52 protein-coding genes and 1 tRNA gene (1 of these 53 running past the window's edge) are annotated in these 57,671 nt (G+C 67.1%); 17 read left to right on the top strand and 36 right to left on the bottom strand.

Annotated features, from left to right (window positions below; translation table 11 throughout):
• Window positions 1–140 precede the first annotated feature (140 nt).
• Both ABZ827_RS13105 and ABZ827_RS13100 read right to left on the bottom strand, forming a co-directional pair.
• Window positions 141–1,322 (bottom strand): Cmx/CmrA family chloramphenicol efflux MFS transporter, encoded by a 1,182-nt coding sequence (locus ABZ827_RS13105; RefSeq protein ID WP_357236545.1) that lies wholly within the window; start codon window positions 1,320–1,322, stop codon window positions 141–143.
• 273 nt (window positions 1,323–1,595) lie between these two features.
• Window positions 1,596–1,952, bottom strand: coding sequence for a hypothetical protein (locus ABZ827_RS13100; protein ID WP_357236543.1), 357 nt, complete (start codon window positions 1,950–1,952; stop codon window positions 1,596–1,598).
• Between the two features lie 239 nt (window positions 1,953–2,191).
• Here ABZ827_RS13100 and mscL point away from each other — a divergent pair, with 239 nt between their 5' ends.
• The gene (gene mscL / locus ABZ827_RS13095) at window positions 2,192–2,632 is read left to right on the top strand and encodes a large conductance mechanosensitive channel protein MscL (RefSeq protein ID WP_357236541.1); all 441 of its coding nucleotides are present in this window, start codon (window positions 2,192–2,194) and stop codon (window positions 2,630–2,632) included.
• Window positions 2,633–2,653: 21 nt separating this feature from the next.
• Here mscL and ABZ827_RS13090 read toward each other — a convergent pair whose 3' ends face one another.
• From ABZ827_RS13090 to pheS, 4 genes are all read right to left on the bottom strand, one after another.
• Window positions 2,654–3,697, bottom strand: coding sequence for a hypothetical protein (locus ABZ827_RS13090; protein ID WP_357236539.1), 1,044 nt, complete (start codon window positions 3,695–3,697; stop codon window positions 2,654–2,656).
• Window positions 3,698–3,838: 141 nt separating this feature from the next.
• The gene (locus ABZ827_RS13085) at window positions 3,839–4,351 is read right to left on the bottom strand and encodes a hypothetical protein (protein ID WP_357236538.1); all 513 of its coding nucleotides are present in this window, start codon (window positions 4,349–4,351) and stop codon (window positions 3,839–3,841) included.
• 55 nt (window positions 4,352–4,406) lie between these two features.
• Window positions 4,407–6,908 carry a phenylalanine--tRNA ligase subunit beta gene (gene pheT, locus ABZ827_RS13080; protein ID WP_357236536.1) on the bottom strand — a complete coding sequence of 834 codons (2,502 nt, stop codon included), beginning with the start codon at window positions 6,906–6,908 and terminating at the stop codon, window positions 4,407–4,409.
• Window positions 6,909–6,936: 28 nt separating this feature from the next.
• On the bottom strand, window positions 6,937–8,010 hold the full coding sequence (gene pheS, locus ABZ827_RS13075) for a phenylalanine--tRNA ligase subunit alpha (RefSeq protein ID WP_357236534.1): 1,074 nt from the start codon (window positions 8,008–8,010) through the stop codon (window positions 6,937–6,939).
• Window positions 8,011–8,178: 168 nt separating this feature from the next.
• On the opposite strand from pheS, the gene ABZ827_RS13070 reads away from it, so the two are divergent.
• The gene (locus ABZ827_RS13070; protein WP_357236532.1) at window positions 8,179–9,477 is read left to right on the top strand and encodes a glycosyltransferase 87 family protein; all 1,299 of its coding nucleotides are present in this window, start codon (window positions 8,179–8,181) and stop codon (window positions 9,475–9,477) included.
• 50 nt (window positions 9,478–9,527) lie between these two features.
• Here the strand turns inward: ABZ827_RS13070 and ABZ827_RS13065 are convergent, their stop codons facing one another.
• Window positions 9,528–10,979: a DHA2 family efflux MFS transporter permease subunit gene (locus ABZ827_RS13065; protein ID WP_357236530.1), complete on the bottom strand. Its 1,452-nt coding sequence runs from the start codon at window positions 10,977–10,979 to the stop codon at window positions 9,528–9,530.
• A 101-nt stretch (window positions 10,980–11,080) separates the two neighbouring features.
• On the opposite strand from ABZ827_RS13065, the gene ABZ827_RS13060 reads away from it, so the two are divergent.
• Window positions 11,081–11,647, top strand: a complete 567-nt coding sequence (locus ABZ827_RS13060) for a TetR family transcriptional regulator (RefSeq protein ID WP_357236529.1) — start codon at window positions 11,081–11,083, stop codon at window positions 11,645–11,647.
• A 72-nt stretch (window positions 11,648–11,719) separates the two neighbouring features.
• Here ABZ827_RS13060 and ABZ827_RS13055 read toward each other — a convergent pair whose 3' ends face one another.
• From ABZ827_RS13055 to infC, 4 genes are all read right to left on the bottom strand, one after another.
• Window positions 11,720–12,547: an RNA methyltransferase gene (locus ABZ827_RS13055; protein WP_357236527.1), complete on the bottom strand. Its 828-nt coding sequence runs from the start codon at window positions 12,545–12,547 to the stop codon at window positions 11,720–11,722.
• Window positions 12,548–12,779: 232 nt separating this feature from the next.
• Window positions 12,780–13,160, bottom strand: coding sequence for a 50S ribosomal protein L20 (rplT, locus tag ABZ827_RS13050; RefSeq protein WP_033245214.1), 381 nt, complete (start codon window positions 13,158–13,160; stop codon window positions 12,780–12,782).
• 113 nt (window positions 13,161–13,273) lie between these two features.
• Complete coding sequence (rpmI, locus tag ABZ827_RS13045; RefSeq protein ID WP_033245213.1) at window positions 13,274–13,468, bottom strand: 50S ribosomal protein L35; 195 nt, start codon at window positions 13,466–13,468, stop codon at window positions 13,274–13,276.
• A 143-nt stretch (window positions 13,469–13,611) separates the two neighbouring features.
• Window positions 13,612–14,253, bottom strand: a complete 642-nt coding sequence (gene infC / locus ABZ827_RS13040; protein ID WP_063061346.1) for a translation initiation factor IF-3 — start codon at window positions 14,251–14,253, stop codon at window positions 13,612–13,614.
• 352 nt (window positions 14,254–14,605) lie between these two features.
• On the opposite strand from infC, the gene ABZ827_RS13035 reads away from it, so the two are divergent.
• Window positions 14,606–15,127, top strand: coding sequence for a DinB family protein (locus tag ABZ827_RS13035; RefSeq protein ID WP_357236524.1), 522 nt, complete (start codon window positions 14,606–14,608; stop codon window positions 15,125–15,127).
• 111 nt (window positions 15,128–15,238) lie between these two features.
• On the top strand, window positions 15,239–15,580 hold the full coding sequence (locus ABZ827_RS13030) for a DUF1844 domain-containing protein (protein ID WP_357236523.1): 342 nt from the start codon (window positions 15,239–15,241) through the stop codon (window positions 15,578–15,580).
• A 49-nt stretch (window positions 15,581–15,629) separates the two neighbouring features.
• Here the strand turns inward: ABZ827_RS13030 and ABZ827_RS13025 are convergent, their stop codons facing one another.
• Complete coding sequence (locus ABZ827_RS13025) at window positions 15,630–16,097, bottom strand: DUF1801 domain-containing protein (protein ID WP_357236521.1); 468 nt, start codon at window positions 16,095–16,097, stop codon at window positions 15,630–15,632.
• 100 nt (window positions 16,098–16,197) lie between these two features.
• The gene (locus ABZ827_RS13020; RefSeq protein WP_357236519.1) at window positions 16,198–16,554 is read right to left on the bottom strand and encodes a VOC family protein; all 357 of its coding nucleotides are present in this window, start codon (window positions 16,552–16,554) and stop codon (window positions 16,198–16,200) included.
• Between the two features lie 225 nt (window positions 16,555–16,779).
• Between ABZ827_RS13020 and ABZ827_RS13015 the strand changes: the two genes are divergently transcribed.
• A complete protein-coding gene (locus tag ABZ827_RS13015; protein WP_357236517.1) occupies window positions 16,780–19,602 on the top strand; it encodes a LuxR C-terminal-related transcriptional regulator in 2,823 nt (940 codons plus the stop codon).
• A gap of 59 nt (window positions 19,603–19,661) precedes the next feature.
• On the opposite strand, the gene uvrA is transcribed toward ABZ827_RS13015, so the two are convergent.
• Together uvrA and ABZ827_RS13005 are read right to left on the bottom strand one after the other, a co-directional pair.
• Window positions 19,662–22,712 carry an excinuclease ABC subunit UvrA gene (gene uvrA, locus ABZ827_RS13010; protein WP_357236515.1) on the bottom strand — a complete coding sequence of 1,017 codons (3,051 nt, stop codon included), beginning with the start codon at window positions 22,710–22,712 and terminating at the stop codon, window positions 19,662–19,664.
• Window positions 22,713–23,125: 413 nt separating this feature from the next.
• The gene (locus ABZ827_RS13005) at window positions 23,126–24,313 is read right to left on the bottom strand and encodes a beta-ketoacyl synthase N-terminal-like domain-containing protein (RefSeq protein WP_357236513.1); all 1,188 of its coding nucleotides are present in this window, start codon (window positions 24,311–24,313) and stop codon (window positions 23,126–23,128) included.
• A 159-nt stretch (window positions 24,314–24,472) separates the two neighbouring features.
• On the opposite strand from ABZ827_RS13005, the gene ABZ827_RS13000 reads away from it, so the two are divergent.
• Together ABZ827_RS13000 and ABZ827_RS12995 are read left to right on the top strand one after the other, a co-directional pair.
• On the top strand, window positions 24,473–25,807 hold the full coding sequence (locus tag ABZ827_RS13000) for a diguanylate cyclase (protein ID WP_357236511.1): 1,335 nt from the start codon (window positions 24,473–24,475) through the stop codon (window positions 25,805–25,807).
• A 128-nt stretch (window positions 25,808–25,935) separates the two neighbouring features.
• Window positions 25,936–28,287, top strand: coding sequence for an ATP-binding domain-containing protein (locus ABZ827_RS12995; RefSeq protein ID WP_357236508.1), 2,352 nt, complete (start codon window positions 25,936–25,938; stop codon window positions 28,285–28,287).
• 62 nt (window positions 28,288–28,349) lie between these two features.
• Here ABZ827_RS12995 and ABZ827_RS12990 read toward each other — a convergent pair whose 3' ends face one another.
• The 3 genes from ABZ827_RS12990 to ABZ827_RS12980 all read right to left on the bottom strand — a co-directional run bounded on the left by ABZ827_RS12990 (window position 28,350) and on the right by ABZ827_RS12980 (window position 30,537).
• The gene (locus ABZ827_RS12990) at window positions 28,350–28,802 is read right to left on the bottom strand and encodes a universal stress protein (protein ID WP_357236506.1); all 453 of its coding nucleotides are present in this window, start codon (window positions 28,800–28,802) and stop codon (window positions 28,350–28,352) included.
• Between the two features lie 336 nt (window positions 28,803–29,138).
• Window positions 29,139–29,546, bottom strand: coding sequence for a DoxX family membrane protein (locus tag ABZ827_RS12985; protein ID WP_357236504.1), 408 nt, complete (start codon window positions 29,544–29,546; stop codon window positions 29,139–29,141).
• Window positions 29,547–29,658: 112 nt separating this feature from the next.
• Window positions 29,659–30,537 (bottom strand): helix-turn-helix domain-containing protein, encoded by an 879-nt coding sequence (locus tag ABZ827_RS12980; RefSeq protein WP_357236502.1) that lies wholly within the window; start codon window positions 30,535–30,537, stop codon window positions 29,659–29,661.
• 191 nt (window positions 30,538–30,728) lie between these two features.
• On the opposite strand from ABZ827_RS12980, the gene ABZ827_RS12975 reads away from it, so the two are divergent.
• Window positions 30,729–31,199, top strand: coding sequence for a VOC family protein (locus ABZ827_RS12975; RefSeq protein WP_357236500.1), 471 nt, complete (start codon window positions 30,729–30,731; stop codon window positions 31,197–31,199).
• A 20-nt stretch (window positions 31,200–31,219) separates the two neighbouring features.
• Here ABZ827_RS12975 and uvrB read toward each other — a convergent pair whose 3' ends face one another.
• The gene (gene uvrB / locus ABZ827_RS12970) at window positions 31,220–33,412 is read right to left on the bottom strand and encodes an excinuclease ABC subunit UvrB (RefSeq protein ID WP_357236498.1); all 2,193 of its coding nucleotides are present in this window, start codon (window positions 33,410–33,412) and stop codon (window positions 31,220–31,222) included.
• Between the two features lie 119 nt (window positions 33,413–33,531).
• Here uvrB and ABZ827_RS12965 point away from each other — a divergent pair, with 119 nt between their 5' ends.
• From ABZ827_RS12965 to ABZ827_RS12955, 3 genes are all read left to right on the top strand, one after another.
• Window positions 33,532–34,056 (top strand): DUF402 domain-containing protein, encoded by a 525-nt coding sequence (locus tag ABZ827_RS12965; protein ID WP_357236495.1) that lies wholly within the window; start codon window positions 33,532–33,534, stop codon window positions 34,054–34,056.
• 89 nt (window positions 34,057–34,145) lie between these two features.
• Window positions 34,146–34,721 (top strand): TetR/AcrR family transcriptional regulator, encoded by a 576-nt coding sequence (locus tag ABZ827_RS12960; protein WP_357236494.1) that lies wholly within the window; start codon window positions 34,146–34,148, stop codon window positions 34,719–34,721.
• 71 nt (window positions 34,722–34,792) lie between these two features.
• Window positions 34,793–35,581: an oxidoreductase gene (locus ABZ827_RS12955; protein ID WP_357236492.1), complete on the top strand. Its 789-nt coding sequence runs from the start codon at window positions 34,793–34,795 to the stop codon at window positions 35,579–35,581.
• A gap of 133 nt (window positions 35,582–35,714) precedes the next feature.
• Here ABZ827_RS12955 and coaE read toward each other — a convergent pair whose 3' ends face one another.
• Window positions 35,715–36,848 (bottom strand): dephospho-CoA kinase, encoded by a 1,134-nt coding sequence (gene coaE, locus ABZ827_RS12950; protein ID WP_357236490.1) that lies wholly within the window; start codon window positions 36,846–36,848, stop codon window positions 35,715–35,717.
• 753 nt (window positions 36,849–37,601) lie between these two features.
• On the bottom strand, window positions 37,602–39,068 hold the full coding sequence (rpsA, locus tag ABZ827_RS12945; RefSeq protein WP_357236488.1) for a 30S ribosomal protein S1: 1,467 nt from the start codon (window positions 39,066–39,068) through the stop codon (window positions 37,602–37,604).
• Window positions 39,069–39,235: 167 nt separating this feature from the next.
• Here rpsA and ABZ827_RS12940 point away from each other — a divergent pair, with 167 nt between their 5' ends.
• Entirely contained in the window at window positions 39,236–40,108 is an 873-nt protein-coding gene (locus ABZ827_RS12940) for a class I SAM-dependent methyltransferase (protein WP_357236486.1), read from the top strand.
• Window positions 40,109–40,164: 56 nt separating this feature from the next.
• Here the strand turns inward: ABZ827_RS12940 and ABZ827_RS12935 are convergent, their stop codons facing one another.
• Window positions 40,165–40,338, bottom strand: coding sequence for a hypothetical protein (locus ABZ827_RS12935; protein ID WP_357236485.1), 174 nt, complete (start codon window positions 40,336–40,338; stop codon window positions 40,165–40,167).
• On the bottom strand, window positions 40,338–41,222 hold the full coding sequence (locus ABZ827_RS12930) for an SPFH domain-containing protein (protein WP_357236483.1): 885 nt from the start codon (window positions 41,220–41,222) through the stop codon (window positions 40,338–40,340). The genes ABZ827_RS12935 and ABZ827_RS12930 overlap by 1 nt, the downstream gene beginning before the upstream one ends.
• A 219-nt stretch (window positions 41,223–41,441) precedes the next feature.
• Here ABZ827_RS12930 and ABZ827_RS12925 point away from each other — a divergent pair, with 219 nt between their 5' ends.
• Window positions 41,442–42,527, top strand: coding sequence for an isocitrate/isopropylmalate family dehydrogenase (locus tag ABZ827_RS12925; RefSeq protein WP_357236482.1), 1,086 nt, complete (start codon window positions 41,442–41,444; stop codon window positions 42,525–42,527).
• A gap of 77 nt (window positions 42,528–42,604) precedes the next feature.
• Here ABZ827_RS12925 and ABZ827_RS12920 read toward each other — a convergent pair whose 3' ends face one another.
• The 3 genes from ABZ827_RS12920 to ABZ827_RS12910 form a co-directional block, all read right to left on the bottom strand.
• Entirely contained in the window at window positions 42,605–43,357 is a 753-nt protein-coding gene (locus ABZ827_RS12920) for an amino acid ABC transporter ATP-binding protein (RefSeq protein ID WP_357236661.1), read from the bottom strand.
• Window positions 43,358–43,377: 20 nt separating this feature from the next.
• A complete protein-coding gene (locus tag ABZ827_RS12915) occupies window positions 43,378–44,301 on the bottom strand; it encodes an amino acid ABC transporter permease (RefSeq protein WP_357236480.1) in 924 nt (307 codons plus the stop codon).
• A gap of 134 nt (window positions 44,302–44,435) precedes the next feature.
• The gene (locus ABZ827_RS12910) at window positions 44,436–45,308 is read right to left on the bottom strand and encodes an ABC transporter substrate-binding protein (RefSeq protein WP_357236659.1); all 873 of its coding nucleotides are present in this window, start codon (window positions 45,306–45,308) and stop codon (window positions 44,436–44,438) included.
• Between the two features lie 203 nt (window positions 45,309–45,511).
• Here ABZ827_RS12910 and ABZ827_RS12905 point away from each other — a divergent pair, with 203 nt between their 5' ends.
• A complete protein-coding gene (locus ABZ827_RS12905; protein ID WP_357236478.1) occupies window positions 45,512–46,045 on the top strand; it encodes a 2'-5' RNA ligase family protein in 534 nt (177 codons plus the stop codon).
• A gap of 124 nt (window positions 46,046–46,169) precedes the next feature.
• Window positions 46,170–46,553 carry a thioredoxin gene (trxA, locus tag ABZ827_RS12900; RefSeq protein ID WP_357236476.1) on the top strand — a complete coding sequence of 128 codons (384 nt, stop codon included), beginning with the start codon at window positions 46,170–46,172 and terminating at the stop codon, window positions 46,551–46,553.
• 104 nt (window positions 46,554–46,657) lie between these two features.
• Here the strand turns inward: trxA and ABZ827_RS12895 are convergent, their stop codons facing one another.
• From ABZ827_RS12895 to ABZ827_RS12855, 9 genes are all read right to left on the bottom strand, one after another.
• Complete coding sequence (locus tag ABZ827_RS12895; protein WP_357236475.1) at window positions 46,658–47,098, bottom strand: 2-keto-3-deoxygluconate kinase; 441 nt, start codon at window positions 47,096–47,098, stop codon at window positions 46,658–46,660.
• A 90-nt stretch (window positions 47,099–47,188) separates the two neighbouring features.
• Window positions 47,189–47,323: a hypothetical protein gene (locus ABZ827_RS12890; RefSeq protein WP_357236473.1), complete on the bottom strand. Its 135-nt coding sequence runs from the start codon at window positions 47,321–47,323 to the stop codon at window positions 47,189–47,191.
• Window positions 47,324–47,704: 381 nt separating this feature from the next.
• Entirely contained in the window at window positions 47,705–50,449 is a 2,745-nt protein-coding gene (polA, locus tag ABZ827_RS12885; protein WP_357236471.1) for a DNA polymerase I, read from the bottom strand.
• A 58-nt stretch (window positions 50,450–50,507) separates the two neighbouring features.
• Window positions 50,508–51,257, bottom strand: coding sequence for an ABC transporter ATP-binding protein (locus ABZ827_RS12880; protein WP_357236469.1), 750 nt, complete (start codon window positions 51,255–51,257; stop codon window positions 50,508–50,510).
• On the bottom strand, window positions 51,254–52,297 hold the full coding sequence (locus tag ABZ827_RS12875) for an ABC transporter ATP-binding protein (protein WP_357236466.1): 1,044 nt from the start codon (window positions 52,295–52,297) through the stop codon (window positions 51,254–51,256). The genes ABZ827_RS12880 and ABZ827_RS12875 overlap by 4 nt, the downstream gene beginning before the upstream one ends.
• Window positions 52,294–53,715, bottom strand: a complete 1,422-nt coding sequence (locus tag ABZ827_RS12870; RefSeq protein WP_357236464.1) for a branched-chain amino acid ABC transporter permease — start codon at window positions 53,713–53,715, stop codon at window positions 52,294–52,296. The genes ABZ827_RS12875 and ABZ827_RS12870 overlap by 4 nt, the downstream gene beginning before the upstream one ends.
• On the bottom strand, window positions 53,712–54,779 hold the full coding sequence (locus ABZ827_RS12865; RefSeq protein WP_357236463.1) for a branched-chain amino acid ABC transporter permease: 1,068 nt from the start codon (window positions 54,777–54,779) through the stop codon (window positions 53,712–53,714). Before ABZ827_RS12865 ends, ABZ827_RS12870 begins: the two co-directional genes overlap by 4 nt.
• Window positions 54,780–54,869: 90 nt before the next feature.
• Complete coding sequence (locus tag ABZ827_RS12860; RefSeq protein WP_357236657.1) at window positions 54,870–56,063, bottom strand: branched-chain amino acid ABC transporter substrate-binding protein; 1,194 nt, start codon at window positions 56,061–56,063, stop codon at window positions 54,870–54,872.
• A 267-nt stretch (window positions 56,064–56,330) separates the two neighbouring features.
• Window positions 56,331–56,927, bottom strand: a complete 597-nt coding sequence (locus ABZ827_RS12855) for a response regulator (protein ID WP_357236461.1) — start codon at window positions 56,925–56,927, stop codon at window positions 56,331–56,333.
• A 222-nt stretch (window positions 56,928–57,149) separates the two neighbouring features.
• On the opposite strand from ABZ827_RS12855, the gene ABZ827_RS12850 reads away from it, so the two are divergent.
• Window positions 57,150–57,236: transfer RNA gene (locus ABZ827_RS12850), tRNA-Leu, on the top strand.
• A 366-nt stretch (window positions 57,237–57,602) separates the two neighbouring features.
• On the opposite strand, the gene ABZ827_RS12845 is transcribed toward ABZ827_RS12850, so the two are convergent.
• A protein-coding gene (locus tag ABZ827_RS12845) for a helix-turn-helix domain-containing protein (protein ID WP_357236459.1) crosses the window boundary here: on the bottom strand, window positions 57,603–57,671 show its 3' end. 285 nt of this gene lie beyond the right edge of the window; 69 of the gene's 354 nt are visible here — the last part of the coding sequence; its start codon lies off the right edge, out of view; it ends in the stop codon at window positions 57,603–57,605.

Genomic DNA, 57,671 nt, shown 5'->3' with positions numbered 1-57,671 from the left:
GCGTCGCGCGCGATCCGGAAACCCGGTGCCGCTCCAGCACGAGACGGCGCGCCCAAGCCGGGGAAACCGGGTGTGGTTCACCCTGCCCGAGCGCAGGCGCCGGGTGGCCCGGACCACCCGGCGCGCGACCCGATCCACTGTTACCGCGGCACAGCCTCCGGTGGCCGCGGTTCGCTGATCAGAGCGGCGCGACAGCCCATCGCCGCCACCAGCGCGACCGCGACGAGCACACCGCTGCTCACCACCGGTCCGAGAGACCCGAGCGAAGTGGCGAAGGCGGCCGCAGCGACCGCCGGTCCCACCGCGGCACCGATATTCAGTGCGGCGGTCGCATAGGAACCGCCCATGGCCGGCGCCGCCGCGGCCTCGTACAGGACCCGCGTGATCAAGGTGCTGCCGAGCGCGAACGACAGGGCTCCCTGGACGAAGACGAGGACCAGCAAGACCGCGGGACGGTCCGCGGCGACCGCTGTCGCGAACCAGCCGGCGCACAGCAACGGCCCGGCCACCGCGACCACGACCCCGGGGCGGATGTCGGAGAGCCGTCCGGCGGCCGTCACCCCGGCGAAGGAACCGGCGCCGAAGAGCACCAGCGCCGCCGGCACCCACAGGTCACCCAGCCCGGCGGGCCCGGTCACCAGCGGAGCGAGGAAGGTGAAGGCACCGAACGTGGCGGCATTCACCAGGGCACCGAGCAGCATGGCGGCGATCAGCCGAGGACGGGCCAGCACCGCGAGTTCGGCGACGAGACCCGGCCCGCGCGTCCCCGAGTCCGCCGGACGCGCCGGAATCCCGGTGAGCACGCCGATCGCGGCGGGCACGCAGACGAGCGCCACCGCCCAGAAGGTGATGCGCCAGCCGAAGAACGCGCCCAGCAGAGCGCCGCCGGGAACCCCGGCGATGGTGGCCAGCGTGGTGCCCGAGAGCAGCACCGCCAGCGCCCGGCCCCGCTGTCCGGCCGGAACCAGCGCGGTGGCGGCGGTCAGCGCGACGGCGAGGAATCCCGCATTCGCGAAGGCCGCGATCGTCCGGGTCGCCACCAGGACCGGGAAGCTGGTCGTCATCGCCCCCGCGATATGCGCCGCCAGGAATACGAGCACGAATACCAGCAGGCTCGACCGCGCGGGCCGATTCCGGGCGAGAGCGGCCATCAGCGGTGCGCCGATAATCATTCCGACGGCGAAAGCTGAGGTCAGCAGGCTTGTCGCGGCGATATCCACGCCGAGATCCGCGGCAATATCCGGCACGAGACCGGACAGCATGAATTCCGATGTGCCCATGGCGAAAACCGCCACGGCAAGGAGATAGAGCGAAAAAGGCATCAGCAGGCTCCGAGGTGGGAGAGACAGGACAGAACGTCTCGTCACCCCGGTCAGCTGCCCGGAGGTCGACACTGCGCGGTGCCGGCGAACAGCGGGCACCGCTACGAAATCAAGGAGTTCAGGGACTGACGGGGGTGACCGGCAGCCCTGCTCTGGATGCCTCCGGGCTCGACATGGAACGCAGGCTACCAACTACCCGAGCGCACCACATCTCGATATTGCCCGCCTACCCCGCTCCACCGTCCGGCGGCAGCCCGGACGGCCCCGCGGCGGTCAGCCGAGGTCGTCCAGCCGGACCCGTACGGTGACCCGGCCCTTCTCGTCACGCTGTGCGGTCGCGTGACCGCGACGCTGCCCGTCCCGGAGATGCAGCAGGATCGGGGCGCCGTCGCCGAGGAAATTGCGCCACCAGTTCTTCTTATCGGGCATGGCGACGCCGATGACCAGTTCGCCGCCTTTGTTCAGGTAGTTGACCGGGGTACGGAACACCTGCCCGGAACGCCGGCCCACGTATTCGATCTCCACGAAGCCCTTGCCCAGCAGCGAGCCCACGACCGGAACCCCCAGCAGAGCCACCACCCCAGCATTGAAGCCGCGCACCGCGCGGCCCATCAGTGTCGTCGAACCCACGCCGTCCTCCTGCTCGTTTGCCCACGACACTAACGTGTTCCCGTGCTCGATGCCGGGACCGCCGAAGCGACGGCGCACCGCGGAGCAGCCCGGTGACGACCGGCAGGGTTTGCGTACCGCCGCCGCGGCTGCCACTATCACCTGCCGTGTAGTGCCGGGACCTGGGCAGCAACCGTCACCGTCGTCGACCGAGTCCCGGGCCGGTGGTGAAAATTTACGTCCGATACGGAGTTTGGTTGATGCTCAAGGGTTTCAAAGACTTTCTGATGCGCGGCAATGTTATCGATCTCGCCGTCGCCGTGGTGATGGGCACCGCGTTCACCGCGATCGTCAGTTCGGTGACCAAAGGCGTGGTGGAACCGCTGCTGGCGGTCCTGGGCGGTAACAGCCAGCTCGGTTTCGGTGTCACGCTGCTGGCGGGTAAACCCGCGACCTTCGTCGCCCTGGGGCCCATCATCAGCGCCGCCATCGATTTCGTGATGGTCGCGGCGGTGCTGTATTTCGCGCTCATCCTGCCCATGAAAACCGTGCAGAAACGGTATCTGGCGCGCAAGGGCGCCGATTCGGAGAAACCGGTACCGGCCGATACCGAACTGCTGATCGAGATCCGCGATCTCCTCGCCGCGCAGGCGGCCCGCGAGAATAAGGAATCCACGCGGGTTCATTCGCCGTCCGCATAACGCGACGGCGAGGACCTGCCGTTACGCCGGTACCGTCAGGATCTGCAGTACCTCGTCCGAGTAGTAGAACGGTTCGAGACGTTCCCGGAGCAGGCCTTCCAGCACCCCGTCGCGTTTCGCGGCGTCGACTACGGCGGGGCCGTACCGCAGGATCTCGGTGACGATGTCCTCGCCGCTCAGACCCAGTTCGCCGAGTACCGCGGCCAGGGTGTGGTCGCGGTATTTCTCGTGGAACACCTGCACGCATTCGTCCACGAGCAGGCCGAAGTACTCCTTCTCACGGGTGGTCACCGCGATCCGGTAGCAGAGCAGCACCAGATCGTTGAGGTCCTGTTTGGTGAGGTACTCGCGCAGACCGCTGATCGGTTCGTCGGCGTGCAGATCCCAGAACTCCATGGTGGCGTCGTGCACGGGGGCGTCGCGCAGCATTTCGCGGATCGCGTTGTTGGTGCGCTTGAGCGCGTACATGGCGCCTTTACCCGCCATATCGCCCAGGATGGTGTTGCTCTCGGCGGCCTTGCGGGCACGGTCGGCGGCGGACTGCCCGATCGACATCAGGGTGCCCATACCCGGGATCTTCTCTGCCCGCTGCCGGTTGGCCTCCACGAAATCACCGACCAGTTTGTCCACGAATTTCGAGGCCACGGTCGCCACGAGCGGACTGTCGGTGAGCCGTTCGAGAACCCGTTCCTGGGTCTGGTGCATATCGACGATCTTCTGCAGCAGCGCCTCGACGGGTTCGCGTTCGACGAGTTCGCCGAGCGTATGGTCCTCGTTGGCGGCGATACTGTCGTAGATCGCGTCCGCGAACACGCCGACCGTATCGGCGAGCACGGCACTACCGCCGACCTTGTCGACGAGGGTGGCCACGGTGGTTTCGAGCTGTTCGACCCCCACCACCTCTCCGGCGTCCACCGTGGCCGCCACATCCAGTACGGCCGCCACATCGCGGGCGACGACTTCGGCGAACCGGTCACCACTGACCTCGTCGAGCAGCCATCGCACCTGGGCGTCGAGCAGTCGGTCGGCGATAACGCGGGCGGCCGCGTCGGCACTTTCGTTCACAGATCCTCTTTACGGAGCGGGTTCATGCGGTAGGCGGAGGTATCGCACACAGGTCCTCCTTCGGATCGGGTTCATGCGATCGGCGGAGGCCGCAGCGAAGGCGGAAGTATCGCGTTGCTCCGGCGCGGGCCGGGGCAAGGGTCAGGACCCTTCGCCCTCATGGAGGGAGGTGCGAATCTGTGCCAGACGTTCCCGCGCGGCCTGTTCCCGCGCTTCCCACTGTTCCTCGGTACCGCGCCCGGCCGGGGTCTGCCGATCGAGCTGCCGGGCTCCGAACGCGGTGCCGATACGCCGCTCGACCTTATCGCGTAGCGAGCCGAACGTCGGCACACCGCCGGCGGTATAACCCCCTACGGTGCCGCCGGTGGCGGCAGGGTCACCGACTACCGCGCCGATACCACTGTCTACCTGCGACGATGATCCCAAATCGGCACTCGGCCCATAGCCGGGTGGCATATCGGTGCCCGGAATCACACCGGGGGCCGTACCGCTCTGCCCGGTTTCGGACAGCAGCCGGGTAGCCGCCTCGTACAGGGGCGCCAGGGTATCCCGGCCCGCCGTCGCGACGACCAGTACGGCCAGCAACTGTTCGTCGGGCAGGGCCGCCAACCGCGCGGCGAGCGCGCCCGGATCGCCTGCGCTCGGTTCACTCATGTGACCAGCCTACGACGTCCGGTCCGCCCGTTCGGACGGACCGGAAGCCTGTTCTCTAGGAACGGATCACCGCGCCCACCGCGTCGGACGCAGCAGCCACCGCGGCGTCGCGGGCAGTACTGGCCTCGTCCTCGGTGAGGGTGCGGTCGGCCGCCCGGAATCGCAGCGCGTAGGTGAACGATTTGCGGCCTTCCCCGGCCTGCGCGCCTTCGTAGACATCGAACAGCGCGATGTCCTCGAGCAGTTCGCCACCACCGGACCGCAGCGCCGTCTCGACCTCCGCCGCCGGGACCTCCGCGGGCACAGTGACCGAGACGTCCTGCAGGACGGCGGGGAACGGGGAAATGACCGGCGCCGGCCGGGTCTCGACCAGCGGCAGCGCGTCCAGGTCGAGTTCCACGGCGCAGGTACGCGGCGGCAGTCCGGATCGTTCCAGCACACCGGGATGCAGTTCGCCCGCGAACCCGACCACCGCACCGTCGACCACCAGTTCCGCGCAGCGCCCGGGATGCCAGGGCAGGTGCTTACCGGGGCGGCGCTCGATCCGGACCCCGGCGGCCTCGGCGATCACATCGGCGAGGGCGAAGGCATCGGCGGCGTCGGCGGCCCGGCCCGGCCCCCACGGCCCCCTCGGTTCCCGGCGGCCGGTCAGCACCAGCGCCACATGCTGCGGTTGTTCCGGCAGCGAATCCAGCAGTTCGGTGATCTCACCGTCGGTCGGGCGACGGTCCACCGGCAGGGGTTGCACCGGTTTCGTATCCGGCCCGGGCAGGACCACCTGGGCGATCCCGTAGAGCGCGAGGTCCCGGGCGCCGCGGGAGATATTGCGGCCGGCCACCTCGAGCAATCCCGGCAGCAGTGTCGTGGCCAATTCCGCGCGTTCGACGTCCAGCGGGTTCAGCACCCGGGTGGTGGTCCGGCGCGGATCGTCGGCCTCCAGACCCCAGGTGTCGAACACATCGGCGGGCAGGAATACCGGGGGCAGCACCTCGACGCATCCGGCGAAGGCCAGCGCCCGGCTCACCGCCCGGCGGCGCCGCTGTACGGCGGTCAGGCCGCGTCCGGCCGGGGCTTGCGGAAGCACCAGCGGAATCTGCTCGAGCCCCTCGAGGCGCAGCACCTCTTCCACCAGATCGGCCGGCTGGGCCAGATCCGGCCGCCAGCTCGGCGGGGTCACCACCAGCTGACCGTGACCGCTGGCCTCGTCCACACCGACCTCGACATGGCACCCGATCTGGGTGAGCCGGCGCGCGGAAGTCCCCGGCGGGTAGTGGACACCGGCCACCCGGTCGGGCAGATCGATATCGATACGGATCGGTTCCGGCGGTTCCAGTTCGCCGCGCACATCGGTCAGGGCCGGTTCGACCGTACCGCCGGCGATCTCGGCGAGCAGGGTCGCGGCGCGGTCCAGCGCGGCGAGATTGATTTCCGGATCCACCACCCGCTCGTAGCGTTTACTCGCCTCCGAGACGAGTTTGTGCCGGCGCGCGGTGCGGTAGATGAGCAGCGGGTCCCAGGTGGCGGCCTCGAGCACCACATCGGTGGTTTCGGCGCCCACCTCGGTGGACGCGCCACCCATCACACCGGCCAGCGAGACGACCCCCGTATCGTCGGCGATCACCACATCCTCGGCGTCGAGTTCACGTTCGCTGTCGTCCAGGGTGCGCAGCTTCTCGCCGGACTGTGCCCGGCGCACCACCAGACCACCGGCGAGTTTCGCGGCATCGAACGCGTGCAGTGGCTGGCCGAGTTCGAGCATCACGTAGTTGGTCACATCGACCGCCGGTGAGATGGGCCGGACACCCGCCAGCAGCAGGCGCCGCTGCAGCCACCACGGACTCACGGCTTCCGGGTCGATACCGGTGACCCGGCGGACGCCGAACCGCGTGCAACGCGATTCCGGCTCCACCCGCACCGGCCACGCCTCGGGGCCCTCCGGCAGCGTACGCACGGCGGGGTCGGCGTATTCGAGATCGAATCCGCAGGCCAGTTCCCGTGCCAGCCCGCGCACCGAGAAGCAGTAGCCGCGATCGGGCGTGATGTTCAGCTCGATAACGGTGTCGTCGAGGCCGAGCAGTTCGTTGGCGTCGGTGCCGGGTTCGGCGGTACCGGGTTCCAGCACCAGGATCCCCGAATGGTCCTTGCCGATACCCAGTTCGGCGACCGAGCAGATCATGCCGTTGGAGATATGGCCGTAGGTTTTACGCGAGGAGATGGCGAAACCACCCGGTAGCACACCGCCGGGCAGGACCACGACCACCAGATCGCCGACCGCGAAATTGGTCGCTCCGCAGACGATCTCCTGGAGTTCGGACGCTCCGATATCCACCTTGCAGAATCGGATGGGTTTTTTGAACTCTGTGAGTTCGGTGATCTCGGCGACCCGGCCGACCACCAGCGGATGCTCGATCTCGCCGCCCACCCGTTCGAGCCGGTCGACCTCCTCGACCTCGAGGCCGACCCGGACGAATCCGGCGTCGAGTTCCTCCGGTGTGACCGTCCACTCGGGAACGGTGCGGCGGATCGTTTCGGTCAGCCAGGACTGCGCTACTCGCACTGTGACGTTCGCTCTCTCGCTCGGAAAATCAGGACCGGATACCGAAGGGCAGGGTGAAGCGCACATCACCCTCCACGATGTCGCGCATATCGGGGAGGCCGTTGCGGAACTGCAGCGTGCGCTCCAGCCCCATCCCGAACGCGAATCCGCTGTATTCGTCGGGGTCGATACCGCTGGCGATCAGCACCTTCGGATTGACCATGCCGCAGCCGCCCCATTCGACCCAGCCGGCGCCACCCTTCTTGTCCGGGAACCACACATCCACCTCGGCCGAGGGTTCGGTGAACGGGAAATAGTTCGGCCGGATCCGGGTGGTGGTGTCGGGGCCGAACAGCGCCCGCGCGAACGCGTCGAGGGTGCCGCGCAGATGCGCCATGGTCAGGCCCTTGTCGATGGCGAGGCCCTCGACCTGGGAGAAGACCGGCGTATGGGTGGCGTCCAGTTCGTCGGTGCGGAAGGTGCGGCCGGGGCACACCACGTAGATCGGCAGCTCACGTTCCAGCATCGACCGCACCTGCACCGGCGAGGTGTGGGTGCGCAGCACCTGCCGCGAACCGGCCGGCGCGATATGGAAGGTGTCCTGCATGGTGCGGGCCGGGTGGTCGGGCAGGAAGTTGAGCGCGTCGAAGTTGAAATGCTCGGTCTCCACTTCGGGGCCCTCCGCGACCTCCCAGCCCATCGCGACGAAGACATCGGCGACCTGCTCGGAGATCACGGTGATCGGATGCCGGGCGCCGACGGGCCCGCGATCGGCCGGCAGTGTGACATCGATCGCCTCGGCGACCAGAACCGCCGCGTCACGTTCGGCGAGCAGGGTGCGCTGCCGTTCCTCGAAGGCCCGGGACACCCGGCCCCGCGCGATGTTGACGCGTTTACCGGCATCGGCTTTCTCTGCCTTCGGCAGGCTGCCCAGCGAGCGCTGCGCCAGCGCGATCGCCGATCGGCCGCCCATATGCTCGGTTTTGGCGGCGGCGAGGGTGTCCAGGTCGGCGGCGGCCGCGAAGGCTTTTTCGGCGGCCGCGGCCGCGGCGGCCAGGGCTTCCTCGGTGAGCGCGGATTCCTGCCCGCCGGTCGCTGCGCCTGCGTCGGTGTCGTCGGCCACGGTCTACTCGTCTCTCCCCTAGGCATTGTGAGCGGACCCCGGTAGGCTCCGGCGCCCGTATTGCTGCTGGTGGAATCGTATTCGATGGCCGATGTCCGGTTCACGGCGATATCCCTCGCCGATCACTGCCCGGTGCGCGGACACCTCGAACCGGTAAAGTCCTCTCCGATGACGAACGCCCCGACCCACACCGAGACGCTCGCCGGACGTGCCCGCCAGCAGGCGATCTGGCTGCTACCGCTGCTAGCGATCCTCGTGACGTGGGTATGTATGTCTCTACCCATGAACCCGTTCCGCGCGATCAGCGGGGAGTACATCGATCTCGAGGTGTACCGGCTCGGGGTCGAGGAGTGGAGAGCCGGCGGCGACCTCTACGGGCAGCTTCCCGAGACGGCCGCCGATATCAGCCTGCCGTTCATCTACCCGCCGTTCGCGGCGCTGGCGCTCGGTATCTACGCACTGCTGCCGTGGACGATAACGGTGGTCGCCTATCTGGCGGTCTCGGTGGGCGCACTGGCCATGACGCTGTACCTGGTGGCCCGGCAGCTCTGGCCCGGCCAGGACCAGCGCAAACTCGCGACGGTGGTCTGCGCGACAGCCACTCCGCTGGCGCTGTTGCTGGAACCGGTCTGGTCGACCCTGGACTTCGGCCAGGTCAACCTGATTCTGATGGGCCTGGTCGCGGCCGATTGCCTGACCCGCAATCCGCGCTGGCCGCGCGGCATGCTGATCGGGATCGCGGCCGCGATCAAACTCACTCCCGCCGCGTTCGTGCTGTTCTTCCTGATCCGCAAGGACTACAAGGCCGCGATGACCGCCGCGGTCAGCGGGGCGGTGGCGACAATCATCGGCTTCGCGGTGATGCCCGACGAATCGGTGCGGTACTGGTTCGGCGGCTTCGGCAATGTCGGCGGACTGAGCGGGTCGGAGTTCCAGACCAACCAGTCCATCCAAGCCGTCCTGGCCCGCTTCGAGATCACCGGCACCCTGGCCACGGCACTGTGGCTGCTGGCCGCGGCGGCGCTGGTGGCGCTGGCCGTGGTCACCATCCGGCGCACCGGCGCACCGCCGATGATCGCGCTCGCCGTGAACGCGGTGGTCGCCCTGCTGGTATCGCCGATCTCCTGGTCGCACCACTGGGTGTGGGTGGCGCCGACGCTGCTGGCGATGGTCGGGTACGCCACCACCCGCCCCTGGCAGCAGGCGCGCGGCTGGTACGCGGCGGCAGCCGCCACCGCGGTGGTGTACGTACTCGGCGAACACAACAATGTGCCCGGTAACGACGGGCGGGAACTCGACTGGACCGCGTGGGAGAAGCTGATCGGCAACGGGTACGTCTGGTTCAGCGTGCTGCTCGTCGTGCTGTACGCGTGCACCGCGGGACGACGGTCGCGCGGCAGTCTCCCTGAGCCGATCCCGGCCGAGGCCGCCGCCGACGAGCCTCTGGTCGCGGTCCCGGAACGCTGATCGGCGGCCCGCTCCCGAGCGGGCCGCCGATCTCCGGAGTCACAGTGTCATCACCCGCGCGGGGCCCGGCCCGGTAGGAGTACCGCGGTCAATGCCCCGGCCGCCACGATCGCCGCGCCCACCCATACGGCGGGCACCAGGCCGTCGACATAACCCTGCGGGTCGGTATAGGCGCCGTACGAGGCGAAGACCGAGGCCAGCACGGCTATACCCATGGCCACCCCGATTTCGCGCACGGTGTTGTTGGTCCCCGACGCCACGGATCGGTCTTCCTCCGGCACGGCGGCCATCACCACGGTCGCCAGCGGAGCGAAGGTCAGTCCCATGCCGATACCGGCGAGCAGCAGCGGGGCGACGAAGGAGCTGTAGCCGACGTCCACGGTGGTCACTGCGGCAATCCAGGCCAGTGCCGCGGCCAGCAGCACCTGCCCGGTCACAAGGAGGATCCGGCCACCGACCCGATCGATCACCAGCCCAGCGAGCGGCGCCACGACCATCGGCGCCATGGTCCACGGCATGGTGCGGATACCGGATTCCAGCGGACTGTAGCCCTGCACCACCTGGAAATACTGGGCGAGCAGGAAGATCGATCCGAATACCCCGACCGAGAACGCGAAGGCCACGACATTCGCCACGCTGAAAGCGCGCACCCGGAACAATCGCGGGGCGAGCATAGGGGCGGCCGCACGGTTTTCCCAGGCGATCAGCGCGGCCAGCAGTACCGCCCCGGCGATCAGCGCGCCCAGCACACCGCGTGAGCTCCAGCCGTCGTCGGCACCGTGCACGATCCCCCAGACGATCGCGACCACCCCGGCCGAGGCCAGGATCAGACCGGCCGGGTCCAGCCGGCCCGCTCCCCCACGCGATTCCCGCAGCGCCCAGGCGACCAGCGGCAGTACCAGGATCCCGATCGGCACATTCACCCAGAAGATCCACTGCCAGCTCAAACCGTCGACCACCGCCCCGCCGAGCAGGGGCCCCAGGGCGACTCCGAGTCCGGCGATCCCGCCCCAGATCCCGATGGCCGCGCTACGCAGGCGTTCCGGAACGGCGTCCGAGAGCAGGGTGAGCGATAGCGGCATCACCGCCGCGCCACCGAGGCCCTGCACCACCCGGGCGGCGATCAGCAGGCTCGGATCGGTCGCCAGCGCGCAGAGGGCCGAGGCGAGGGTGAACAGCGCGATACCGGCGAGGAACACGCGGCGCCGGCCCAGCCGGTCGCCGAGCGCGGACGCGGTGAGCAGCAGCGCCGCGAAGGAGAGTGTGTAGGCGTTGACGAACCATTGCAGATCGCTGAGCGAGGCGCCCAGTTCGGTGCGGATCACCGGGAGCGCATTGGTCACCACCAAGTTGTCCAGGGTGACCATGAACATCGGAATCCCGACAGCCGCCAGAACGGCGGCCAGGGGCCGGTGCCGGATCGCGGTACCGCGATCCGGCTCAGCGGGGCTCATGGTGGGGTCGGGGGTGACGACCGGGGGCGAAATCAGTGATTCGGTCATTTCCAGTCCTTGTTGTAATTGACTGATAACTATGTCACCGCCAACGGTATGCATCGACTGATAACATGTCAACAGCCCGCGAAGAACCACCGAGGAGGACCATGCCGGAATCGAGCAGGACCAGGATGACCGCCGGGGAACGCGGCGCACAGGTATTGGAAGCCGCGGTGTCCGCTTTCGCCGAAACCGGCTACGCGGCCACCCGCACCGATGAGATCGCCCGTCGCGCGGGCGTCTCACAGCCGTACGTCATCCGCCTCTTCGGCTCCAAACAACGGCTCTTCCTGGCCGCGGTCGGACAGGTCTGCGATCGCATCGAAGAGGTGTTCACCGAGGCCGCCGCGAATGCCGGCTCAGCAGAACCTCTCGACGCACTCTCGCAGGCATACGATCAATTCCTCGCCGAACGCAACCTCCTGCAGGTGCTACTGCACGCGTTCGCGGCCGCGGGCGACCCCGATATCGGCCCGGTCATCCGTGACCGGTACGGCCGCATCTACCGGCTGATCCGCGAACTCACCGGCGCCCCGATCGCCGATGCCCGGCGGTTCCTATCGACCGGCATGCTCCTCACCGTCATGGCCGCACTGCGCGTCACCGGGCCGGAGGCGATCGCCGCCGACTGGGCCGACGAGATGCTCACCGAGTTGTACGAACACGGCATGTGAACACCGCGGACCGCGAGATTCGGGCGTGCGCACCGCGCGGACCGGCCCGGTTACCGTGAGCCCACACACCGGCTATCGGTTTGCGTGCCGCACACGCGAATTCGAGTAGAGGCAGATCGCGGCGGCGGCGGCGAGGTTCAGGCTTTCCGCCCGGCCCCGGATCGGAATACGGACCCGATAACGGGCACGCCGCGCCGCCTCCGGGTCGAGTCCGTGCGCCTCGTTGCCGAACAACCAGGCGACCGGTCGAGTGAAGAGTTCGTCGGCCTCGTCGAGATCGAGCTCGCCATCGGCGGCAGTCGCCACTGTGGCGATTCCCGCGGCTTCGATACGGTCGAGCACCCCGTGGGTATCGCGATCGCGGGCGATGGGGACGTGGAAGAGGCTGCCCGCACACGATCGCACACATTTGCCGTTGTGCGGGTCGACACTGTCACCGGCCAGCACCACGGCGTCCGCACCCACCGCGTCGGCCACCCGGATGAGCGTTCCCGCGTTCCCGGGATCCGCGATACCGACAGGTACCGCCAAGATCCGCGGTACCTCGCCGCCGGGATCCGCCGGCACGATCCGTTCGAGCGGCACATCGACCAGATCACAGACGGCCACCAGACCGGGCGGTGTGACGGTCTCCCCCAGCGCCGCCGCGGCCCGATCGGTGACGAGTGTGGTGCGCACTCCGGCTGCCACGGCGCCGGATATCAGCGCATGCTCCCGGGCGGCACCCTCGGCGGAGAAGAAGAGTTCGTTCACCCGCCCGGTGTCCAACGCGGCGCCCACGGAGTTGGCGCCTTCGGCCAGGAACCGCCCGGCCTTCTTCCGCGCCGCACCCCGATGCAGCTTCGCGGCGGCAACGACGCGAGAATTGCGCCAGTCGATGGCTTCCTGTTGACCACGCACCCGTAGATCGTAGTGCGCGGCCGGACCGCACTCCCGAACGCGCGGGCCGAACGGCCCCGCTCCGAGCCCGCCGCACACCGGCAGAGACCGGCCCTGGCGGGTACAGCACCGCTACGCCCAGTGGCCGGCCGAGCACGTCTCCGGATCTCCACAAAGCAGGAAGGCCCCCTCCTGGAGGAGGGGGCCTTCCTGCTACGGAGACCGGACGAGATACCCGGTTCCGGGGTACGACTCAGGCAGCCGGGGCGTTGACGTCCGCGGGCAGTGCGGCCTTGGCGACGGCGACCAGGCCGGCGAATGCCTCGGCGTCGGAGACGGCCAGTTCGGCGAGGTTCTTACGGTCGACCTCGACACCGGCGGCCTTCAGGCCCTGCACGAAGCGGTTGTAGGTGATGTCGTTCGCGCGGGCCGCGGCGTTGATGCGCGCGATCCACAGCTTACGGAAATCACCCTTGCGCGCCCGGCGGTCCCGGTAGGCGTAGGTGAGCGAGTGCAGCTGCTGTTCCTTGGCCTTGCGGTACAGACGCGAGCGCTGCCCGCGATAGCCCTTGGAGGCCTCGAGGATGGAACGGCGCTTCTTCTGAGCGTTGACGGCCCTTTTGACGCGTGCCACTGGTCAGTCCTAATCGATCTTGGGGGTGCCCGGTCGAGCGCACCCGAGTGGGTCGGTTCTTCGGCGTCCGGTCGCGCAGGCGGTGCCGGACGGTATCTGTCCCGGAAAGGGGATCAGATACCCAGCAGCTTCTTCACCCGGCGGACGTCGGCGGGGGCGACGGCCTCGGTGCCTTCCAGACGACGAGTCCGGCGGGAGGACTTGTACTCGAACAGGTGCCGGCGGTTGGCCTGCTGACGGCGCAGCTTGCCCTTACCGGTCACCTTGAAACGCTTCGAAGCGCCGCTGTGGCTCTTCATCTTCGGCATGGCAACCTCAATCTGTGTCGTGCCCGCGCAGGGGCGGACCAGGTGTACTGATCAGCGTTATTGCAGGCTCGACGCAATAGCGCTGCGGCGTGCGCCGCGGTTATGTGCGGCTCGACGCCGCAGTGTGCACGGCTACGCCGTTGTTATTGCGCGACCGGCCGACCGGCATTCGGGGCCGCGCCGGGCTGCGACCGGACCGAATCCTCGGCGGCCTTGGCCCGCGTCTTCGCACCCTTGTGCGGGGCGAGGACCATCGTCATGTTGCGGCCGTCCTGCTTGGCCGAGGTCTCGACGAAACCCAATTCCGCCACATCGGAAGCCAGCCGCTGCAGCAGCCGGAAACCGAGTTCGGGCCGGGACTGTTCGCGCCCCCGGAACATGATGGTGACCTTGACCTTCGACCCGGCTTCCAGGAACCGCACCACATTGCGCTTCTTGGTCTCGTAGTCGTGATCGTCGATCTTGGGCCGCAGCTTCTGTTCCTTGATCACGGTCTGGACCTGGTTCTTCCGGGACTCGCGCGCTTTCTGCGCGGTCTCGTACTTGAACTTGCCGTAGTCCATGATCTTGCAGACCGGCGGACGTGCGTCCGGCGCGACCTCTACGAGGTCGAGGTCTGCCTCCAGGGCGACGCGTAGTGCATCTTCAACACGCACGATCCCAACCTGTTCACCACCGGGACCGATGAGCCGGACCTCGGGAACACGGATGCGATCGTTGATGCGGGTCTCAGTGCTGATGGGGCCTCCTAGGTCTAGCGGTGTCGTTCGACGACCGCTCGAAATGAACCCCTTGTTCAACACAAAAGCCTCGTCACGGTATTTCACCGTCACGAGGCCCGATGTCGACCGGCCCACGCAGACTCGATATCTGCGCCACAACCTCGTCATCCGAGATCGTGAACCCACCCTCCGGGCGGGCGACCGGACCGTTTGACCAGGCGATCACTCGCCGGCAACGGTGGGAGTCGGGCTCCACTTAATATGCCCCGGACAGGACCGGGGCGGTCGTCGCAGAAGAGTTTAACAGTTCCCGGCCGGATCAACGAATCGTGCTCCTCGCGGCAGGAATCGTGCTCCTCGCGGCAGTACGTAAACGAATTGCCCGCATCCGGCGCGCCTGCCAGGCTCGGCACCCGTGAGCAGCCGATCCCACCTCCTGCGCTGGCAATTCGACCTGGTCTGGTCGTTGTCCCAGCTACATTTCGAGGCCCTGACCGACGACGATACCCACTGGTCCCCCGCGGAGGTGATCTGGACCGTCCACCGGGGCGCCGACGGCCGGTGGCGACCGGATTTCGCCGAAACGGAACCCGATCCCGTCCCCGTGCCCACGATCGGCTGGCTGACCTGGCATATCGGCTGGTGGTGGAGTTCGGCCATCGCCCACGCGCAGGACCGGCCGATTCCCGATCGCACCGAGGTCCACTGGCCGGGCGATATCGCGGCGGCACTGGCCTGGTTGAACGATCTGCGCGAGCAATGGCTGACGGTGCTGGATCATTGTGACGACTCCGCACTGGAGCGATCCACGCACTACCCGTGGCCGGCCGAGGCAGATCTCACCGTCGCGCATCTGGCCGCGTGGGTCAACGCGGAACTGATGAAGAACGCCTCAGAGATCGGCCAGCTACGAATGTTGCGCGCCGCCGGAGCCTGATCACAGGCCTTCCGGCGCGACACAGGCGGATCCCGCGTTCAGTCGAGCCGCGCCCATCGACCAGCGGCACTCCCCCCGCAACCCCATCAGGCCGCGGCCTAGGCTGAGACCATGACCGAACAGCCCGATGCCGATGTGCGCGAACTGGCCGAAATCCCCGCCGTGGAGGTGATCAGCCGCGCCGCGGTGATGCTGATGAGTTCGGCCGCGGAGAAGCTCGGGCTCAGCGACGCCGACCCGGAGAACAGCCCACTCCGGGATATGGACGAGGCGCGGCGCATCATCACCGCGCTGGCGGGCCTGATCACCGCGTCGGTGGAGTACCTCGGACCGCACGCCGGGCCGCTCCGGGAGGGCCTGCAATCGCTGCAGAAGGCTTTCCGTGAGAGTTCCGCCGTGCCCGACGCCCCGGGAGCCGGGCCCGGCGAGAAGTACACCGGCCCCGTCTACTGACGGGGCCGGCGCCTGATCCCGGCACCGCAGCCGCACGGATCAACGTTGTTCAGGCTGCCGCTTTCTGCACCAGCTCACCTATCCGGGTTTCGTCGACGGCGGTCAGCGTGGTCAACGCGTAGGCGGTGGGCCACACCGTGCCCTCGTCGAGCAGCGCCGAATCGTTGAACCCGAGCGTGGCGTACCGCGCCTTGAATTTCGCCGCACTCTGGAAGAAGCAGACGACCTTGCCGTCGCGGGCGTAAGCGGGCATTCCGTACCAGAGCTTCGGGGTCAGACCCGGCGCACTGGCGGTGACGATCGCGTGGATCCGTTCGGCCAGTGCCCGGTCGCTCGCCGACATCTCGGCGATCTTGGCCAGCACATCGCGCTCACCGTCCGCTTTGCCGGCCCGCCCGCCGCGGCGGGCCTCGGTTTTCAACTCCTGGGCGTGCTCTTTCATCGCGGCGCGTTCTTCGGCGGAGAACTTCACCGGAGTCTTCGCCTCGGTGCGGGTCGCGGTCTTCTGGGTGGTCATAATGGTTCCTTCGTTCCGGTTCGGAGATATGGGTTTCGATGGCTGTCGGCGGATCGCGCAGGGGCCGTAGCGGGTCGGCGCGGGCGGTCAGAAGAGTTGTTCAGCGGTCCTGCATCAGCCCGAGCACATTGCCGTCGGGGTCGGTGACCGTGGCCACCGAGCGCCCCGCACCTACTTCGCGCACAGGTTCGCGCACGGTGGCGCCGGCGGCGCAGACCTCGGCCAGTTTCGCCTCGATATCGGACACCTGCCAGTACGCCACCGGCGCGGTCATCGGCTGCGGTCCGCCGCCCGGCACCAGCCCGATGTGCTGGCCCGCGATATCGAAGCCGACGTAGTAGGTCCCCTCGGTCTGCGGTGTGATGCCGAGCAGGGCGGTGTACACCCTTCCCGCCGCGGCGAGATCGGAGACGGGGTGCAGAACGGTGGTGATTCCGGTGGTGGATTGGGTAACCATGGTCGCTCCTGAGGTCATTTATCGAGTGGCTCGGCGGCGGATCCAGGCGTCGGAATCGCCTGCTTCGAGAGTTTTCCGCCGGTAGGCCGTCATCCGTCGACGATGAGAACAACGTTATTTCCGGCCGCGCGCCGGCACATCCGTGCCGACCACGGAATCGACCACTGAGTGCCCACGTACCCACGAGGGCGTAGCGGTACGGAGCCGGTACGCGACAATGACGATGTGTCGAAGCAGAAGGTCCCCGGCGGGATCTCGGACCGGGAGGCCGAGGTGCTCGCCCTGGTGGGCCAGCACCTCAGCAATGCCGAGATCGGCGCACGCCTGTACATCTCCGTGCGGACCGTGGAAACACATGTCTCCGCGCTGCTGCGTAAGAGCGGCGTGCCCGATCGGCGCGCGCTGGCGGGGCGCGCCGCCGAATTGACCCGCGCGGAGCAGGCGAACGAACCGATCGCCGTCCTGCCCGCGCCGCTGACGTCGTTCATCGGCCGGGACGAGGAGCTCGCCGCGCTGCGGACGGCCGTCACGGCGCATCGTCAGGTGACCGCTCTCGGACCGGGCGGGGTCGGCAAGACCCGGCTCGCGCTGGCCGTAGCAGCGGATATGGCGGCCGAATTCGCCGACGGCGCGTGGTTCGTCGACCTCGTACCGGTCGCCGATCCCGCGTTGATCGGCTCGGCGGTGGCCCGCGCACTGGGTCTCGGCGAACAGCACGGGCAGGGTCTCGATCATTCGGTGCTCACCGGGCTCGCCGACCGCCACGCCCTGCTGGTACTCGACAACTGCGAGCATCTGCGCGACGGCCTCGCGCCGTTCCTGGAACGCCTACTGGCCCACTGTCCCCGGGTGACCGTTCTGGTCACCAGCCGGGCCCGGTTGCTGGTTCCGTTCGAACATGTCTACGAGGTGCCGCCGATGGTGCTCGACGGTGATACGGGCCCGTCCGATGCGGTCGCACTGTTCCTGGATCGGGCCCGTGCCCTGGGCCGCTCGATCGAAGCGGACCGGCTGGACCGGGTCGACGAGATCTGCCGCCGCCTCGACGGGCTGGCCCTGGCCATCGAACTCGCGGCGGCCCGGCTGCCCACCCTCGGTCTCGATGGGTTGACCGCGAGCCTCGCCGACCCACTGCGACTACTCGTCGGTGGCCGCCGCGCCGACGAACGGCACCGGTCGGTCCGGGCCATGCTCGATTGGAGCCAGACCCTGCTGACCGACCCGGACCGCCTACTGCTGCGTCGCGTCGCGGTTTTCGCCGCCCCGTTCACCGCGGCCGATGCCACCGCGGTGGCCGGATATCAGCCGCTGGAGCAGAACGCGATCGCGGACGGCCTGGCCCGGCTCGCCGAGCAGAGTCTGCTGACCATCGGCACCGCCGCGGGCGGTACCCGCTACCGGGCGCTGGAGACCATCCGCCAATACGCGGTCGAACAACTCACCGCGACCGGGGAATCGGATACCGCGTACGCCCGCCATCTGGGTTGGTGCGGCGCGACGGCCACAGCGCTCGTCGCGGAACTCCCGTCCGGCACCGCTGGTTGGCGCAGCGGGTTCGACACGGCAATCGACGATCTCCGAGCGGCACTGGCATGGGCTGCCGAGCATTCCGCGTACCGGTCCGAAGCGCATGGGCTGGCGTTATCGGTGGCCCGGCTGACCTTCGCCCGGAATCTCACCGGTGAAGCGCAGCTCCGATACGAGCAGGCGGCAGCCCTGGCCGACGATCCGGCCACCGTGGCCGCCGCGTTGCGTCATGCCGCCGCTGTGGCCGGGTGCCGGACGCGGGGTACGGATATGTACCACCTGTACCGCAACGCCGCCGGCACCGCGCGCCGCGGCGGCGATACCGCCGCGGCCGCCCGCGACCTGGCCACCGCGGCGATCACCGTTTTCCGGATGTCCGATACCTTCGCGCAGACCCCGGCTCCCGGCGAGGCCGCCGATCTCCTGGCCGAAGCCCGTGCACTGGCCGGTGACGACCCGGGTGCGGCGGCGGCGGTGGCGCTGGCCGAGTGCGGAGTATTCGCCCACACCGGCGATTCGGCGGGGCGCGAACCCCAAGCGGGCCGGGCGACAGCGGTCGTCCTGGCGCAGCGAGCGGTCGAACTCGCCTACCGCACCGAGGATCGGCTGGCACGAAGCGCTGCCCTCGACGCCCTCGCCGCCGCTCAGTGCTGGATAGGAGACAACTTCGCAGCGGCCGATACCGCGCGCCGGCGCGTGCAACTGCTCACCGCGTCGCCGGATACCCCGGCAGCGGTGGTCGAACAGGTCGGCGCGCTCGCGGAGGCCGCCGAAATCTGTCTCGGGGTGGGCGACCTGCCCAGTGCCCGGCGGTACGCAGCGCAACTGCGCGACCTGCCGATACTGGCGGAGCGCGGCGATTTCGCGACATCGCGGCTGCTTGTGGCGGACGCGCTGGCGGGGCATCCCGGCGATGTCCTGGCGGGTAGCAGCCGGTTCACCGACGCCTGGGAACTCGCCGGCCGCCCGCACGCACCGCATCTCACCCCGGCGGCGGCCGCGGTCGCCCTGATACACGGTTTACGCGACGACGAAACGGCCCGGACGCGGTGGCTGGCGATCGCCGGAGAGCTCGGCACCGGCTCGCGGGACAAAACCGCCTACGGCGCGGTTTTCGCGGCGATCCTGCTGCTCCACCGGGGCCGTGCCGCCGACGCCGTCGCAGAACTGGCGACCGACCTCGGCGATATGGATGTCCGCGACATCTGGGTCTGGCGCCACTGGTATTACGCGTTGCGCGCCGAGGCGGCGGTCCTCTCCGGTGACCCCACCGCCGCCGAATATCTCGCCACCGCCACGACAGTGGTCACCGGTGACCCCACTGCCGAGGCGATCGTGGCCCGCGCCGCGGCGTTGCACGCCGGCGATACCGAGCGGCTCGTCGCCGCGGCGGACGCGTTCGCAACAGCGGGCTGCCTCTACCAGCGGGCCCGCACCCTCACGCTGGCGGGCGGCGATCGGGCCGGCGAAGGCGTACAGGCGCTCCGCGAGCTCGGTTTCGCCACGGCAGCTGCCTACTGATCGAACAACCCGTACGCGGCGGGCCGGCTGCCGGAGCAACCGGGAACCCGCCGCTGTCCTCAGCGCAGCGCCGCTGCCTTACGGGCCAGGCGTTTCGCCTTCTGCGCGTCCGGCGATTTCACTGCTTTATCGGACGATTCCGCCGCCGTTTTCGCGGTCTTCTTCGCTGCCGGCGCCTTCTTGGCCGCGGCCTTCCGCGCCGGTGCGGCGTCCGGTTTCACGGCACCGGTTTCGGTCGCCGGCCCCGTTGCCGCGGGCTGCGCCAGGATCTCCTTCAGGAACTCGCCCGTATAGCTGCCGGGAGTGGCGGCGATATCCTCGGGCGTCCCCTCACCGACCACCGTTCCGCCGCCGGAACCGCCCTCGGGGCCCATATCGATCACCCAGTCCGCGGTCTTGATCACGTCCAGGTTGTGTTCGATGACGATCACCGTATTGCCCTTGTCGACCAGGCCGTTGATCACCGCGAGGAGTTTGCGGATGTCCTCGAAATGCAGGCCCGTGGTGGGTTCGTCGAGGATGTAGACCGTGCGGCCGTTGGAGCGTTTCTGCAGTTCGGCGGATAGTTTCACACGTTGCGCCTCACCACCGGACAGAGTGGTCGCGCTCTGTCCCAGCCGCACATACCCCAGCCCGACGTCCACCAGTGTGGACAGGTAGCGATGGATCGAGGTCACCGGTTCGAAGAACTCGGCGGCCTCCTCGATGGGCATATCCAGGACCTCGGCGATCGTCTTGCCCTTGTAATGCACCTCCAGCGTTTCCCGGTTGTACCGGGCGCCCTGGCAGACCTCACACGGGACGTAGACATCCGGCAGGAAGTTCATCTCGATCTTGAGGGTGCCGTCGCCGGAGCACGCCTCACACCGGCCGCCCTTCACATTGAAGGAGAACCGCCCGGGCTGATATCCGCGGACCTTCGCCTCGGTGGTGGCCGCGAACAGACTCCGGATCTTGTCGAACACCCCGGTGTAGGTGGCCGGGTTGGAACGCGGCGTGCGGCCGATCGGCGACTGGTCCACCCGCACCAGTTTGTCCAGCTGGTCGAGTCCGTTGACCCGGGTATGCCGGCCGGGGACCTGGCGCGCGCCGTTGAGTTTGTTGGCCATAACAGTGGCCAGGATGTCGTTGACCAGCGTGGATTTACCGGAACCGGAAACACCGGTGACGGCGGTGAGTACCCCCAGCGGGAAGGCGACATCGATCCCGCGCAGGTTGTTCTCGGTCGCCCCGACGACGGTGACGCGCCGCTTCTTGTTCACCGGGCGCCGCATCAGCGGGAGTTCGATCCGCTCCCGGCCGGAGAGGTAGGCGCCGGTCAGCGAGTTCTTGTCGGCGAGCAGCTCCGAATACGGTCCGCTGTGCACGACCTGACCGCCGTGCTCACCGGCGAACGGGCCGATATCGACGACCCAGTCCGAGGCCCGGATGGTGTCCTCGTCGTGTTCCACCACGATCAGGGTGTTGCCCAGATTCTTGAGCCGCGTCAGCGTTTCGATGAGCCGCCGGTTATCCCGCTGGTGCAGGCCGATCGACGGTTCGTCCAGCACGTACAACACGCCGACCAGCCCGGAGCCGATCTGGGTGGCGAGCCGGATACGCTGCGCCTCGCCACCGGACAGCGTCGCCGCCGCCCGGGACAGGGTCAGATAGTCGAGTCCGACATCGAGCAGGAAACCCAGCCGGGCCTGGACCTCTTTGAGTACCTGGCCGGCGATCGCCGCCTGTCGCTCCCCCAGCGTCAGCGCGTTGAGGAACTGGGCGCAGTCACGGATGGACAGCTCGCTGACCTCGGCGATGGATTTACGTTCCGCACCCGAGGCGAGCGTGACCGCCAGGATTTCCGGCCGCAGCCGTGCCCCGTTGCACACCGGGCACGGCACATCGCGCATATAGCCCTCGTAATGCTCCTTCATCTGCTCGGAATCGGTGTTGTCCAGCCGCCGCTGCAGGAACGGCATAACGCCCTCGAAATCGGCGTAATAGGAGCGTTTGCGGCCGTACCGGTTGGTGTAGACGATATGCACCTGATCCGAACTGCCCTCGAGCACCGCTTTACGTGCCCGGGGCGGCAGCTCCCGCCACGGGGTGTCCAGATCGAAACCCTGGGCGGCGGCCAGGCCGGACAACAGGCGCACGAAATACTCGGCGCTCTGCCCCCGCGACCACGGCGCGATCGCGCCCTCGGCCAGGCTCAGTTCCGGGTCCGGGACCACGAGTTCCGGGTCGACCTCTTTGCGGATTCCGAGACCGGTGCAATCGGGGCAGGCGCCGTAGGGCGAGTTGAACGAGAACGATCGGGGTTCCAGATCCTCGATATCGAGAGGATGGCCGTTGGGGCAGGCCAGCTTCTCGGAGAAGCGGCGCTCCCGGTCGTGCGCGTGTTCGTCGCGGTCGACGAAATCGAGCACGACGATCCCGTCAGCGAGGCGCAGGGCGGTCTCGATGGAATCGGTGAGGCGCTGTTTGGCTGTCGGTTTGACGGCGAGGCGGTCCACCACCACCTCGACATCGTGTTTCTCCTGCTTCTTCAGCTTCGGCGGATCGGTGAGCGGATACACCACCCCGTCCACCCGGACGCGGGCGTAGCCCTGTGAGTTCAACTGGTCGAAGAGATCGACGAACTCACCCTTACGGGTACGCACGACCGGCGCCAGCACCTGGAACCGGACCCCGGTTTCCATGGCCAGGACCTGGTCGACGATCTGCTGCGGGGTCTGTTTGGCGATGAGTTCCGAGCACACCGGGCAGTGCGGGACACCGGCGCGGGCGTAGAGCAGGCGCAGATAGTCGTGGACCTCGGTGATGGTGCCGACGGTGGACCGCGGGTTGCGGTTGGTGGATTTCTGGTCGATCGACACCGCGGGTGAGAGCCCCTCGATGAAATCCACATCGGGTTTGTCCATCTGCCCGAGGAACTGCCGGGCGTAGGCGGACAGCGATTCCACGTACCGGCGTTGTCCCTCGGCGAAGATCGTGTCGAAGGCCAGGCTGGACTTCCCCGACCCCGACAGGCCGGTGAAGACGATCAGACTGTCACGGGGCAGATCGAGGTCGATCCCTTTGAGGTTGTGCTCCCGCGCGCCGCGGACAGTCAGGCGTTCCGCCACCAGGTCGGTCCCTTCTCGTATCGTTCGTCGCTACGCCGGAGGCGCACCGTACATTCATCGCGCCGGAGGCGCGCCGTGAATACAGTTCGATGGTGCCGCCGCGACCGTCCCACTCGGTGTGGGCCACAGCGCGGAGGACGGCCGCACCCGCCCGGCCGGCCAGGCCGGCTCGGGCCGCGGATGCGCCCGCGGTGATGCTAGGACGAGCCACCGACAAGTTTCGCCGGACAGCCGGTACGGGCGGATACGGTGCGCGTCCACGGGCTGCGCCACACTTGTCGTCACGGTATCCCCGGGAAACCGGCAGGCCGGCGGTTCGAGCGGGCCGGACAGGCTCACCACCCCAGCGTAGGCCAACGCGAGCCGTCTCCGAGGCGTGTCACCGATCACCACCGGGGGCGGTACGCCTGCCGTCAGGCGGCCTCGGCCGATCCCGGACCCAGCACCACCATCGAATTGTTGCCGCCCATACCCAGCGATAATTTGGCGGTGAACCCCGGCTCGGCGGCTGTCGCGCCGTCTAGCAGCCGCGGATGCGCAGCCGCGACGGCCGGCGGCGCGGGGATCACGCCGCGTTCGTAGCCGAGGGCCGCCGCGGCCAGCTCCACCGCACCCGAAGCGGCCTGACAGTGCCCGGCCAGCGGCTTGATCGAGTACACCGCCGGCCGGTCGTCGAAAACCCGGGTCAGTACATCGCGCTCGGCGCGGTCACATTGGGCGGTGCCGGTGCCGTGCGCGTTGAGGTAGCGGATCTCCGCGGCGTCCACACCGGCATCGGTCAGCGCCAGCCGCACACACTCCACGATCCGGTCGTGGCTCGGCTCCACCGAAACCACATGATGGGCTTCGTTGTTCATCGCACCACCCAGCACCGACGCGTACGCCGAGCTCCGCCCCCGGGTGAGTACGAACGCGACAGCCGCCTCTCCCACGCTGAAACCACGACTGCCCTCCTGGAAAGGGCGGCACCCGTCCAGCGATTCGGTATCCACCACCGCCGCCCCGAGCGCGCAGAACTGGCGGACCAGATCGGGCGTCGCCGACAGATCGGAGGCCACGCACACGACATCGTCCACCAGCCCGGCGCCGAACCACAGCCGCGCCTGCAGCATCGCCACATTCGCCGAACTGCAGGCCGCCGAAACCCCGGCGACCGGCCCGGTGAAACCGAATTCCTGGTTGACCATCGAGACCGGGGTGGACGGCAGCAGGCGCAGGAAATCGCGGCCGCCGAACCCGGCGCCGCCGGGTCCGGAGAAAGCCCGCCAGTGTCGCACATCACCGAGCACCGCCGCGTGCACCAGCCCGACCCGCGGCCCCGGCGACCACCCCCGGGACCGCGCGTCCGTGACGGCCTCGTCGACCGCCGCGAGCATCGCGCGTCCGTACCGCGTACCACCCGCCGCGGTATCTCCACCGTCGGGAACCAGCGCGACCCAGCCCCCTGTTGCCGGATCCGGGCCGTACCCGGGCTCGAACCGCGCCGCCGACACGCCGCTGAGCAGGCCTTCCCAGAGCGTCTCCCGTCCCCAGCCGTACCCGGTGACGGCACCGATCCCGGTAATCGACATAAGATCGGTGCTGAGTCCGGTACCCGCCATGACTTACCCCTCCCCCGGTTTCCGATCACTCGGCACCGCTGGGAACACGTTGTGGCGTGATCACTGGAGAATTCACGTCCACGGTATCGATTCTATGCGTGTGGATACCGCAGTTATGTCGTGTTTGAATGTCCGGGTCAGCCGACGATGGGGGTTGGTATGGAGCGCAGGGCCTCCGCAGCCGAGCAACTCGCGCATCGGTACCGGTCCCTGGTCGAGCACTCCCCGGACGGAATCTGTGTTCACGAACGCGGCATCGTGGTCTATGCCAACCCCGCCGCCCTGCGGATCATGGGTGCCAAGAACCTCGCCGAGGTCCTCGGCCAGGACATCGCCCGCTTCGTCCACCCCGATTCGCGCAAACCCATGTTCGAGCGGATCGCGGCGCTCACCGCGACCGGCGTCGCCACCGACCCCACCGAGATGACCCTGCTCGCGCTGGACGGCCGTGAAGTCCCGGTGGAAACGGTCTCGGTGCTCACCGCCTGGCACGATCGCCTGGCCTATCAGGTGGTCATCCACGACCTTTCCGCCCAGCGCCGCGCCGAACGCGCCCAGTTCCGCGCCGAGCAGCACTTCACCACCGTGGTGGCGCAACTCGAGGAGGGGGTGGCCGTGATCTACCAGGACGGCACCATCGGCTCGGCCAACCCCGCGGCCCGCCGTATCCTCGGGATCGCTGAGCAGATACCGGTGGTCGGACGCAGAATTTCCGAGCTGCCACTGGAGTGGCTGGATGTCAACGGCGCGCCGATGTCCCCCGCCCGGCATCCGGTCGCACGAACCCTCGCCACCGGCGAGACGGTCACCGCTTTCGTATTCGCGGTGGGCCGCCCGGACGGCCAGCGCCGCTGGCTGGCCGTGTCGAGCCGCCTGCTGAACCCGGACGAACTGGGTGTCGCGGTGGTGTGCTCGTTCACCGATATCACCGAATACCTGGCCGGGCGCCGCCAGCTCGAGTACCAGGCCACCCACGATCCGCTGACCGGCCTGGCCAACCGGTCGCTGATTCTGTCGCAGCTGTCGGGCGCGCTCGCCGCCAGTAGTGCGCACCGCCGGGTGTCCACCGTGATGTTCATCGACCTCGACGGCTTCAAATCGATCAACGACACGATGGGCCACGCGATCGGCGATACCGTGCTGCGAATCGTCGCCCACCGGTTGCAGCGTGCGCTGCGCGCCGAGGATCTGGTCGGCCGCCTCGGCGGCGACGAATTCCTCGTGCTCCTGGCCGGCCGGCCGGGCGACCAGGAAATCGAACCGCTGGTACGGCGCCTGCGAGCGGCCATGGCGGAACCGATCGTCGCGCGCGGCCATCGGATAGCGGTCAATGCTTCCGTCGGGGTCACCACACTCGAGCCCGGTGATACCCGCACCCCCGAAGCGGTGCTGCACGATGCCGATATCGCCATGTACGAGGCCAAGCCCCCGGGGCAGCGGGATATGGCGCGCGGCGGCCGCGGCCTGCGCGGCGACAATACCAACGTCTCCTGAACGACAACCCCTCCGACCTGCGGAAACATCATGTGATCGGGAGCCGCAGTAGACTCGACAACTCTGTGCACGCCACAGCGACGTGTTTCGCCGAGCTTGTCCCGCCGTGGGTGAGAAGGAGCCAGAACTTGCCCGACAATCGCACCCAGGAACGCCCCACCACCCTGGACGCCGCAGAGTTGCCGCCGGACGCGGCGACGCGAGATATCGAACAGGAGCAGGCGTACCTGTCGGTGCTGTACGACCGTCTGGACGGTATGCGCGCCTACGCCGACCAGAGACTGCGCACGGTGCTCCTGGAAACCGGGGGCACACCGCAGGCCCGTACCGAGCGGGAGTCGTTCACCCACCTCTATACCGAGGATCTGGCCAAATACGATGCCGCCGAACACGGTCTGTGCTTCGGCCGTATCGATATCACCGACGGCGAGGAAGGTCCGGAGCAGCGCTATATCGGCCGCCTCGGCATCCTGGACGAGGACAACGACTACGAGCCGTTGCTCCTGGACTGGCGGGCCCCGCTGGCCCGGCCGTTCTATCTGGCCACGACCGCCGCACCGGACGGGGTGGCGATGCGACGGCATATCCGCTCTCGCAACCGCCGGGTCACCGCGGTCAACGACGAGTTCCTCGACCTCGAAGCGGCCCGCCGGGCCGGGGCCACCTCGTCCGACGGCGGTGTCGGCAGCGAGAGCGCGCTACTGGCGGCCCTGAACGCCGCGCGCACCGGACATATGTCCGACATCGTGGAGACCATCCAGAGCGAACAGGACGCGATCATCCGCGCGGAGCACAGAAGCGTGCTGGTCGTACAGGGCGGGCCGGGTACCGGCAAGACCGCGGTGGCCCTGCACCGCGCCGCGTTCCTGCTCTACACCTACCGCCAGCAGCTGGCCAAGAGCGGTGTGCTGATCATCGGGCCCAACGCCACCTTCCTGGACTACATCGGTCAGGTGCTGCCCTCCCTCGGTGAAACAGGTGTACTGCTGTCCACCATCGGCAATCTGTATCCGGGCGTGAAGGCCACTCTGGAAGATTCCCTGCGCGCGGCGGAACTCAAGGGTTCCCTGCAGGTTCTCGATATTCTGAAGAACGCCGTCCGCGACCGGCAGGAGGTTCCGCGCGAACCCATCACGCTGAGTTTCGACGGTTATCCGGTCACACTCGACCGCAAGATCGTCACCCGGGCCCGCGGGCGTGCCCGTTCCTCCCGGCGCCCACACAACCTGGCGCGGCCGATCTTCGTATCGATGGTGATCGAGGCGCTCACCGACCAGTTGGCGGAAACCATGGGCGCCGACCCCCTGGGTGGTGGCCGTAACCTGCTCAGCTCGGCCGATCTCAGCGAGATCAGCGACGAACTGCGCGCCGACCCCAAGATCACCCGGGTCCTCGCCGACCTGTGGCCGCTGCTCACACCGCAGCAGGTCCTGGGTGATCTCCTCGCCGACGCCGGCCGTCTCGATCGCGCCGCCGGGAAAATCCTCGACGCCACCGACCGTGCCGAGCTCCTGCGCACGGGATCCGGCGAGTTCAGCGCGGCCGACGCCCCGCTTCTCGACGAACTGGCCGAACTCCTGGGCACCGACGACGCCGAGGAACGCGAACACGCCCGCCGCCGCTGGCGGGCCCAGCTCGCCGAAGCACAAGACGCCCTGGACATCCTCACCGGTTCCGCTCCACAGGATCTCGAGGACGAGCTCGACCCGGAGATCCTGATGGCCTACGACCTCATCGACGCGAGCCAGCTCGCCGAACGACAGCAGGTACGCAACCGGCAGACCACCGCCGAACGTGCGGCGGGCGACCGGACCTGGACCTACGGTCATGTGATCGTCGACGAGGCGCAGGAACTCTCGGAAATGGACTGGCGCATGGTGATGCGCCGGATCCCGAACCGCTGGGTCACGGTGGTCGGCGATATCGCGCAGACCGGCGCCCCGGCGGGCGCGAACTCGTGGTCGCAGATGCTGGAACCGTATGTGGCGAAGCGGTGGAAGCGCACCGAACTGACCGTGAACTACCGCACTCCGGCCGAGATCATGGCGGTCGCTGCGGATGTCCTCGCCACCGTCGATCCCACCGCACAGGTGCCGCGGTCGGTGCGGGAAACAGGCCGGGTACCGCGGGCTCACCGAGTGCCGGCCGCGCAGATCGGCGCGACGGTGGCCGGGCTGCTCGCCGAGGATCAGGGCCCCGGGACCGCGGCGGTGCTGGCCCCGGCCGAAGATCTCGCCGATCTGGCCCATCTGGAAACCGAGTCCGTGCGGGTGCTCACGGTGACCGAAGCCAAAGGCCTGGAATTCGATTCGGTGTATCTGGTCGAGCCGAGTGCGGTGATCGCCGATTCACCGCGCGGCCGCAACGATCTGTACGTCGCGCTGACCCGCGCGACCCAGCGGCTCGCCGTGGTGCACAGCACCGATCTCCCGCCCGAACTGCACCGTCTCGCGGCCGACCACGATCAACCCGCCCGGTGACACGGACGCCGCGCCCGGAAACAGGTTCCGGGCGCGGCGTCTGTCGTTCCGGGGAGCGCCGGTCAGCGCACGGTGTGCACGATCAGCACATCGGATTTCGATTTACGCGCCACATCCGAGGGCACTGATCCCAGCAGGCGACCGGCCAGGGTGTTCAAGCCGCGGTTACCGACCACGAGCAGATCCGCCTGCGTCTCCTTGATCAGGTCCAGCAGGGATTCGACCGGCTCGCCGACGATCGCCTTCTCGACGATCTCGTTGGCGCCCGCCGCCACGGCCCGGTCCCGCGCGGTGCGCAGGATCTCGTTGGTGGGCGCCGAACCATGCACCTGATAGGCCTCGTCCTTGAGCATATCGCTCGCGGCGGCGACATCACGGTCATCGGTCGGGTAATAGGCGCAGGCCACGATCAACGTCGAGCCCGCGGCTCCGGCCAGTGCGGCAGCCTTGTCCACGGCGACGTACGACGAGTCCGAGCCGTCGGTACCGACGACAATGGTCCGGTAGGCGGTCATTCTCTCCTCCAACTGTGCGGGGTATAAACGCGGCCGGCCGACGCCCGAGGGAAAGTCCGGCAACGGCGCAGCGACTGCGTAGACCATAGCCGTAACCGAGGCCCGATCAACCGGATTCGTTCTACATCACATTGCCCGGTGGCAGCACCGGTGTTTCACAATTTGCCGCCGGAGCCGGTAGCAGCCGTGCCTACCTGGCACTTCCCGCCGGTGCCCGGCCGAACCTGTGAGAAATCACAAGGAATACGAAGACCGTTGCCGCCGTGGGATTTTCCTCACAGCAACGCCGGCATCACGTATCGGTGCCGGGTGGCATTTCCGGCGCGTGGGTCACAGTCAGAACAGCGGACCGGTAATCGTGAGGCCCAATTCATCGGTGCGCGCGAAAAAGCCGAACAGCATCACAAGAGCGCCCGCGAGAGCGAGGTCTTTGTTGAACTGAATGGTCTCCGCCTGGGTGGCCTCGGGATCGGTTTCCTTCCAGAAATTGTGCATCATGATCATGGTCGGGACGATCATCACCAGCAGCAGGAGAGCACCCAGATCCGCCCAGATCCCGAGCAGGATGCTGAGGCTGCCGAGCAACATGAGCGCGCCCGAGGCCCGTACCGCCATCTCCGGCATGGGTACGCCCTTGGCCTGCGCGTAGCCGGCCATGGCTTTTGTCTGGGTGAAATGCCCCAACGCCGAACTCAGGAACAGAATGACGAACATCACCCGGCCGATCAATATCACGACATCCATGTGCAGCTCCTCAATTCCATGGAACATGTGCGAGGGCCCTGCGTGGTTACGCTCCGGACCCGGCTCGCTCATGCCGACTGGTTCCGCCTACATGTCCGGTCCGATAATTCGATTATGAGGCAGGAAGCACCTTGGAGGTCACCTCATCGCGCGAGCGTAACGAATTTTTGGCATATTCCAGCGGAGCCATTCCGACTTCCGCGGTGAACTCGCGGGTGAAATGCGCCTGATCGAAATATCCGAGTTCGGCGGCGAGCGCCGCCAGGTCGGCGGTGCGGCCGCGGGCCAGCAGATCCGCTCCGTCCTGCAACCGATACCGGCGAAGTACCCATTTCGGGCCGGCCCCGATATAGCGGCGGAACAATCGCTGCAATGTCCGTACCGGTACCTCGAACCGCTCGGTGACCTGGTCGACCCGGGTGAGTTCCGGGTCGTCGGCCATCGCGGCGGCGATCTCCAGGACGAGCCGGTAATTCGGGTCGTACCGGGCGGCCCGGGACCCCAAGTACTCCTCGACCAGCCGACGGCGAGCCGGATCGGTGGGCTCCGCGAGCACCCGGTCGGCGAGGTCGCCGATATCGGGCAGCACCTCGGCGGCGGGAACCGTCCGATCCTTGAACACCCCGACATCGAGGCCGGTGAACGCCCCGAACCCACCCGGCCGGAACCGGGCCCCGAACGTCTCCCCCGCACCGGCGAGTTCCCGGACGTACTTCGTGGTGCACACACCGTTGACGAAGCTCCCGCGCCGATCCCCGTCCCGTTCGAAGGTCAGGTGGACGCACGGATACGGCAGTACCTCGGCGAAATACGGGGCGCGACCCCGCATATCCCAGCGCACCGCCCAGAACCACTCGATATGGGTGCTGACGCCCGGCCCCGCAGGCAAACGATTCAGCGTGCGATAGCGCTCCTGCTCATGCGGATGCAGGATCGCCTTACGGTCCGTGGCCGGCGGTACGTCGCGCGCCGGGGTTTCCGGGTGGGTCACGACAGCTCCCGATCACAATCGGAAGGCCGCACGGAGCGCCGTCGGTGGCCGGACGCGCCCACCCGCCGAGTGGGCCTCGGCGCCGAGCGGCCGGCCGCCCACTCCGCACCGACGCCAGGACGATCGAGCTTCCCCGCGTGCTGTCGCTTTCTTACAAGACCCCGGCGGCCCGCCCGAGCAGACTCGACACCATGAGCGAAACCGTGAACCCCATCCCCGAGGGCTACCACTCGATCACCTGTTTCATCGCAGTGAGCGACGGCAACGCCGCGATCGACTTCTATTGCGCGGTCCTCGATGCCGAGGTGCTCACCCGCAACGATATGCCCGATGGACAGCCCGGCCACGCCGAACTGAAGATAGGAGACTCCATCATCCAGATGGGCCAACCGGTCCCGGACCAGAACGTCCTGGCGCCGAACGGTGAATGGGTGCACACATCCCTCGTCCACTACTGTCCCGACGTCGACGCGGTCATCGCGCGGGCCCGCGACCACGGTGCCGCGGTGGCCGAGGATCCGGCCACCTTCGTCACCGGTGACCGTTACGCGGCCTTCAAGGATCCCTTCGGCCACCGCTGGGTCGTCATGACCCGCGTCGAGGACGTATCGCGCGAGGAAGCCGAGCGCCGGGTCGACGAATGGCTGGCCACCCAGAGCTGACCGCCGCGCACCCGGCCCGATCACTGCAGACCGGCCGCGTCCATACCGCGCAACTCCTTCTTCAGGTCGGCGATCTCGTCGCGCAGCCGGCCCGCGAGTTCGAACTGCAGCTCGCGGGCCGCGTTCATCATCTGGTCGGTGAGTTCGGCGACCAGATCGGCCAGTTCGGCGCGCGGCATGGATTTGATATCGCGGCCCTCCACGATCCCCGCGCTCACCGCCCGGCCCGGTTCGCCCTGGGCACGCCGGCCGCGGCTGGCGTTGCGGCCGGATCCACCCACCGCGACCTCGTCCTCGGCCTCGGAATAGACCTGGTCGAGAATATCGGCGATCTTCTTGCGCAGCGGCTGCGGATCTATCCCCATTTCCGCGTTGTAGGCCAGCTGTTTGGCCCGGCGGCGTTCGGTCTCGTCGATGGCGTTGCGCATCGAATCGGTGATCTTGTCCGCGTACATGTGCACCTCGCCCGAGACGTTGCGCGCGGCGCGGCCGATGGTCTGGATCAGGCTCTTGGTACTGCGCAGGAAACCTTCCTTATCGGCGTCCAGGATGGCGACCAGTGATACCTCGGGAAGGTCCAGGCCCTCGCGCAGCAGGTTGATACCCACCAGCACGTCGTACTCGCCGAGCCGCAGCTGGCGCAGCAACTCGACCCGGCGCAGGGTGTCGATCTCGGAGTGCAGATACCGCACGCGCAGGCCCAGCCCGAGCAGATAGTCGGTCAGATCCTCGGCCATCTTCTTGGTGAGCGTGGTGACCAGGATCCGTTCGTCGCGTTCGATCCGCTGCCGGACCTCGTGCACCAGATCGTCGATCTGGCCTTTGGTCGGTTTCACGATCACCTGCGGATCGACCAGGCCGGTCGGGCGGATCACCTGTTCCACCACCTCACCACCCACGCGACCCAGTTCGTAATCGCCCGGTGTGGCCGACAGGTACATCGCCTGCCCGATCCGCTCGGCGAACTCCTCCCAGGTCAGCGGGCGGTTGTCCACCGCCGACGGCAGCCGGAACCCGTATTCGACCAGGTTCCGCTTACGCGACATATCTCCCTCGTACATACCGCCGATCTGCGGCACGGTGTTATGGGATTCGTCGATGACCAGCAGGAAATCGTCCGGAAAATAGTCGAGGAGGGTGGCGGGGGCCGATCCGGCCGGCCGGCCGTCGATATGCCGCGAATAGTTCTCGATACCCGAGCAGAACCCGACCTGCCGGATCATCTCCAGGTCGTACTGCGTGCGCATCCGCAGCCGCTGCGCCTCCAGCAACTTGCCTTTGCTCTCCAGCTCTTCGAGGCGTTCGGCGAGTTCGACCTCGATATCGGCAACCGCGCGTTCCATCCGTTCCGGGCCCGCGACATAGTGGGTCGCCGGGAAGATCCGCACCGTATCGACCTTGCGCACCACATCCCCGGTGAGCGGGTGCAGATAATAGAGTTCCTCGATCTCGTCGCCGAAGAATTCGATCCGTACCGCCAGCTCCTCGTACGAGGGAATGATCTCGACGGTATCGCCGCGTACCCGGAAGGATCCCCGGGTGAAGGACATATCGTTACGCGTGTACTGAACGTCCACCAGCATGCGCAGGAATGCGTCCCGGTCGACCTCCGCACCGACCTCGAGCAGTACCGAACGATCCAGATAGGACTGCGGCGTACCCAGACCGTAGATACAGGACACCGAGGCGACAACCACCACATCCCGCCGTGACAGCAGCGCGGAGGTGGCCGAATGGCGCAGCCGCTCCACATCGTCGTTGATCGAGCTGTCCTTCTCGATATAGGTATCGGTCTGCGCGATATACGCCTCGGGCTGGTAGTAGTCGTAGTAGGAGACGAAATACTCCACCGCGTTGTGCGGCAGCATCTCCCGCAGCTCGTTGGCCAGCTGGGCCGCCAGCGTTTTGTTCGGGGCCATCACCAGCGTCGGCCGTTGGAGTCGTTCGATGAGCCAGGCGGTCGTCGCGGACTTACCGGTACCGGTGGCGCCGAGCAGCACCACATCGGGTTCTCCCGCCGTGATCCGGCGTTCCAGTTCGTCGATCGCGGCCGGTTGATCACCGGCCGGCTGATAGGGGCTGACGACCTCGAACCGCCCGCCGGTGCGCTCGATCTCCCCGACCGGACGGAACTCCGATTTCGCCAGCGGAGTCTCCCCGTCGGCCTCGGTACCGCTGACGCCGGCCGCACGGAGTTCGGTTGCGAATGCCATACCCCCAGACTAAGCGCCGTCACCGACAGATTTCCGCCCTCCTCTCGTGCCGCCGCAGCTCACCGGCGCATAAGCCACCGGTCCGCAACGACTCCGCTACTGCGGTAGCTTCAGCACCTGTGACAAAGGCAACCAGCGTGGACGTCCACCGGCCCAAGGTGGAGTACTTCGATATCGCGGAACTGACCAACACCGATCCGAAAGGGTTCGTCCGCGATGTGGAGAGCTACCACCTCGAACCCTGGGGCCTCTACATGGCCCGGACCGCCGACCATCCGCAATTCCACTACATGGAATCCTGGCTGCTACCGGCACTCGATATCCGGGCGACGGTCTTCCATTTCCATCCCGCCCACATGCGCGACCAGGACTATTACATCGATATCGGCGAATTCGGCGAGGTCGGACCGAAGAAATGGCGTTCGGTCGATCATTACCTGGACCTGGTCGTACGGACCGGACGGGAAACCCTGCTGCTGGATGTCGACGAACTCCTGGGGGCGCACGCGGCCGGCCTGATCGACGCGGCCGCGGCCGAGAAGGCGGTGGCCACAGCCACCCATGCCATCGACGGCATAGCCGCCCACGGATACGACTTCCAAGCGTGGACGGCATCTCTCGATATGGCGTTGACCTGGCGATGATCCCCGTCGGCGCCGGCACAGCCACTGGTCACAGGCATATTCGGGATACTTGTTGACCTATAGGTCAACAACTGGGTAGAGTCTGACCTATGGGCAGACCACGCAACTTCGAACCGGACGCGGTCGTAGACCGCGCGATGGACGCGTTCTGGACCCACGGATACGCCAACACCTCACCCGCTGCCCTCGCCGAGGCGACCGGAATCGGCAAGGGCAGCCTCTACCACAGCTTCGGCAGCAAGCGGCAGTTGTTCCAGCGGGCACTCGCCCGATACGACGAACTGGGGAAGGCCCTCGCCGAGGAGATCCTCGCCCGGCCCGGAACAACACGGGAGCGTATCGGCGCTTTCCTGCGCGGGCTCGTGGACACGGATCTCGACCATCCACACCGGCGGGGATGCCTGGCTGTGAACACCGCGACCGAGTTCGGAACGGATGATCCGGAGATCTCCCGCGCGGTGCAGATCATGCAGGAGCATGTCGTCAGCGCACTGGAAGAGCGGATCGCCCGCGGCCGGCGCGACGGCGATATCGGCGCAGATACCGATCCGCGGACATACGCGGAGTACCTGATGAACACCATCGCCGGGCTGCGCGTGATGGCGAAGACCTACGACCGGCCCGGCCTGTATCGCATCATCGACACCGCCTTGACCACACTCTGACCATTCGGCCATCCACGCGAGCACTTCGTCGTACCCAAATTTTTGACCTGAAGTTCAAGAAAGGATCAACCATGGATCTCGAACTCACCGGAAAGACCGCCGTGGTCACCGGAGCCGGCCGAGGTATCGGTCTCGCTATCGCCCAGGCGCTGTCCGCCGAAGGCGTGCGAGTACTCGGCGCGGCCCGGAACGTCACCCCGGACCTGAAGGCAGCCGCGTACGCCACCGTCTCCGCGGATCTGAGTACCCCCGAGGGGGCCACCGCGGTGGTGGAGACCTCCCTTTCCGAGTTCGGCGGTATAGACATCCTGGTCAACAATGTGGGCGGCGGCGATGCCGGCGAGCTCACACTGGGCGGCTTCCTCGATATCGACAATCAGCAATGGCGAAAGTTGTTCGATCTCAACCTGTTCAGTGCCGTATGGACCACCCGGGCCGCGTTGCCGAGCATCCGCGAACGGCGCGGCGCGATCATCAATATCTCCTCGATCAACTCCCGCCTTCCCGCATTGGGCCCCACCGGGTACAGCGAGGCGAAAGCGGCACTGACGGCACTGAGCAAACGCCTGAGCGAGGAGTTCGGCCCGCAGGGCGTACGCGTGAACACGGTGTCACCGGGCGTTGTCGGCAGTTCACTGTGGCGCGGGGCCGACGGCTTCGGCGCCAAGGTCGCCGCCGCCAGTGGCGTCGGGCACGATGAATTCCTCGCCGCCATCCCCGAGCAGTTCGGTATCAGTTCGGGACGGATCACCGAGCCGGAGGAAGTGGCCGCACTGGTGACGTTCCTGGCCTCCGAGAAGGCGGTGAATATCCTCGGCGCCGACTTCGTGATCGACGGCGGCAGCGTGAAGACCAGCTGAGCGCACCGCGAGGACCCGTGTCCGGAAAATCGGACACGGGCCGCACGGCGCACGCACATATTCCGCCGCCGCCGGCCCGAGTCCTCGACCGGCTCGGCTCACCCACACCAGGCAGATTCCGGCGCGCAGTACTTCAGGGACGCGCCGATTCGATCCAGTTCTGCACCACCGCCCGGTAGGCAATTTCCGCCTCGGCCCCCGCGAGCCCGGCCGCCTTCCCCGCCGCCTGTCGCTGCACCTCGGCATATTCGGCTCGGACCCGCTGATCCGTGCGCAGCCTGTCCCGGAACTCCAGCGCGAACTGTTGCGCGGGAGTCCCCTCGACCCGTAGGTACACGGTGGCCGGACGCCCCGGATCGGCACTGCCGTGCACACGCGTCGTACCACCCTCGGCGGCCGGCCCACCGGTCACCGCGGGAAAACCCGCCGCGGCCAACGCGTCCCGCACACCGTCCGCCGCGGACAGATCGGCCACCGTGACCTGGAGATCGAGCAGATCACGCGTGGGCATGCCCGGCACCGCGGTAGCCCCGATGTGATCGATCCGCGCAGCCGCGGCACCACAGGCCACATGCACCCGGGCGATCAACCGCTGGGCCTGCGCGGCCCAGTCCGGATCGGCGTCCACCACCCGCGGCGCGGGGATTACGGCGATACCGCCGCGCAGATTCGCCTCGAAGGGGACCAGCCGCTCGTCCCACAGCCGATCCACGGTCGCGTCGACCTCCCCCTCGGGACCGTTGTTGTCCAGCAGCACATCCGCGGCCGCGTACCGCTGCTCGTCGGTGGCCTGTGCGGCGATACGCGCACGCGCGTCGTCCTCGGGGACTCCGCGGAACTCGACGAGCCGCCGGATCCGGGTCTCGGCGGCGACATCCACCACCAGCACAAGATTCACGAAGGGCGCCATATGGTTCTCCACCAGCAACGGAACATCCTGCACTACAACGGCATCCGGCGCCGCGGCGGCCAGCAGCTCGGCGGTGCGCTGCCCCACCAGCGGGTGAGTGATCGAGTTCAGCGTGGTGCGGGATTCGTCGTCGCGAAATGCCCTGGCCGCCAAGGCCGGACGGTCCAGGCTACCGTCGGCGGACAGGATATCCGTACCGAACGCCTCGGCCAGCGCGGCGAGTCCGGGGGTTCCGGGAGCGACCACTTCCCGGGCGATGACATCGGAGTCGATGAGCACCGCGCCCCGCGCGACGAGTGCTCGCGCGACCGTCGATTTGCCCGCGCCCATACCTCCGGTGAGGCCGATTCGTAACATCCGCCCAGTCTCGCATCCGGGTCCGCCCGACAGGCCGACAGGTCACCCGCTCTATACCTGTTCGACACGCCAAGCCGGGGGCGAACTGCGCAAATGTCCTGATTACGCCACCTGCTGGGTTAGTGTTCGGCCTGAGTGCAGGCCCCGATTTCACAGCTTCTGTCACGGACAGCAAAGGAACGAGCATGCGCATCAGGCACTACCGCACAGGCCGGCACCGGCTGAGGTCGCCGGGTCGTGTGCACTGTCTCGCGATACCGGCGGTCGCGGCTTTCCTGGCGAAGCGACGACGTTCCGGGTTCAGCACCTATACCGTCGCCCCCCGCCACAGTCTCGCCGCTCATCGCCCACGTCCGTCGTTCGCCTGGCCACGCTGGGTCCCGGTCCCGGCAGGCTAGTCCACGACGGACAACGGTGGCCCGGTCCCCGGACCGGGCCACTGCTGTATCTATGGCGCCGCCTCCGGCGGCGCGGGGTCGGGGCGCTGTATCTATTGCGCCGCCTCCGGCGTCGCGTGGTCGGGGCCCTATTAACCCCGTGTCTTCACTCCGGCGCTCAGTCGCTGCGCTCCTTCGCTCTGTCGCTGCAGACACGGGGCGGGCCCCGACCATGGATGCGGACGATCCGGGCGAATGTGATTTGCGTGCGGTGGGGTAGGCGTCACCTGGGCGCTATGGACCGCTACGCGAAAGACCCCGGCCTCCTGAGAGGGACCGGGGTCTTTCGTTCGGCTATCGGCTACCGATATTCGCCTCAGGCGTTACCGGAGAGCTTCTCCCGCAGGGCCGCGAGCTGGGCATCGCTGGCCAGCGAACCGCCACCCGACTCGGCCGGGCTGGAGGCAGCCTGCGCGCCGCTCTCGGAGGAGTAGTTCGACGCACCGCTGCCGTTGACGGCCTCGGCGGCGGCGTCGGCCGCCATCTTCTCCATCTGGGCGGTGTGCATCTTGTGCCGGCGCTCCGCCTCGGCGTAGCGGCCTTCCCACTCTTCCCGCTGCTTGTCGAAGCCCTCGAGCCATTCGTTGGTCTCGGGATCGAAGCCCTCGGGGAAGATGTAGTTGCCCTGCTCGTCGTAGCTGTCGGCCATACCGTACTTCGACGGATCGAACTCGGCGCTGTAGTCCTCGTTGGCCTGCTTGAGGCTCAGCGAGATCCGGCGACGCTCCAGGTCGATATCGATGACCTTGACCATCGCGTCGTCGCCCACGACCACGACCTGGTCCGGGACCTCGACGTGGCGCTCGGCCAGCTCGGAGATGTGCACCAGGCCCTCGATGCCCTCTTCGACGCGGACGAAGGCACCGAACGGAACCAGCTTGGTGACCTTGCCCGGCACGATCTGGCCGATCGCGTGGGTGCGGGCGAACTGACGCCACGGATCTTCCTGGGTGGCCTTCAGCGACAGCGAGACCCGCTCGCGGTCCAGGTCGACGTCGAGAACCTCGACGGTGACCTCGTTGCCGACCTCGACCACCTCGGACGGGTGATCGATATGCTTCCAGGACAGCTCGGAGACGTGTACCAGGCCGTCGACACCGCCGAGATCGACGAAGGCGCCGAAGTTGACGATCGAGGAGACCACACCCTTGCGGACCTGGCCCTTCTGCAGCTGGTGCAGGAATTCGCTGCGCACCTCGGACTGGGTCTGCTCCAGCCAGGCGCGACGCGACAGAACCACGTTGTTGCGGTTCTTGTCGAGCTCGATGATCTTGGCCTCGATCTCCTTGCCGACGTACGGCTGCAGATCGCGGACCCGGCGCATCTCGACCAGGGAGGCGGGAAGGAAGCCACGCAGACCGATATCGAGGATCAGACCGCCCTTGACGACCTCGATCACGGTGCCGCGAACGGCCTCGTCCTTCTCCTTGAGCTCCTCGATCGTGCCCCACGCGCGCTCGTACTGCGCACGCTTCTTGGACAGGATCAGGCGACCCTCTTTGTCCTCCTTGGTGAGGACCAGGGCCTCCACCTCATCGCCCACGGAAACGACCTCGTTCGGGTCGACATCGTGTTTGATGGAGAGCTCGCGAGACGGGATGACGCCTTCGGTTTTGTAACCGATGTCGAGCAGGACCTCGTCGCGGTCGACTTTGACGATGGTTCCTTCGACGATATCGCCGTCGTTGAAGTACTTGATCGTGGCGTCGATGGCGGCGAGGAAATCCTCGGCGGAGCCGATATCGTTGACGGCTACCTGCGGCGAGGTGACGGTGGTGGGCATGTGGCGGTTTGCTCCGGACGGATTGTGATCGGTTGCGGACATTGAGACTTTCGGTACGCTGCGATACACCCAGCTGCTCCAGGTGTGATCACTTGCGGGTTCAGCGTACGCGACCCGGAACCGGGCGGGCAAACGACCCCCCGTAGCGGATCTATAGGCTCCGAGTCGTGTCCGACGACCTCGTTCAAGATCGCCACGCTCAGGCTACCGAACTATTGGGGACCGCGGGCGCGGCGCGCTCACGGGTCGGATCGGGCGAGAGCGAACGCGCGAACCGGCGCTGGTGGGACGCCGATGCCGGCCAGTACCACGATACGCACGGGGAATTCCTGGGCGTAGACAGCGTCGGCGGCGAATTCGTGTGGTGCCCGGAGGGCTTGCACGAGGGCGATATGCGTTTCCTGGGCGAGATCGCCGGGAAACGAATCCTCGAAGTCGGCTGCGGTTCGGCGCCGTGCGCGCGCTGGCTGGCCGGGCAGGGAGCCCACCCGGTGGGTCTGGATATCTCGATGGGAATGCTGTCACGGGGGCTTGCCGCCATGGAGCGGGGCGGACCACGGGTGCCGCTCGTCCAAGCCGGCGCCGAGGCCCTGCCGTTCGCGGACGAATCGTTCGATCTCGCCTGCTCGGCGTTCGGCGCGGTCCCGTTCGTCGCCGATTCCGCCCTAGTGATGCGTGAGGTCGCTCGGGTCCTGAAACCCGGCGGCCGGTGGGTGTTCGCGGTCAATCATCCGATGCGCTGGATCTTCCGCGACGACCCCGGCCCGGACGGACTCGAGGCGGTGATCCCGTATTTCGACCGCACGCCGTACACCGAAATCGACAGCGAGGGCCGCTGTACCTACGTGGAGCACCACCGCACGATCGGTGACAGAGTCCGGGAAATAGTGGCGGCGGGATTGGTACTCGACGATCTCGTCGAGCCCGATTGGCCCGAATGGCTGGACCGGGAATGGGGGCAGTGGAGCCCGCTGCGCGGACAGATATTCCCCGGAACCGCGATCTTCGTCAGCCACAAACCGGAATACCGCGCCGGCTAGCCCACCGAAAACCTTCCGGGCCCGCGCCGAGGGCGGGCCCGGAAGTCCGGAGCTGTTCAGGAGTCGCCACCGCGGTTGTTTCGCGGCGGGCGTCCGGCCTGCTCGAGAGCACGCCGGAGGGCGAATTCGATCTGGGCGTTCACGCTGCGCAGATCGTCGGCCGCCCATTTCGCCACCGCGTCGTACACCGCCGGGTCGAGCCGGAGCAGGACCTTCTTGCGTTCCGGCATCAGCTGTACAGCGATCCCGCGTTCACGACCGGCTGGGTCGGCCGGTCACCGCACAGCACCACCAGCAGGTTCGAGACCATCGTCGCTTTACGCTCCTCGTCCAGTTCGACCATGCCCGCGGCGGTCAGCCGGTCCAGCGCCAGGCCGACCATCCCGACCGCGCCCTCCACGATCTGCGTACGCGCGGCCACCACCTGCGACGCCTGCTGACGTACCAGCATCGCCTGGGCGATCTCCGGCGCGTACGCGAGGTGGGTGATCCGGGCCTCGATGACCTCGATCCCCGCGGTTTCGGTGCGGTCACGCAATTCCACGGTGAGTTCCTCGGCGACCTCGGCGCCGTCACGCAGGCTGGTCCGATCGGCATCGTGGGCGTCGTAGGGGTGGGTGGTGGCCAGATGCCGCACCGCGGCCTCGGACTGGGTCTCCACATACTCCTCGTAGTCGTCGACGGCGAAGGCGGCCTTGAAGCTGTCCACCACCTTGTAGACGACCACGGCGGCGATCTCCACGGGGTTGCCGTCGGCATCGTTGACCTTCAGCTTCTGCGTTTCGAAGTTGCGGACCCGCAGCGAGATGGTGCGACGGTCCGTCATCGGCAGCACCGAGAAGTATCCCGGGTCACTCACCGAACCGATATAGCGGCCGAAGAACTGGACGACCTTGGCCTCGTTCGGGTTCACCACGGTCAGCCCGGTGATCCCGAGCAGTACCAGCACCCCCAGCACGCAGGCGACGATGGCCCCGGCCAGCGCGACGCCGTTCTGGTTCTGCCCGAAAGCGACGAAACCCGCTACCGCCACGGCCGCCAGGGCGATCGTGAGGACCAGCCAGATCAGCAATACGACGAACCCGTTGACCCGCGCGGCGTCCCGGAATTTCATGACATCCTCCCTCTATCAAAGTGATATCACTAAGATAGCAACCGGTTCGGGTGGCGGCAAGGCCGATCACCACCGCGACCCGGCGGACACACTCACCGCGACACCGCGTACAGACCGCGGACCCGGGGCCGGAAACCTCGCGAACGCGCGCAGGTACGGCGGCCGACACCCAACCGCCCGATGACAGACCGGGCGGACCGCCCCTGCGACGATGACCGGATGGATCGCACGGCATCAGGACAGCGGCTCCGACTGGGCCTCGTCGACGGCGACGGGATAGGCCCCGAGGTGGTGGGTTCGGCTCGGCGAGTGGTGGACGAGGCGCTGACCGCCGCCGGGGCACCGGCGGCGGAATGGGTCGCGCTGCCGATGGGCCGCCGGGCGATCGACGAATTCGGTACCGCGCTACCGGAATCCACTCTCGAAGGCCTGGCCGGAACCGACGGCTGGATCCTCGGCCCGCACGACAACGCCTCCTATCCCCCGGAGCAGCGCATCGCACCCGGCGGCACCATCCGCCGCCATTTCGGGCTGCACGCCAATATCCGGCCGGTGCGGGCGATTCCCGGGATCCGGGCGGTAGCACCCGATATCGATCTGGTGATCGTGCGGGAGAACAGCGAAGGCTTCTACGCCGACCGGAACATGGCCGTCGGATCCGGCGAATTCTGCCCCACCCCGGACGTCGCGCTCTCGGTCGGCCTGGTGACCCGCGCGGCATGCGAGCGGATCGCCCACGAAGCGTTCCGGCTGGCCGGTACCCGCCGCGGGCGGGTGACGATCGTGCACAAGGCCAATGTCCTGCCGCTCACCATGGGACTGTTCCGGGATACCTGCTATGCGGTCGCGCGGCAGTATCCCGCTATCGAGGTCGACGATGAACACGTCGACGCGACCGCCGCGCATCTGGTGCGCGCACCGGGCGATTTCGATGTGCTGGTCACCGAGAACCTGTTCGGCGATATCCTGTCCGACCTGGCCGCGCAGCTCGGCGGATCACTGGGTGCCGCGGCTTCCCTGAACTGCTCGGCCACGCGGGCAATGGCCCAGGCGGTCCACGGTGCCGCCCCGGATCTGGCGGGCCGCAACCGTGCGAACCCGGTGGCCCTGCATCACTCAGCGGCCATGCTGCTGCGCTGGCTGGCAGACCGGCACGACGACCCGCCGGTGGCGCGGGCGGCGGACCGGATCGACCGGGCCGTGGCCGCGACCTTCGCCGCCGGTATCGCCACCGCGGATCTCGGCGGCCAGGCCTCGACCGCCGAATTCACCGAACAGGTGACCGCACGGATCCATTTCCGATGAAACTGCCGGGAACCGGAACGCCAGCCCTGGGTACGTGGGTCGAGAATTGTTGACCCGGTAGGCAATTCGCATACCGATCACAGCAGCCGGGAGAGGAACTCCTTCGTACGGTCGTGCCGTGGGGCCGCCAGCAGGTCCGCGGGCGGCCCCGCCTCGACGACCACACCCTGATCCATGAAAACCAGCTGGTCGGCGACCTCGCGCGCGAAACCCATCTCGTGGGTGACGACAACCATCGTCATACCCGAATCGGCCAGTTCCCGCATCACCGTCAGGACTTCGCCCACCAGCTCGGGATCCAACGCGGAGGTGGGCTCGTCGAACAGCATGAGTTTCGGGTCCATCGCCAGCGCGCGGGCGATGGCCACGCGCTGTTGCTGCCCACCGGACAACTGCGCCGGATACGCATTCGCCTTATCCGCCAAGCCGACTCGATCCAGTAGTTCCGCGGCGCGTTGCCGCGCGACGGCCCTGCTCAGTTTCTTCACCTGTGTGGGCGCTTCGACGATATTTCCCAGCACGGTCCGGTGCGGGAAGAGATTGAAATGCTGGAAGACCATCCCGATATCCCGGCGCTGCCGCGCCGCTTCCCGCGGATGCAGCTCGTACAAACGACCCTTGCGCTCCCGATAGCCCACCAGTTCGCCGTCGATGTACAGCCGGCCGGCATCCACCTGTTCCAGGTGATTGATACAGCGCAGGAACGTCGATTTCCCGGACCCGGACGGTCCGATCAGGCAGAGCACCTGCCCGCGCCCGACCTCGAGGGAGATCCCGTTGAGCACGCGCAGCGCACCGAAATTCTTGTGCACCCGATCGGCGCGGACCATCGGTTCCGGACTCGTCGCGCTCATTTCGCCTGGGCCTCTCCCTGCGCGTCGGCCAGTTCCTGCAACTGTTTCGCGGTCAGCTGCCGGGAAATACCACGCGAATAATATTTCTCCAGGTAGTACTGGCCCACCATCAGAATGCTGGTGATCGCCAGGTACCAGGTCGCGGTGACCAGCAGCAGGGGGATCGGCAGGAAATTCACGCCGTAGATATCGCGGGCGCGGCCGAACAGGTCGGTGCTGAGCGGTATGGCGGTGACCAGTGAGGTCGTCTTCAGCATGCTGATCAGCTCGTTACCGGTCGGCGGGATGATCACCCGCATCGCCTGCGGCAGCACGGTCCGGCGCATGGTCTGCGACCACGACATCCCCAGGGCGATCGACGCCTCCCGCTGCCCCTCCCCCACCGAGTTGATTCCGGCCCGGACGATCTCGGCCATATACGCCGCCTCGTTGAGCGCCAGCCCGATCACCGCGAACGCGAACGCCGCCCGCAGGCTCTGCACATCGACCTCCAGCAGCCGCGGACCGAACGGAACTCCCAGGGCCACATGCTGGTACAGGGACGGCACCAGCCCCCAGAACACCAGCTGTACATAGACCGGGGTGCCCCGGAAGATCCACAGGTAGACCCAGGCGCTCGCCCGCAGGACCGGGTTCGGCGACAACCGCATCACCGCGAGCGCCGTGCCCAGTGCGACCGCGATCACCATGGCGAGAACGGTCAGCTCCACGGTGACCACGGCACCGGCCGCGATCCGCGTATCCCGCAGATACTGCCAATACACGTCCCACCGGTAGGCCGGATTGGTGGCCGCCCCGTAGATGAACAGCCCGGCCAGCCCCAGGATCACGACGGCCGCGGCCCACCGGCCCGGACGCCGCAACGGGACGGCCCTGATCAGATCCGGTTCCTGGCGTACCGCGCCCGGGTCGCCGCTCATAGGAGCTCCCTCGGATGGTGTTCATGCGGTAGGCGGAGATATCGCATCACGGAAGCTCCCTCGGACGGTTTTCATGCGGTCCGCGGAGGCCGCGGCGAAGGCGAAGGCGAAGGCGGAGGTACCGAATCATGACGTCAGCTCCTCGCGCCGTTGATCACGGAGGTGCGCAGCGCACCTTCCTGCACACCCCAGTTCTCGGTGATCTGCCGGTACTGCCCGTTGTCCATCAGATGCTGCACCGCGTCCCGCAGTACGGCGGTGAGAGGTGCCCCCTTCGCGACCGCCCATCCATAGGGGGCAGCATCGAAGACCGGACCCGCGGGTTCGATCTTGCCGTCGGTCTGTTTGATCGCATACGCGGTGACCGGGGAATCCGCCGAAATGGCGTCCACCTGCCCGAGAACCAAGGCATTGGTGACCGCGCTCTGCTCCTCGAACGCGTTGATGATGATCGGGTCCTTCCCCGCGGCGACACACGCTTCGCTCCTGGCGGGGACCTCCTCGATATGCTCGATCGTCGTCGCCTGCACAGCCACACGTTTACCGCAGGCGTTCTCGGGGTCGATATCGTCGCCGGTTCGCTGCGCCCATTGCACCCCGGCGGTGAAGTACGTGACGAAATCGACCTGCCGCTCCCGCTCGGGCGTATCGGTTATCGACGACATTCCGAGGTCATAGGTGCCGGCCTGGACCGCGGGGATGATCTTCTCGAACGCCGATTCGGTATAGCGGGCACGGATTCCCAGCACCGCGGTCACCGCGTCCATCAGATCGATATCGAATCCGACTATCTCGCCGTGCCGGTCGCGGTATTCGTTCGGCTGATACGGCACGTTCACGCCGACCGCCACCTCCCCCGCCGCGGCGATCTCGGGTGGCAGCCGGGCAGCGAGCTCCGGCACGGTCTGTACCGCCACCTTCGGTGGTATCGGCCCGGTGTCCTCGACATTGGTCACGCACCCGGCCGTCAGTAGTATCCCGGCGATCCCGCACAGTATCCGCCGTATCCGCGCACCGGATCGATCAGCCACCGTCACCACCTGCCGTCACGAAGAATTGTGGGCCCTCGGCCATTTGTGGACGTTGTCAGCACAGTAGGCGAATCGGACCGGCGATACGGCCGTAGTAACAGAGATTTGATCCCCGGCGCGGCGCGGACCCAGCCGATCCACCGGATATCCGCCGTGCGACCGGCTACCGTCTGAAGATCATGGTGCAGTCGGTGGAATTACTGCTCGACGAGGAGTCCGAGCGGCGGATCCGGCGACAGTGGGAACTGCTCGCCGAAGCGGGCCTGCCCGGGCTGGGACACAGCGCGCGGGCCGGTGACGCCGAGAGCCACCGGCCCCATATCACCGTGGCGGTCGCCAGGCAGATCTGGCCGCGTATCGAAAACGATCTCGACCGGCTGCCTTTCCGGCCGTTCCCGGTGCGCCTCGGCGGTGTGCTGATCTTCGGGGCGCGCCGGCCGATTCTCGTGCGTGCCGTGGTCCCCTCCGAGCCCTTGCTGGCCTGGCACCGGCGGGTATATCAGGTGGTGGCGCCGTGTCCGGACGTACCGGCGAACCTGCACCCGAATCACTGGACCCCACATATCACCCTCGCGCGGCGGGTGCTGCCGCAGCGAATCGGCGAGGCCGTGACGGCCGTCGCCGCGGACAAGGACATCACCGCGACCGTGGCCGGATTGCGACGCTGGGACGGCGACCGGCGCCGCGCATGGCCGATCGCCGAACACGGCTGACCCACCGGCCCACGCCACCGGCCGGCCGCAACTAGGGTGGGCTGAGGTGGCGTACGACACCGTCGCGGAACAACCGCGGCCGGGACCGGCGTTGCAGCCTATATACCGACCACGAGAGGACGTCATGGCCACCCAGACACTGACGCAGCAGAATTTCGACGATATCGTCACCAGCAATGATGTGGTACTGGTCGATTTCTGGGCTTCCTGGTGCGGACCGTGCCGCAGTTTCGCTCCGACCTACGAGGCGTCGTCGGATAAACATCCCGATGTCGTGCACGGCAAGGTCGATACCGAGGCCGAACAGGGCCTGGCCGCGGCCGCCAATATCCAGTCCATCCCGACCATCATGGCCTTCCGCGAGGGCGTGCTCGTATTCGCGCAGCCGGGTGCACTCCCGCCGGCGGCGCTCGAGGATCTGGTATCGCAGGTCAAGGACCTCGATATGGACGAGGTCCGTAAGCAACTCGCCGAGCAGCAGGCAGCCAACGGCGAAGCAGCCGAATAGAATCGGCGAACGACGGCGGGCTCCACACTTTCCGGGGATGGTGTAGAGCCCGCCGTTGTTTCGTTGCCCGGTCTTCCCGACGGCCGGGTACCGGGCGGACCGGTTCAGCCCAGCGCGCGCAGCCGGTTCACGCTGGCGATCATCGCGCGCACCGACGATTCCGCGCCGTCCGCCGCGAGGGCCGCGCCCCAGCCGCGCCGGCCGTCGGATTCGCACTGCACGAACGTGGCGGTGGCGGCGGCGGTCCGCCGCTGATGGAACCGCAGGATCTCCACCGGATAGCCGGCCTCGTAGAGAGCCGAGGTCATAGCGGCGATGGGGCTACCGGCGGCCACCACCGAGCGGGACCAGCTCCCGAATTCGAGGGTGGCGGTGAACGCGCCGCCGCGGGCGCCGGTGGACGACCAGCCCGCGAGACGGATCGGGCCGGCGCATTCGCCGTAACGGTCGTGGAATTGGGCCGCGGTCAGCTCGGCGCATTCGGAGCGCAGGCTACGGGGCGCGGCGGCGGTCAGGGCGTCGTTGTCCAGAGTCAGTGTGGTCATGAGTACGTAGGTCTTCCCAGAGAAGGTAGGCAGGTTGGGGGACCAGCAAAAGAGAAAAAATGGGGCCCGCAGCGAGGGGGCCGGTCCGAATCAGACCCCGCTACGGCGGGTTACTACTACGTCGAGTGCCCGCCCGGCCGTCTCCGCGGCGCGCACGAGAAGCGCCGCGCCCTCACGGTCCGTGAGAATCGGCGCGGCACGTAGGCCGTCGGCAGGGATATGCACGGGATCGAGAATAAAGTCTCACCCAGCGGATGGCAACCATATCCGCACCGCCATTCGGCCTACCCAACAGTAGTATTTCCGCTGGTCACCAGCCTGTAACCCGGAATTACCCGGACACGACGGTGACGAACCAGACTCCATCGGTCGCGATGGTGTAGGGGCGTCGGCTCGGGAGCCGAACCAGTTATCCGGTCTCGCCCTGGGACGCGCGGCCACGAAAGCACCTCGTCGAGCGGCACGAGGATGTGGCGCCGGCCGGCGCCACACACCGCTTCGCCGATCGCCTTCGCGTCCGGACCGACGTGCGGCCGAACGACGCGGATCGGACATTCAGATCAGCCTGATCGCCCGGAGCCGCGATACGTACCGGCGGTAGCCGAGTCAGTGTGCGGCGGCATCCCAACTGCGCCCGACCCCGACCGAAACACTCAGTGGGACAGACAGTTCTATCGCCGACGACATCTTGTCGCTGACCAGCTCCCGCAGCTGCTCCTGCTCTCCAGGCGCCACGTCGAAGACGAGTTCGTCGTGGATCTGCAGCAGCATGCGCGACCGCAGACCTGTATCGCGCAGCGCGGACTGCACGTTGATCATGGCGACCTTGATGATGTCGGCGGCCGTGCCCTGGATGGGTGCGTTGAGTGCCATCCGCTCCGCGGATTCGCGACGCTGGCGGTTGCTGTGATCCAGATCCGGGAGATAGCGGCGGCGGCCGAACAGAGTCTGGGTGTAACCGACCTTACGGGCCTGTTCCACCACGGCGTGCAGATAGTCGCGGATACCGCCGAACCGGGCGAAGTAGACCTCCATCTGCTCCTTCGCCTCCTGCGTGCTGATCTTCAGCTGGGCGGACAGCCCGTAGGAGCTCAGACCGTACGCCAGGCCGTAGGACATGGCCTTGATCCGGCGCCGCAGTTCCGGTGAGACCTCGGAGATCGGGATATCGAACGCTTTGGACGCGACGAAACTGTGCAGGTCCTCGCCGGAGTTGAAGGCCTCGATCAGGCCGGCATCACCGGACAGATGCGCCATGATCCGCATCTCGATCTGGCTGTAGTCGGCGGTCATCAGCGATTCGTAGCCGCTACCGACCACGAAGGTATCGCGGATCATCCGGCCGGTATCGGTGCGGATGGGGATGTTCTGCAGGTTGGGTTCGGTCGAGGACAGCCGGCCGGTGGCCGCGATCGTCTGGTTGAAGGTGGTGTGGATCCGGCCGTCGTCGGCGACGGATTTCAGCAGGCCGTCGACGGTGACCTTGAGGCGGGTGGCATCGCGGTGCGCGAGCAGATGCTGCAGGAAGGGATGTTCGGTCTTCTCGTAGAGCGATTCCAAGGCGTCCGCGTCGGTGGTGTAACCGGTTTTGGTGCGTTTGGTCTTGGGCATATCGAGCTCGTCGAACAGGACGACCTGCAACTGTTTGGGCGAACCGAGGTTGATCTGTTTGCCGATGACCCCGTACGCCGCGTTCGCGGCATCGGCGACCTTATCGGCGAATTGCCGCTGCAGTTCGGTGAGCTGATCCATATCGACGGCGATTCCGGCGTCTTCGAGATCGGCGAGCACCGCGAGCAGTGGCAGTTCCATCTCGTCCAGCAGCGGGGTGGATTCGATCTTCGCCAGCTCTTCGTCCAGGGCGTCGGCCAGATCGGCGACGGCGCGGGCACGCAACATCTCATGCTGTGCGAGTTCGGTATCGACCGCGTCCTCCGCGTCCAGCAGCGAGAGTTGCGGCGCCGCCTCGGTTTCCGTGCGCAGTTCACGGTGCAGATAGCGCAGCGACAGATCGTCGAGATTGAAACTGCGCTGACCGGGCCGCACCAGATACGCCGCGAGGGCGGTATCGCTGGAGAGACCGGCCAGGCGCCAGCCGCGGCCGCGCAACGCGTGCAGGGCGCTCTTGGCCTCGTGCAGGGCCTTGGCCGTGGCCGGATCGGCCAGCCATGCCGCCAGGGCCGCGTCGTCTTCGGCGGTGAGACCCGTGACGTCGATATAGCCGGATTCGCCGTCCGCGGCGGCGATCGCCAGGGCACGCACATCCCCGGCGGCCGGCACGCCGCTTCCGGAGAGTGAAATACCGTGCCGGAAACCGGCTTTCGCGTGCTCGGTGAGCCAGTCCGCGACGCTGCCGGGTTCGAGCGCCTGCCCGCTGATCTCGAAACCCGATTCGGCCTCGATGGTCGGCGGGGCGAGGGTTTCGAACAACCGGTCGCGCAGGACCCGGAATTCCAGATCGTCGAAGAGCTGGTGGATCCGCTCCCGGTTCCAGGCGCCCTGGGCCAGCTGATCGGGGGTATAGGGCAGCGGGACGTCGCGAACCATCTCGGTCAGCTGCCGGTTGAGCACCACACTGCTGAGGTTGGCACGCAGCGCGTCGCCGACCTTGCCGCGGACCTCGTCCACCTTGTCGACGAGGGTGTTCAGATCCCCGTACTCGCGGATCCATTTGGCGGCGGTCTTCTCACCCACCCCCGGGATACCCGGCAGGTTATCGCTCGGGTCGCCGCGCAGCGCGGCGTAGTCCGGGTACTGGGCAGGAGTCAGGCCGTACTTCTTCTCGACCTCCTCGGGCGTGAACCGCGTGAGGTCCGAAACACCCTTCTTGGGGTACAGAACGGTGACGTTCTCGTTGACCAGCTGAATCGAATCACGATCGCCGGTGACGATCAGCACCCGGTAGCCCTGCGGTACCGCCTGGGTGGTGATGGTGGCGATGAGGTCGTCGGCCTCGTACCCCTCGATCGCCATCACCGGGATACCGAGCGCCCCCAATACCTCTTTGGTCAGTTCGACCTGCCCGCGGAATTCGTCCGGGGTTTTCGACCGGTTCGCCTTGTACTCGGGGAACGCGTCCACCCGGAAGGTCTGCCGGGAGACGTCGAAGGCCGCGGCGATATGGGTGGGTTTCTCGTCCCGCAGCAGGTTGATGAGCATGGCGGTGAACCCGTACACCGCGTTGGTGGTCTGACCGGTGACCGTCTGGAAATTCTCCGCCGGCAATGCGTAGAAGGCGCGGTAGGCCAGCGAGTGCCCGTCCAGTAGCAGCAGCGTGGGCCGGGTTTCCGGGGAACCGGAGGCGTCGGCGGGGGCGGGGGTGGTCGGCTGCGCGGTGGTCGGTGGGGTCACACCCGGAGAGTCTAGGGACTCCCCCCGACATCCCGGGCTCCAGGGACTTCCCGGCCGGTCAGCCGACACCCAGGTACGCGGCCTGTACCGCGGGATCGTCCAGCAGCTGCGGTCCGTGGCCGGTTTTCACGATCTCCCCGGTTTCCATGATGTAGCCGCGATGGCTACGCGCCAGCGCCTGCCGGGCGTTCTGTTCCACCAGCAGCACCGTGGTGCCGGCCCGGTTGATCTCGGCGATGATCCGGAAGATCTGCTGGATCACCATCGGCGCCAGACCCATGGACGGTTCGTCGAGCAGCAGCAGGCGCGGCCTGGCCATGAGCGAACGTCCGATTGCCAGCATCTGCTGTTCCCCGCCCGAGAGGGTGCCACCGACCTGTTTACGCCGCTCCCGCAACCGCGGGAACAGCTCGAATACCTGCTCCAATGCGGTGTTGTACTCCGGTTTGTGCCGGAAGGGCCGCGCATAGCAGCCCATATCGAGGTTCTCCTGCACGGTCATACCGGGGAAGACACCGCGACCCTCGGGGGCCTGAATCAGTCCGGCCGCGACTCGCTCATGCGCCTTCAGCCGGGTGATATCGCGACCTTCGAACATGATCCGCCCGCGGGTCAGTGGCAGCAGGCCCGACAGCGCACGCATGGTGGTGGTCTTCCCGGCGCCGTTGGCGCCGAGCAGGGTGACCAGCTCACCGTCCACCACCTGAAGCGAAATACCGTGCAGCGCTTGTATTCTGCCGTAGTTGACGACGATATCGTCCACCTCGAGCAGAGTGTCCGCCCCGTGGACGAACCCTGGCACCGTCATGACTGTCCTTCCGGTGGATAGTTCGGATAGCCACGAAGGCCGGGCGCCGGGCCAGGACCAGGTATATCCCCCGCTTCCAGTTCGTCGTCGGGGACACCCAGGTACGCCGCGATCACCGCCGGATCCCGGCGGATATCCGCGGGCAGCCCGTCGGCGATCTTGCGCCCGAATTCGAGCACCACGATGCGGTCGGTCACGCCCATCACCAGCCGCATATCGTGCTCGATCAGCAGCACCGTGAACCCGTCGTCACGGATCTTGCGGATCAGATCCATCAGCGCGGATTTCTCGCTGGGATTGAACCCGGCGGCCGGTTCGTCGAGGCACAGCAGTTTGGGCTCGGTGGCCAGCGCCCGCGCGATTTCCAGCCGGCGCTGATCGCCGTAGGACAGATTGCGGGCCTTCTCCACCGCGCGCGGCCCGATCCCGACGAACTCCAGTAGTGCCATACCGCGTTCGACGGCATCGCGTTCCTCACGACGGTGTCGCGGGGTGCGCAGTAATGCGCCCGGGATCGAGGTCAGATGCCGGGCGTCGGTGCCCACCACCACATTCTCCAGGGCCGTCATCTCCCCGAACAGCCGCACATTCTGGAATGTGCGCGCGATACCGAGCCGGGTGATGGCATTGCGTTTGATCCTGGTGAGCGGTTTGCCGTCGAAGAACACCATGCCCGCGCTCGGCCGGTAGACACCGGTGATGGCATTGAAACAGGTGGTTTTACCCGCGCCGTTCGGGCCGATGAGTCCGAGGATCTCCCCGCGCCGGATATCGAAACTCACCGCGTCCAGGGCGGTGAGCCCGCCGAATTTCACGGTGAGATCCTCGGTGCGCAGCAGCGATTCGCCCACCGCCGTCCGGATCTCCCGGTGCGGGGCAACGGTTTCGGCGACCACGTTCGCGTCGCCGAGCCCCGGATCGATGGCCGTCACATCCACCGGACCGGCCGGCTGGTCCGTCACCGGCAGTTTCTCGGTGGCGAACTCGGCGTTCATATCGTTGTTGTCGAACATCGCACCGCCGGCGTGTGGCCCGGTCATCGGTTCACCTCCACGGCCCCGGCCGGCCGGACCGCCCGGATGATCTGCCGCCCGTAGGCCAGCAGTTTCTGCCGGACCGGGAACAGTCCCTGCGGTCGCAGGATCATCATCACCACCAGCGCTATGCCGAAATACAGATACTTCAGATCGCCGAGGGACTGGGCTCCGCCGGGATAGAACAACAGAATGCTGCTCAACAGCAGAACCGCGTAGACCGCGGCGGCGACCGTCACGATCAGATACGCCCACCGCACCCAGGTAGCGGCCACCGTGCGCGCCCACCACCGCCAGCCGGCCAGCAGCGCGCCGACAACCACGACCGCCGCCGCCAGCCATATATAGCCGGTGGCCTCATCGGTCACCAACTGCACCGACATCAGCCGGTTCGGCAGATACACCACCAGGAACGCGCCCACGATGACACCGAGTTTGTTCCCCTGACCGCCGATCACCACCGCGCACAGGAACAGCATCGAGTTGATGATGTTGAATCCGGTCGGGTTGATGAACTGGACCTGCCCGGCGAACAGGGCGCCGGACAGCCCGCCGATCCCGGCGCCGATCATGAAGGCCCAGAGTTTGAACTTGAACGTCGGCACACCCATGATCTCGGCGGCGTCCTCGTCCTCCCGGATCGCCACCCACGCCCGGCCGACCCGGCTGCGCTCCAGATTGCCGACCAGCAGCAGTACCGCGACCACCGCCAGCATGCCCACCCAGTACCACCAGGTGCCGGAGTTGGCCCGTTCCAGCAGGTTCGAACTGTCGGAGCCGACATTGCCCGCCGAGAACACCCCACCCGGACTCGTCTCCGATTCGCCCACCCGCGGATAGGCGATACCCGACAACCCCAGGCTGCCGTTGGTCAGATCACCCAGATTATCGGCGAGCAGGCGGACGATCTCACCGAAACCGAGGGTGACGATCGCCAGATAGTCACCGCGCAGCCGCAGCGTCGGCGAACCCAGGATCAAACCCGAGACCGCGGTGACCATAATGGCCAGCGGCACACACGCCAGCCAGGCCCAGTCCGAGTTCAGCCAGCCGCCGTCGGTCTGGTTCCACGGACTGTTCGGGCTGGTCAGCAGGCCCACGGTATAGGCGCCGACAGCGTAGAAGCCGACGTAACCGAGGTCGAGCAGCCCGGCCTGGCCCACCACCACATTCAAGCCGATGGCGATGAGCGCATACATGGCGAACTGCGCCATGACCCCGCCGAAACTGGTTGCGGGAGTATCCAGTAGCGGCGGCGGGAACATCGGCAACAGCGCCAGTAACAGCAGCGCGGGAACACCGACCGCCCACTGCGCGGGCCGGCTCAGACCGTTCCACCAGGTACGAAGCGTATCGCCCAGCCCGTGCGGCGGACCCGATGCGACCGGCGGGCGCTTCGCCGGAGTTTTCGTCGAGACGGTCATACGCGGGCCTTCCCGAGACTCTCACCGAGAATGCCGGTCGGCCGGAAGAACAGCACCGCCACCAGCACCACGAACGCCACCACATCGCGCCATTCGGTGCCCAGCAGCATCTGCCCGTAGTTCTCCACCAGCCCGAGCAGCAGTCCGCCGAGCAGCGCGCCGCGCAGATTGCCGATCCCGCCGAGCACCGCGGCCGCGAAAGCCTTGATACCGAGCACGAATCCGCCGGAGTAGATGATGCCGTTGGGGATCTTCAACGCGTACAGCATGGCCGCCGCACCCGCGAGCAGACCACCGATGAGGAAGGTCAGCATGATCACGCGTTCCCGTGAGACCCCCATGAGCGTCGCGGTATCGGGGTCCTGCGCCACCGCGCGGATACCGCGCCCGAACTTGGTCCGGTTGATCAGCAGTTCCGCCAGCACCGCCAGCACCACCGCCGCCACCACGATCACCAGGGTGACATTGGTGATCTCGGCGTCGCCGATACTGAACTGAACCGTGGGCTCCACCAGGATGATCGGCTGCTGGGCATTGGTTCCGCCCAGATCCGGCCACAGTTTCGGCAGGACGAAATGCACGAACTCCTGGAGTACGAACGACATTCCGATGGCCGTGATGAGAAAGACCAGTGGTTTGGCTCCGCGCCGGCGTAACGGCCGATAGGCCACCCGTTCCAACCCCACCGCCGTGGCGCCGGAGACCGCCATACCGAAAACCATCGCCAGCGCCAGATAGGTGACCGTCAGCACCACACCCTGGCTGTAGATATCGCCGCTGGGCGCGAAACCCAGCAGCATCAGCCCCACGTACTGGCCGAACATGCCGAGCATGAATACCTCGGAATGGGCGAAGTTGATCAGCCGCAGCACGCCGTACACCAGGGTGTAGCCCACCGCGACCAGGGCGTAGATCGCGCCGTAGGACAAACCGTCCACGGTCAGCCGCCAGAACTGATCGAGCACGCCCTCGTAGTTGAAATCGATCGAACTATCGGCCAGGTAGGTCAGATCGATCGAACCCGTTGCCGGTAGCACCGCACCGGCCGGCCAGATTGCTGTCATCGAACACTCACCGTCTTCGGGTCGGCCCCCATAGGCGAGCGGCACGCACGCCGTATCTTCGACGGCCTGCGTGCCGCTCCCCGCGCGGAGCTACTTGACCTCGTACATCCAGATCAGCGCATTGGACAGTTCTCCGGTGGCATCCCATTTGTACTGGCGGGCCAGGCCGGGGCCGTCGTAGCCGCGGACGAACGCCAGCAGATCGGGCCGGGTGACCTTACCCGCGTCGATCCCCTTCGCCAGGATGGTGGTCAGGTCGTAACCCTCGACCGAGTACACACCGGGTGCCTGCCCGTTGAGCTGCTGGTACTGCGCCGCGAAATCATCCGGCGCCGGACCACACGGGCAGGACAGTTTCGCGCCCTGGGCCGAACCGCCGGCCTGGGAGACGAACTGCGGATCGTTGGTGCCGTCGGCGGAGACGAACACCGCGTCCACCCCGCCGGATTTCAGCTGCTGAGCCAGCGGAGCGGCCTCGGCGTAGTAACCGGAGTAGAAGATCGCGTCCGGTTTCGCGCCGGCGATCTTGGTGACGGTCGCCGAGAAATCCTTGTCGCCCTTCTTGATCGACGCCGCGCATGCCGGATCGGCGGCGGAACCGAGGCCCTGGGTGATACTCGTGGCCAGGCCGACACCGTAATCGGTGTTGTCCTGCACCACGCACACCTTCTTGTACCCGGCATTGTCGGTGAGGTACTTCGCCACCGACGGCCCCTGCACATCATCGTTGGCCAGCCCCCGGAAGAAGGTCTTCCAGCCGCCCTGGGTGAGCGAGGCATTGGTCGCCGAAGCCGAGACCGCCACCAGCCCGGCATCGCTGAGGATCTGACCGGTGGCCTTGGTCTCCCCGGAGAACGCCGGGCCCACCAGGCCGATCACCGACGGATCGTTGACGATCTGCGGAATCACCTGGCTGGCCTTCTGCGGATCGCCCTCGGTATCGAACGGCCTCAGTTCGATCTTGCAACCCGGATTGGCCTTGTTGTGCTGGTCGAGGGCCAGTTTGACGCCGTTGACGATATTGATGCCCAGCGCGGCATCCGGCCCGGTGAGGGCTCCCGCCATGGCAATGGTGGTACCGGGCGGGCATTTCGCCGAACCGTCACCGGCGGGGTCGGTGGCGGTGGACGCGTCGGTGGCGGGAACCTCCTTACCCGCCGAATCGATCTGCATCAGCGGCTGAATCGACAATTCCCCGGCGTTACCCGGGGAATCGGAAGTACCTGTCGATTTATCACTGCATCCGGTGAGTACGAGCGCCGCGGCAGCACCGATACCGACCAGACCACGCGCGGTGCGGCTGTATCTCGACGGCCCGGACAGCCATGTCGAACCAAGCACGATCAAACCCCATGTTCCTCATCGCAACCCCGGCGGCCCGGGGGAACCGATCACATCGGCTCGGAAAAAACATAACTGGGGTGTGTTGATCCCGCATCACATTCGGCGCACGCAGATGACCTGGCCGTAAACTCTTTCGCACAGGGTTGTCCTACGCGGACAAAATCCATTTCGGAACGGTTACGACCGCCCGGAAAATCGCCCAGGGGTTCACTGCGGAGCCAAATTCTCCAGCACGACCTCGGCCACCGCCTTCATCGTGGTGCGCCGATCCATCGCGGTGCGCTGGATCCATTTGAATGCCTGTGGTTCGCTCAGCCCCTGGGTCTGCATCAGTACGCCCTTGGCCCGTTCGACGAGCTTACGGGTCTCCAGCCGCTCGGCCAGCCCCGCGACCTCGCTCTCCAGCGCCGTGATCTCGTGGAACCGGCTGGCGGCCAGTTCGATCGCGGGCACCAGATCGGATTTGGTGAACGGTTTGACCAGATAGGCCATCGCCCCGGCATCACGGGCCCGCTCCACCAGATCGCGCTGACTGAACGCGGTCAAGATCACAACCGGCGCAACACGTTTCGATGCGATCTCCGCGGCCGCGTCGATCCCGTCGCGCCGCGGCATCTTCACATCCATGATCACCAGATCCGGCCGGTGCTCCACAGCCAGATCGACGGCCTGCTGCCCGTCCCCGGCCTCGCCGACGACGTGATAGCCCTCTTCGGTCAGCATCTCCACCAGATCCATCCGGATCAACGCCTCGTCCTCGGCGACGACCACGCGCTTCGCCCCGGCGTCCGCACTAGTGCCCATAAACGACCCCTCTGGTTCCGATGCCTCATCCCCCGACACCGCGAACGGCGGATGCCGGCCGGGCCTCGGCCGTCGATCCGCCGTCACGCGATCGGGTGGTGTAGAGACTACCGTTCACCTGGAACGGCATCGCATATACCCTGCTTATCGCCCTTCCCCCGGCCTCGCTGGACCCGGCATTCGGTAATCGGGCGCCGGCGGGCTATGATTTCCACCCGGTGCGCCGAGTTGGCGGAACTGGCAGACGCGACGGTCTCAAAAACCGTTGTCCGAAAGGACGTGTGGGTTCGAGTCCCACACTCGGCACCAAGGTCGGACGGGTTTCCGAATACCCTCCCATCGCTGCCAACGTTTTCCCGACTCGCCGACACTCGGCACACCTGCGCAGCTCTATCAACCAGGAACACCGAGCTCATACCCCTCCGAGCACAGCTCCACTCTCCCCGGCTGCCGACACCCCGCCCGGAGACAACCGAGCGAGCCGATCCAGCGAGCCTGGAAGATCGATGCGTCGCAGTCCGCGGCCCACTCCTGCCCAGGCGCGTCGACGCCTCCCTCACTTCTCGCTGCAGGTCCGCAACGCACTACCGATAAATCCGCAGTCCGCACTCGATAGAACTGCAGAGCAATCCCGACAAATCCCAGGCTCGGGCATCACCTGAAGAGCCCTCGATCCTATGCCTCCACAGAATTCTGACCGTTCTGCTCTTGCGTCTGCGCCCAGGCGATCGCCCATTCGTCGAG

This window comes from Nocardia sp. NPDC019395 (assembly GCF_040632335.1).
Taxonomy (GTDB): domain Bacteria; phylum Actinomycetota; class Actinomycetes; order Mycobacteriales; family Mycobacteriaceae; genus Nocardia.
This window is presented reverse-complemented; position numbering and strand designations above follow the sequence as displayed.

What these genes read in the sequence shown, in the direction of transcription:
- ABZ827_RS13105 (WP_357236545.1), bottom strand. Translation starts at nt 1,322, where the DNA reads ATGCCTTTTTCGCTCTATCTCCTTGCCGTGGCGGTTTTCGCCATGGGC.
- mscL (WP_357236541.1), top strand. Translation starts at nt 2,192, where the DNA reads ATGCTCAAGGGTTTCAAAGACTTTCTGATGCGCGGCAATGTTATCGAT.
- ABZ827_RS13085 (WP_357236538.1), bottom strand. Translation starts at nt 4,351, where the DNA reads ATGAGTGAACCGAGCGCAGGCGATCCGGGCGCGCTCGCCGCGCGGTTG.
- ABZ827_RS13070 (WP_357236532.1), top strand. Translation starts at nt 8,179, where the DNA reads ATGACGAACGCCCCGACCCACACCGAGACGCTCGCCGGACGTGCCCGC.
- ABZ827_RS13065 (WP_357236530.1), bottom strand. Translation starts at nt 10,979, where the DNA reads ATGACCGAATCACTGATTTCGCCCCCGGTCGTCACCCCCGACCCCACC.
- ABZ827_RS13060 (WP_357236529.1), top strand. Translation starts at nt 11,081, where the DNA reads ATGCCGGAATCGAGCAGGACCAGGATGACCGCCGGGGAACGCGGCGCA.
- rpmI (WP_033245213.1), bottom strand. Translation starts at nt 13,468, where the DNA reads ATGCCGAAGATGAAGAGCCACAGCGGCGCTTCGAAGCGTTTCAAGGTG.
- ABZ827_RS13030 (WP_357236523.1), top strand. Translation starts at nt 15,239, where the DNA reads ATGACCGAACAGCCCGATGCCGATGTGCGCGAACTGGCCGAAATCCCC.
- ABZ827_RS13025 (WP_357236521.1), bottom strand. Translation starts at nt 16,097, where the DNA reads ATGACCACCCAGAAGACCGCGACCCGCACCGAGGCGAAGACTCCGGTG.
- ABZ827_RS13020 (WP_357236519.1), bottom strand. Translation starts at nt 16,554, where the DNA reads ATGGTTACCCAATCCACCACCGGAATCACCACCGTTCTGCACCCCGTC.
- ABZ827_RS13005 (WP_357236513.1), bottom strand. Translation starts at nt 24,313, where the DNA reads ATGGCGGGTACCGGACTCAGCACCGATCTTATGTCGATTACCGGGATC.
- ABZ827_RS13000 (WP_357236511.1), top strand. Translation starts at nt 24,473, where the DNA reads ATGGAGCGCAGGGCCTCCGCAGCCGAGCAACTCGCGCATCGGTACCGG.
- ABZ827_RS12990 (WP_357236506.1), bottom strand. Translation starts at nt 28,802, where the DNA reads ATGACCGCCTACCGGACCATTGTCGTCGGTACCGACGGCTCGGACTCG.
- ABZ827_RS12985 (WP_357236504.1), bottom strand. Translation starts at nt 29,546, where the DNA reads ATGGATGTCGTGATATTGATCGGCCGGGTGATGTTCGTCATTCTGTTC.
- ABZ827_RS12975 (WP_357236500.1), top strand. Translation starts at nt 30,729, where the DNA reads ATGAGCGAAACCGTGAACCCCATCCCCGAGGGCTACCACTCGATCACC.
- uvrB (WP_357236498.1), bottom strand. Translation starts at nt 33,412, where the DNA reads ATGGCATTCGCAACCGAACTCCGTGCGGCCGGCGTCAGCGGTACCGAG.
- ABZ827_RS12960 (WP_357236494.1), top strand. Translation starts at nt 34,146, where the DNA reads ATGGGCAGACCACGCAACTTCGAACCGGACGCGGTCGTAGACCGCGCG.
- ABZ827_RS12955 (WP_357236492.1), top strand. Translation starts at nt 34,793, where the DNA reads ATGGATCTCGAACTCACCGGAAAGACCGCCGTGGTCACCGGAGCCGGC.
- coaE (WP_357236490.1), bottom strand. Translation starts at nt 36,848, where the DNA reads ATGTTACGAATCGGCCTCACCGGAGGTATGGGCGCGGGCAAATCGACG.
- rpsA (WP_357236488.1), bottom strand. Translation starts at nt 39,068, where the DNA reads ATGCCCACCACCGTCACCTCGCCGCAGGTAGCCGTCAACGATATCGGC.
- ABZ827_RS12935 (WP_357236485.1), bottom strand. Translation starts at nt 40,338, where the DNA reads ATGCCGGAACGCAAGAAGGTCCTGCTCCGGCTCGACCCGGCGGTGTAC.
- ABZ827_RS12930 (WP_357236483.1), bottom strand. Translation starts at nt 41,222, where the DNA reads ATGAAATTCCGGGACGCCGCGCGGGTCAACGGGTTCGTCGTATTGCTG.
- ABZ827_RS12925 (WP_357236482.1), top strand. Translation starts at nt 41,442, where the DNA reads ATGGATCGCACGGCATCAGGACAGCGGCTCCGACTGGGCCTCGTCGAC.
- ABZ827_RS12920 (WP_357236661.1), bottom strand. Translation starts at nt 43,357, where the DNA reads ATGGTCCGCGCCGATCGGGTGCACAAGAATTTCGGTGCGCTGCGCGTG.
- ABZ827_RS12915 (WP_357236480.1), bottom strand. Translation starts at nt 44,301, where the DNA reads ATGAGCGGCGACCCGGGCGCGGTACGCCAGGAACCGGATCTGATCAGG.
- ABZ827_RS12905 (WP_357236478.1), top strand. Translation starts at nt 45,512, where the DNA reads ATGGTGCAGTCGGTGGAATTACTGCTCGACGAGGAGTCCGAGCGGCGG.
- trxA (WP_357236476.1), top strand. Translation starts at nt 46,170, where the DNA reads ATGGCCACCCAGACACTGACGCAGCAGAATTTCGACGATATCGTCACC.
- ABZ827_RS12895 (WP_357236475.1), bottom strand. Translation starts at nt 47,098, where the DNA reads ATGACCACACTGACTCTGGACAACGACGCCCTGACCGCCGCCGCGCCC.
- ABZ827_RS12880 (WP_357236469.1), bottom strand. Translation starts at nt 51,257, where the DNA reads ATGACGGTGCCAGGGTTCGTCCACGGGGCGGACACTCTGCTCGAGGTG.
- ABZ827_RS12875 (WP_357236466.1), bottom strand. Translation starts at nt 52,297, where the DNA reads ATGACCGGGCCACACGCCGGCGGTGCGATGTTCGACAACAACGATATG.
- ABZ827_RS12870 (WP_357236464.1), bottom strand. Translation starts at nt 53,715, where the DNA reads ATGACCGTCTCGACGAAAACTCCGGCGAAGCGCCCGCCGGTCGCATCG.
- ABZ827_RS12865 (WP_357236463.1), bottom strand. Translation starts at nt 54,779, where the DNA reads ATGACAGCAATCTGGCCGGCCGGTGCGGTGCTACCGGCAACGGGTTCG.
- ABZ827_RS12855 (WP_357236461.1), bottom strand. Translation starts at nt 56,927, where the DNA reads ATGGGCACTAGTGCGGACGCCGGGGCGAAGCGCGTGGTCGTCGCCGAG.